Source organism: Corynebacterium sp. (assembly GCF_030532195.1).
Classification (GTDB): Bacteria; Actinomycetota; Actinomycetes; order Mycobacteriales; family Mycobacteriaceae; genus Corynebacterium.
Map to the genome: position 1 here is coordinate 1 of NZ_JAUNLP010000002.1, position 57671 is coordinate 57671.

Consider the following 57671-nt stretch of genomic DNA (forward strand, 5'->3'; position numbering starts at 1 on the left):
ACACACCCACAAACAACGAACCCACCAAACCAGCAGGCCCACCCTCGTGAGCAGCGGAAAGAAACCCTAGCAGAACTCTCAATCACTCGTCAAGTCCCTGCCGGAACTTTTTAAAGCGAATCGGCTCTTGTTAAAAAGATTCTTTCCCCCAACGCGTTCAGTCTGCGTATATCGCGAAGGAAAGCAGTTTGAACTCGCAGTTCAGAATCCGTCTTTCTCTTTCGCAACGCTCTGTCGCGCTGACCTGGACTAGATTACACACACCACCCCAGAAAAGACAAAACCGCAGGTAAATAGCAAAAGGCCACTGCGGATCAGCCGGATAATCCGACTTGGGCTTGGATTTTTCTCCAAACCCTGTCCGCAGTGGCTCAATATGCGCTAGCTACTGTGCACCAATTACTGCGCGCTAACTACACAAACTTCACACCAGCGAAGTTCTTCTTGCCTCGGCGCAGCACCAGCCACTTGCCGTGCAAGAGGTCGCCGTCGGCAGGTGTCCACTCTTCATCTTCGATGCGCTGGTTGTTTGCGTAGGCGCCACCTTCCTTGATGGTGCGGCGTGCCTCACCCTTGGACTTGGCCAGACCAGCGGCAACCAGCAGGTCAACAGCAGTGCGCGGTTCGCCTTCAGCAATCTCGGCAACCTCGGTCTCGGAGACGGCGCCGGCCAGGGTAGCCTCGTCCAGGTCAGCCAGCTCGGCACGGCCAAACAGCGCCTGAGCTGCAAGTTCGACAGCCTTGGTGGCCTCTTCACCGTGAACCAGGTTGGTCATCTCCTGTGCCAGGCGGCGCTGTGCCTCACGCTTGTACGGACGCTCAGCAACGGCGACCTCGTACTCAGCGATCTCTTCCTGAGTCAAGAAAGTGAACCAACGCAGGTAATCAATAACCACGGAGTCACCAGCGTTGAGGAAGTACTGGTACCAGGAGTACGGCGAGGTCTTCTCGGCATCCAGCCACAGCTTTCCGCCACCGGTGGACTTACCGAACTTCTGGCCCTGCGCGTCAGTCACCAGCGGCACAGTCAGGCCGTGCACCTTGGCTCCGTCGATACGCCTGTTCAGATCAACGCCAGAGACGATGTTGCCCCACTGATCGCCGCCGCCAATCTGCAGAACGCAGTCGTGATTGCGGCGCAACTGCACGTAGTCGTTGGCCTGCAAGAGCATGTAGGAAAACTCGGTGTAGGAAATGCCGTCGGACTCGAGACGACGCTTCACGGTATCGCGGTCGAGCATGGTGTTCAGCGAGAAGTTCTTACCGACATCACGCAGGAAGTCGATAACCGACATGTTCATAGTCCAGTCGGCGTTGTTGACCATTGTCGCCGGCGCATCGCCCTCGAAATCAATGAAACGACGCAGCTGCCCCTTGATGGACTCCAGGTTGTGCTCAATGGTCTCCTGGCTGAGCATGGAGCGCTCACCGACATCGCGCGGATCGCCAATGAAGCCAGTCGCACCACCTGCCAGCGCAATCGGGTGATGACCTGCCAGCTGGAAGCGGCGGAGCATAATCATCGGAACCAGATGGCCCGCATGCAGAGAGTCTCCCGTCGGGTCAAAACCGCAATACAAAGTGATTGGGTTTTCGCAGGCCTCACGGAGCGCCTCAACATCGGTGGACTGATTAATCAGCCCACGCCACTGCAGTTCGTCGATAATGTTCTGTTCAGTCACGCTGTCTATCGTATCGTCTCGTCAGATATCGTCCACCGCGAGGGTGACCTAGAACTCGTCAAGCGCCTTATTATGGCGCCGATATGCCGACACCGAATCGTCCTTCAGCCACAACCGCCAAGGCCGATTCGCCGCTCTTCGCACGCCCACACGCGGGCCGGCATGGATGTCTTTCGTCTCGGCGCCATCCGGCCGTGCAACGAAGATGCGTGACGACGGATCCAGCGCATCGCGGCCATAGTCGTTTAAGTCAAGGCCCATTGCCTGACCAACATTGCCCGGGCCACGGCCGAGACCAACGTATCTCGGTTTATCGCCGCGACGCTGACGCACGGCTTCCTCACCGCGCTCTATGCGAACCGAGCGCAGCAGCACTCCCCCGCCAATGCCATCAGTGGCGCTGGTGATGTTGGCACAAAAGTGAATGCCATAGGAGCGGTAGATGTACCAGTGGCCGGCACGGCCAAACATCGCCTGGTTTCGGGGCGTTGGCCCCGCATAGCAGTGCGCTGCCGGGTCGGGAAACTGCTGCTCGGCGGGGCCGCCGTAAGCTTCGACCTCGGTGATGGTGGCGATGACGTCCTCGCTCGGAATAATGAGCGCGCACCCAATCAGGTGGTGCGCAGCGTCAATGGGAGCTCCCGAAAGCAGGGCGCGGTCAAGGGCACTGTAGCCGTCGGGAAGCGAGCCGTTATGGGGCGTAAGTAACAATTACTTGTCCCAGGCGATGGCTTCTTCGGAGAGCATGACGGGAATGCCGTCATCGATGCGGTAGGCGATTTTCAGGCGTGGATTGACCAAAACCTGCTCGTCTTCGAGGTATTCAAGCGGCCCCTTGTCACGCGGGCAAGCGAGGATTTCAAGGAGTTTCGAATCTAAGCTCATAGTCCACCAGCTTACCGAACTGCAGAGCCACTGCAGAGCCAAGGTGTCGCGCTGCCTCTGAAACGAAAAATGCGGTGCGCGACGTTTCAACGCCACGCACCGCATTCTTGTCCCACTTCGCAAAATCAGACCAGCAGCTTATTCACCGCGTACCGGAGTCGATGCCCACTTCTTGTACTCAGTATTGGCGTCCTCCACACGCTGACGCTGCTCCGCAACGCGAACACCTGCAGTTCCGCCACGGGTGTCACGGGAAGCGACAGCACCATCAATGGTGAGCACTTCACGAACCTTCGGGGTCAGCGCTGGGTGGACACCTGCCAGGTCCTCATCGGTGAGCTCATCCAGGCCAATGCCGCCCTTGGACTCAGCGATGCGGACACACTGGCCAGAGGCCTCGTGTGCATCGCGGAATGGCACGCCTTCGCGGACCAGCCACTCGGCCAAGTCGGTTGCCAGCGTGTAACCGGCCGGAGCCAGCTCGCGGAGACGGTCCTCATGGAAAGTCAGAGTGGAAACCAGACCGGTCAGCGCCGGCAGCAGCAGCGTCAGCTGCTCCACCGAGTCCACCAGAGGCTCCTTGTCCTCCTGGAGGTCACGGTTGTACGCCAGCGGCTGCGCCTTCAGCGTGGCCATCAAGCCTGCGAGGTTACCAATCAGACGGCCGGTCTTACCGCGAGTCAGCTCTGCGACATCCGGGTTCTTCTTCTGCGGCATAATCGACGAACCCGTCGACCACGCATCAGCCAGAGTCACGTAGCCGTACTCCGGGGTTGCCCAGTAAATGATTTCCTCGGCCAGACGCGACATGTCAACGGCAATCTGTGCCAGCACAAATGCGGTCTCGGAGGCAAAGTCACGAGACGAGGTGCCGTCGATGGAGTTATCCGTTGCCGAATCAAAGCCGAGCTCCGCAGCAATGGCCTCTGGATCCAGGTGCAGCGAGGAACCCGCAAGTGCACCGGAGCCGTATGGCGAGACAGCCAGACGACGGTCCAGGTCACGGATGCGGTCGAGGTCACGCAGCAGCGGATGCGCGTGCGCCAGCAGCTGGTGTGCAAGCAGCACCGGCTGTGCCGCCTGAGAGTGGGTCTTACCCGGCATGATGGCATCCGGATGAGCCTTAGCCTGGGACATCAAGGCATCTACCAGGTCGGTGACATCCAGTGCGATGTTGCGAACAGCATCGCGCAGCCACATGCGGAACAGTGTGGCGACCTGGTCATTGCGGGAACGTCCTGCACGCAGACGGCCGCCGACCTCCGCACCGACACGGTCAATCAGACCGCGTTCCATGGCACCGTGGACATCCTCATCGGTCGGCTCCGGACCGAAGTCACCGGAGGCAACGTCGCGGCCGAGCTGGTCCAGGCCTGCGATCATGGTGTCAAAGTCGGCATCGCTCAGCAGCCCACGGGCATGCAGCACTCGAGCATGGGCCTTGGACGCAAGAACGTCGTAAGGCGCGAGCACCCAGTCAAAATGGGTGGACTTGCTCAGTGCGGCCATCGCCTCGGAGGGACCGCCGGCAAAGCGGCCGCCCCACAGCGAGCCTTCATTAGTACCGTGCTTTTCGACCATTGTTTAACTCAGCAGGCCTTTCGCTCTAGTCGCTTTTGGGATTGTTTACAGCTTGCGGTCGCGCTTTGCGGCCATCTTCGAGGACAGACCGTGCAGCTCGACGAAGCCGCGAGCCAGGGTCTGGTCGAAGGTGTCGCCCTCGTCGTAGGTTGCGAGGTTGAAGTCGTACAGCGAGGTGTTGGAGCGACGACCGTTGACGTTGCAGTGACCAGCGTGCATGACCATGCGGATGTCGCCGGTAACGCCCTTCTGAGACTCCTCGATGAAGGCGTCCAGAGCGCGCTTGAGCGGTGAGAACCACAGACCGTCGTAGACCAGGTTTGCCCACTCGCCCTCGACCTGGCGCTTGTAGCGAGCCAGCTCGCGCTCAACGGTGACATCCTCCAGAGCTGCGTGAGCAGTCATGATGGCGATTGCACCCGGAGCCTCGTAGATCTCGCGGGACTTGATGCCGACCAGGCGGTCTTCAACCATGTCCAGGCGACCGATGCCCTGCGCACCAGCGCGGCGGTTCATCTCTTCGATGGCCTCGAGCACGGAAACCTTCTTGCCGTCGATGGCAGTGGGCTTACCGTCCTCGAAGGAGATGATGACCTCATCCGGGGAGCTGAAATTCAGGGTCGGATCCTCGGTGTAGGCGTAGACGTCCTTGGTCGGAGCGTTCCACAGGTCCTCGAGGTAGCCGGTCTCGATTGCGCGACCGAAGAGGTTCTGGTCGATGGAGAACGGGGAGGACTTGGACTGCTCAATCGGCAGGCCCTTTTCCTCAGCGAAGGCAATGGCCTTGTCGCGGGTCCATGCGAAGTCACGAGCCGGAGCGATGATCTTCAGGTCAGGCGCGGTGTTGGCGAAGCCAACCTCGAAGCGGACCTGGTCATTGCCCTTACCGGTGCAGCCGTGAGCGACGTGGGTGCCGCCGAACTGCTCAGCTGCCTTTGCCATGTGCTTGACAATCAGCGGGCGGGAAAGTGCAGAAACCAGTGGGTACTGCTTCATGTAGAGGCCGTTTGCCTTGATCGTCGGCAAGCAGTATTCCTCGGCGAACTCGTCCTTCGCGTCGACAACGACTGCCTCGACAGCGCCGGCGTCCAGAGCGCGCTGACGCACGGACTCCATGTCCTCGCCGCCCTGTCCGACATCGATGGAGACAGCGACGACCTCGCCGTCGGTCATTTCCTTGAGGTACGGAATAGCAACGGTGGTGTCGAGGCCACCAGAGTAAGCAAGAATAACCCGGTTGGTCATTGGGTAAAGCGCTCCTTTATTCGGTGCTTAAAGCATTTCGAGGATTAGTTTACTGGTTCGTTCCGGCGGCTAGACGCTGGGCTAGGTCTGCGCCGGTAAGAGGTTCTCTAGCCAGACACATCACGGTGTCATCACCAGCGATTGTGCCGACAATTTCTTTCAGTCCAGCACGGTCAATCACGCTGGCCAGATACTGTGCGGCTCCCGGTGGGGTGCGGACAACGGCGATTGCACCAGAGTGGTCAATCGAGACCAACAGCTCATCCAGTACGCGTCGCATCTTAGCCACTGCCCCGCCGGAGACAGCAAGCGCGTCTTCGACAATGGAGTACCGAGAGCCCTGTGCACCATCGCGGATCTTGCGAGCTCCGAGTTCATCGAGATCGCGCGACAGCGTTGCCTGCGCAATATCGATTCCCTCATTGGCCAGCAGTTCCACAAGCTGCACTTGGCTGGACACGTGGTGCTGCGCCAGCAGGTCGGCGATACGAGCCTGACGTGCTGTGCGAGAACCAGGTTGTGCTGCGGTCATGGCCGTTACTGCCTTTCCACCAGCCAGGTCAACAGTGCCTTCTGCGCGTGCATACGGTTTTCCGCCTCGTCGAAGACGACCGACTGCGGCCCATCGATGACCTCAGCGGTAACTTCATTGCCGCGGTAAGCCGGCAGGCAGTGCAGGAAGATTGCATCATCGTTGGCCTTGGCCATCAGCTCTGCGTTGACCTGGTACGGCAGGAACGGAGTGCGACGATCGAGGCCGTCATTCTCCTGGCCCATGCTGACCCAGGTATCGGTGATGACAACATCTGCACCGGCGATAGCCGCGTCAACATCTGCAGTCACGGTCACCGTCGCGCCGGTCTGCTCGGCGACCTTTTCTGCACGCTCAACGTAGGCCTGCTCCGGCTGGAACTCCTCCGGTGCGCAGATAGTGACATCCAAACCTGCGGTAGCAAAACCGACCAGGTAGGAGTTGGCCATGTTGTTGGCGCCATCTCCGAAGTAGACAGCTTTCTTTCCGCGCAGACCAGCCTGGCCCTCTTCCGGGCACTTGTGCTCAATGATGGTCTGCAGATCCGCGAGAATCTGGCACGGGTGGAACTCATCGGACAACGCGTTGACCACCGGCACGGTTGCGGTCTCAACCATGGCCTCCAGGCCAGACTGTGCGTAGGTGCGCCAGACAATCGCCGAGACAAAGCGGCTGAGCACCGCTGCCGTGTCCTGGTACGACTCGCCCTTGCCCATCTGGGAATTTCCAGTTTCTACCACAATGGCGTTGCCGCCCAGTGCCGCGATACCGGCATCGAAGGAGAAACGGGTACGGGTCGACGTCTTGTCGAACAGCACGGCAACCGACTGTGGCCCTTCAAATGGACGATGCGAGTACGGCGCGGCCTTCAGCTCTGCAGCGAGCTGCAGAACTTCTGCCTGCTCCTTGGGAGTCAGGTCATCATCAGCAAGAAAATGACGAAGCATCTAAGTCTTAGTTCCTTTCCTTGTCAGCCACTGCCTTGGCAGCGTCATCCAAGCAAATATCGATGAGTTCAACTGCACGGTTGATTTCCTCATCAGTCAGGTTCAGTGGCGGGACAATACGCAGCACGTTTGCCTGCGGAGCATTCAAAATAACGCCACGCTCATAGCCGGCGCTGACAGCTTCCTTTGCCAGGTTCTCGTTCAACACGACGCCCAGCATGAAGCCGCGACCACGGACGTGGTCAACATGGCTTAACGACGCAAGCTTGCGCGCCAGCACCTTGCCCTTTTCAGTCACCCGAGCGAGCAGGTTCTCCTCTTCCAGAGTGTTGATGACAGCAAGACCTGCAGAAGCGCACACTGGGTTGCCACCGAAAGTGGTGCCGTGAGCACCCGGGGAAAACAGCTCAGCTGCGCGACCGTTAGCGACAACGGCGCCCAGCGGCAGTCCACCACCAAGGCCCTTGGCCAAGGTCATAACATCCGGAACAATGTCGTCGTGCTGGTGTGCAAACCACTTACCGGTACGCCCCATGCCAGTCTGTACCTCATCGACAATCATCAAAACGTCGAAGCGCTTAGTCAGCTCACGCACAGCCTTCAAGTAGCCCTCCGGAGGGGCGACCACACCGGTCTCACCCTGGATTGGCTCCATAATGACGGCGGCCACACCCAGCGGGTCGGACTCAATGGTCTTGGTCAAAAAGTCAATGTCGCCGTATGGAACGAACTCAACACCAGCTGGCATTGGATCGAATGGAGTGCGCTTATCCGGCTGGCCGGTCATGGCCAACGCACCCATGGTGCGGCCGTGGAAGCCGTGATGAGTGGCGATGATGCGTGGCCGACCAGTCAAGCGTGCCAGCTTGAACGCTGCCTCATTGGCCTCAGTACCGGAGTTGCAGAACATCACGCGGGTGTCTTCGGCATCCCAATCTGCCAGTTCCACCAGCTTGTCCGCCAAGTCCAGCGGCGGCTGAGAAGCGAAGATGTTGGAGACGTGGCCGAGAGTGCCAATCTGGTCGCACACGGCCTTCACAATCGCAGGATGTGCATGCCCCAGGGCATTGACTGCAATGCCGGCAAGCAGGTCCAGGTATTCCTTGCCCTCGGAATCAGTGACAATCGCGCCTTTGCCTCGCACAAGCTCAATGCGCGGCGTGCCGTAATTGTTCATCATCGTGTGTTGCCACTGCTGCTTGAAGTCGCTCATGTCGTAATAGACCTGCCTTAAATCTGTGTAGGTAAGTTTTCGTTCGTCGTTTTTGCCTTATCCGGGCTCTACCATTGTGCCGATACCACCGGATGTCATCAGCTCCAGCAGCACCGAGTGCGGCTGTCGACCGTCAATGACGTGGGCCGCAGGCACTCCCCGATCCACTGCATTCAAACAGGACTCCATCTTCGGAATCATGCCCGCATCCAGCGACGGAAGAATCTTGCGCAACTCAGAGGTGGAAATTCGAGACACCAGTGAATCACGGTTCGGCCAATCGGTGTAGAGACCTTCGACATTAGTGAGAATCACGAGACGATTCGCGTCAATCGCCGAAGCCAGTGCACCAGCTGCCGTATCGGCGTTGATGTTGTAGACCTCCGAGCCGTCCTCTGAAGGGGCAATTGTGGACACAACGGGGATACGACCGGCGTCGATAAGATCCATCAGTGTCTCCGGGTGCACCTCGGTAATGTTGCCGACCAGACCAATATCGGTTTCCTTGCCGCCGACAGTGACGGTGCGGCGAGCGCCGGTAAACAGGCCACCGTCCTCGCCTGAGGTACCGACTGCATAGGGGCCATAGGCATTGATGAGGTTCACCAACTCACGGCCGACCTGGCCGAAGAGCACCATGCGCACAGTTTCCATGACCTCTGGTGTGGTCACACGGAAACCACCGCGGAACTCCCCCTCTAGCCCAAGGCGCTTCAGCATCGCCGAAATCTGCGGGCCGCCACCGTGGACGACGACCGGCTTAACACCAACCGTGCGCAAAAACACCATGTCCTGCGCAAACGCCTTCTTCAGCTTCAGGTCGGTCATTGCGTTGCCGCCGTACTTGACCACCACAATCTTGTCGCGGTGATGCTGCAGCCACGGAAGGGCCTCCGCCAGCACGTGTGCCCGCTGTTCGAAGGTCAGACCTTCGGTCAACTGGTGAACCATGACAGTCTCCTAAAAACTGCTCTTATGACGAGTACGCCGAATTGATGTGGACGTAATCGTGCGACAAATCGGTGGTACGAATCGTGGCTTCCTCCGCGTTACCGGTACCCAGGTCAACCTCAACGGCAATGTCCTTGCCGGACAGGTCAACTTCACGGGCATCCGGGGTGCCACCGGTGTCACGGCAAACGACGTGACCGTTGAAGGACACCGTGATGTGTTCCGGATCCATCTCCACCGGAGCGGTTCCCACTGCCGCCAGGACACGGCCCCAGTTCGGATCCGAACCAAACATTGCACACTTAAACAGGTTGTCGCGTCCGATGATGCGAGCTGCTACCAGTGCCTCATCTGCACCGCCGGTACCGCGCACGGTCACAGACACGCGCTTGGTGACGCCTTCTGCGTCCGACTGCATCTGGCGCGCGATGGTGTCACAGACTGTCAGCACTGCGCGGTCGAGTTCCTCCTGTGACGGCTTCACCCCGGAGGCGCCGTTCGCAAGGATGATGACCGTGTCATTCGTAGAGGTAGAACCGTCAATATCAAGTCGGTTGAAAGTGACCTCGCTGGCCTTAGCGATGGCCGCATGCGCCATCTCTGCGGTCACAGACGCATCGGTGGTAATGACACCGAGCATGGTGGCCATGGCCGGGCTGATCATGCCAACGCCCTTGCCCATAGCGCCAACAGTGAAACCTTCACCGTAAGCAACGGCTTCCTTAGCCACCAAGTCAGTGGTCAAAATGGCCTCAGCAGCTGCGGTGCCAGCAGCAGCATCCGAGCTGAGCTTCTCCACCAGCTGCGGCACGCCGCCAAGCACAATATCCATCGGCAGCCGATCACCAATCAGCCCCGTGGAGCAGGCACCGATCTCGCTGACATCAACGCCCAGGTCATCTGCAACCTGCTGGCAGACCTCAAGTGCATCGGCAATACCCGGCTGACCATTGCAGGCGTTGGCATTACCGGAGTTGAGTACCACAGCCGACAGCTTGCCATCCGCGATGTGCTTCTTGGTAACAGTGACCGGCGCTGCCTGGACACGGTTGGTGGTAAAGACAGCAGCCGCCGTCTTCTCTGGCCCCTGGTTAACCACCAGTGCCATATCTGGGTTACCGCTGGCCTTAATACCTGCGGTAATGCCACTTGCGGCAAAGCCCTGCGGTGCGCAAACGCCGCCTTCTTCCCCACCGACGTTCACGAGACCTTCTTTTTCCTTCTTCATTACGGGGCCACTCCTACCTGCGGCAGACCGGCGGTTTCATTCTGGCCGGTTGCCAAATTCATGCACTGCACTGCGGCACCACCGGTGCCCTTGGTCAAATTATCGATCGCCGAGGTCAGCAACAGACGCTTCGAACGGGTATCCACCTCAACCTGGATCTGCACCAGGTTGGAGCCGATCACCGACTGCGTCTGCGGCTGCAGGCCTTCTGCCAGAACCTGAACAAATGGCTCACCCTGGTAGAACTCCTGGTACGTCTCCCGAGCGGCTGCCTCCGTCAACGTTTCATCCATCAGCGGGGCCGTAATAGTCGTCAAAATGCCGCGCGATGTCGGTGCGAGAACCGGCGTGAAGCTGACCGTTAGGTCTTCTGCATACGGCTTCAAGTTCTGCAGGAACTCCGCGGTGTGGCGATGCTTGCCCGCGGTGTTGTAAGCGCGCAGGTTACCCATGACCTCAGAACCGAGCATGGGCACCGCAGCCTTCTTGCCAGCGCCGGAGGTACCGGTGATGGAGACAACTGCCAACTCCGGCTTGACCAATTTCTTTGCCATTGCTGGCAGAGCAGTCAACGTACCGCCGGTGGGGAAACACCCCGGCACGGCGATGCGGGTGGAATTGGCAATTACTTCCCTGTTACCCGGCAGCTCTGGGATGCCATAGGTCCAGGTACCAGCATGCTCGGTGCCGTAGTAGTGCTCCCATTCAGCAGCATCCTGCAGACGGAAATCCGCACCGCAGTCAATAATGATGGTGTCATCCCCCAGCTGCTTGGCAATAGCAGCAGAATGGCCATGAGGCAGACCCAGGAACACGACATCGTGCCCTGCGAGCGTGTCACCATTAGTCGGCTCAATTCGGCGATCAGCCAAAGGTGCCACATGAGGCATAATGTCGCCCACACGAGCACCCGCGTTGGAAGCTCCTGTCAGCGCACCGATGGTCAATTCGCCCGAAAGATAGGCCGGGTGCGAAAGCAGCAGTCGGAGGATTTCCCCTCCGGCGTAACCGGTCGCACCGGCAATGGCAACTGAAATACTCATGCCACACATTCAACACTTTTATTCAGTTCATTGCAAGATATTCATGAAATTCGTTGTAAAAGTGCTGGAAAGATACTCCTGTGAGACAGGAGAACTATGAATATTGCGGAAGGCGTGGAAAATTTGGCGAATCAATCCCCAGGCCAACACCCTTCGCCATAACGTCATCCGCCCACTTCGCCACAGACGCCGTCGTTGTGTACAGGTAGTAGCCCGTCGATTCCGGCGCAACGTTTTTGTCAAAGGACACCGCGCCCGAGAAAATCGCCGCCAGCTTTCCATTCACAAACATCGGGCCGCCCGAGTCACCCTCCTGCAGAGCAGTTGGCAGCTCAATATGCGCGAGCACCGAATCCCCCAAAGCGCAGCGACTATACGACGCAGGGCACATCGCCGCACTCGCCGTCGCCGTCGACACCTCGCGGCCTGCCCCGTCCCCAAGCGGCGAACGCCCGTAGACGGCACTGCTAATCACAGCGTCAGAAAACGCTTGACGACGTTCAATTGCGGGAAATTCCGAAACTCCAGAGTCCACCGCCAAGTGCATCAGCGCGACATCGCCGGTGGGAGCAACTCGCCAGCCGGCAATAGGAATTCGACGAGCCTGATCCCCCGCCCCAACCTTCACATGACCAATGGGCAGTGCTGCATTTCGCACGCAGTGCGCCGCAGTCATCACCCACTGCGAGGAGACCAGTGTGCCCGTACACCTATTGAGGCCCAAAGCACTGTTTGGCACCGCAATGGAGACAACTGAATTCGCCTCCACCCCTGCCACGGCCGGGCTGCCGTGCACCAGCGCAGCGGCACTCGGAGCCCCGGCAACAGCCAGACCCAGCGCTGCCGCGACTGCTGCGGCCTGCATCCTTACTCGTCGGACGGCACGCCCAAGGTGCTCAGCTGTTCGACCGACTGTGGCCTGTTGCCGTGCCCGAGTCATTGGTATCTCCTAGCCACGCAGCTTGGCGCCGTGACGCTCGGCGGCCAGCTCGATGGCAGCTTCGCGCGCGGCCGACGCCTCTTCTTCCTTCAGCGTACGGTCCGGTGCGCGGAAGCGCAGCGAGTAAGCCAGGGAGCGAACCCCCTCGCCCATCTGCTCGGAACGGTAGACGTCGAAGATGCGGATGGACTCCAGCAGTTCACCGGCACCCTCAGCCAGGGTCTTTTCCACCTCAGCGGCAGAGACCTCATCGCTGACAATCAGGGCGACATCCTGGTGAACAGCCGGGAACGGGCTGAGCACAGGTGCCGGCAGGTGCTCGGTCAGCGGCAGTGCATCCAAGTTGATCTCCATTGCGCAGGTGCGCTCTGGCAGGCCAGCGTCCTTGCAGACCTTCGGGTGCAGCTCACCGGCGTGGCCGACAACCTGGCCGTCGACAAGCAGCTCAGCACAACGGCCCGGGTGCCATGGCAGCACCTCGGCGTTGCGGACCTCCAGCTCCACGTTCGCGGCGCGAGCCACAGTGCGAGCGGCTTCAATGGCATCGGCCACGCCGTATGCGCTCTCGTCACCCCACGGGGTGTCCAGCTGAATACGACCGCAAGCGACGGTTGCGACATGCAGTGGCTGCTCCGGCAGGGACTCCAGCAGCTGCTTTCGCTCGGCCTCGCTCGGCAGCTGAGCGGTCGACAGCATCGGCGACTTACCAGTGCCGCGCTCGATGGAGACCTGCTCAACGCCATAGAGCGCGAGATCCACCTGACCGCGGGCGACATTGCGCTTCAACGACTCCAGCATTGCCGGCAACAGCGTGGTACCCAGCTGTGCGTGCGAGGACTCCAGCGGGTTGATGACCTTCACCGTGTTGCGACGCGGGTCATCGGCATCCAGACCCCAAACGTCGAAGACATCGTTGGCGGTAAACGGAGTCGGCAGAATTTCCAGGTAGCCAGTGTGTGCCAGCGCGTGGCCGACAGCGCGACGGCGACGCTGACGCTGCGTCAGACCGCGACCGGCCGGAGCGATTGGCAGCACGACCGGAATGTCCTCCAGGCCCTCCAGTCGCAGAATTTCCTCGACCAAGTCGGCGGACATGTTCAAATCCGGGCGCCAGGTCGGCGGAGTGACAGCCAGGACATCACCGTTGTCAACGACCTCACAGCCAACCTCGCGCAGGCGGCTTACGACGGTCTCACGCGGGTAGTCCACACCAGCGACAACGCTGGCGCGGTCGGCTGGGAACTCGATGGTCGGCATTTCGGCGACATCGCCGATGAGAGTGCGACCGGAGTCAATGGTGCCACCGGCAAGGTCTGCCAGCAGCTGGCAGGCGAGATCCAGGGCCGGCTCTACCAAAGCGGTGTCGACGCCACGCTCGAATCGTCGTGAAGCCTCGGAGGAGAGCTTGTGACGGCGACCGCTGCGGAAGACGTTGAGTGGGGACCAGTTAGCAGCTTCGAAGACGACCTCGGTGGTCTCGTCGGAGATCTCGGAGGTCTCGCCGCCCATGATGCCGGCCAGCGACTGGATGCCGTTATCATCGCAAATGACGACATCGCTGTCAGAGAGCTTGCGCTCAACGTGGTCGAGAGTAGTGAAGGTCTCCCCTGCCTTGGCGTTGCGAATATGCAGGCCACCGGCAATCTTGGCACCGTCAAAGGCGTGCATCGGCTGACCGATCAGCAGCATGACGTAGTTGGTGATGTCGGTCGGCAGATTCACCGGGCGCTGACCGGACAGCAGCAGACGACGGCGCATCCACCACGGGGTCTGGGCGGTGGCGTCGATGCCGGTGACGCGGCGCAGACCGAAGCGACGGGTGTTGGTGTCCTCGTCGATGGTGACGTTCAAGACCTCACCTTCGGCCGGAATCTCCTTGACCGCGGCCGGGTCGGTGAATGGAAGGTCGAAAGCGGAGCAAATCTCGCGGCCGAGACCGCGGGCAGACAGTGCGTAACCGCGGTCCGGGGTGATGTTGACTTCGAACTTCTCATCGTCCAAGCCCACAAAGGACTTGGCGCACTCACCGATTTCAGCAGGCAGCTCCGGCAGCGTCAGAATGCCCGAGGAAGAATCGGTCAGACCGAGTTCGGCCTCAGAGCAGAGCATGCCGTTGGACATCTTGCCGTAGGTCTTACGGGAAGAAATGGCGAAGCCGCCCGGCAGCACGCAGCCCGGCAGCGCGACAATCACAATGGAGCCCTCTTCGAAGTTGCGGGCACCACAGATAATCTCCTGCAACTCGCCGGTGCCGTTGGCATCGCCAACATTGACGTGGCAGAAGCGAATCGGCTTCTTGAAGCCTTCCAACTCCTCAATCTGCTCCACGCGACCGAAGACCAGTGGGCCTTCAATCTGCTCCAGTGGCTCATGTCCCTCGGTTTCAAAACCGACGCGGATGAAGCCCGCATCGAGCTCATCCGGGGTGACAGACCAGTCCGGGTTGGTGGCATTTTCTGGGCCGCGAACAATATCAGTGACCCACGACTGTGGAATGAACATGTAAGTAAAACTCCTAATCTGTAGGTCAGTGAACTAGCTGCGAATACCGAACGGCTGCGTGAAGCGGACGTCGCCTTCGACCATGTCGCGCATATCGGTCAGACCATTGCGGAACTGCAGGGTACGCTCCAGGCCCATGCCGAAAGCAAAACCGGAGTACTCATCCGGGTCAATGCCGGAAGCGCGCAACACTGCCGGGTTGACCATGCCGCAGCCGCCCCACTCAATCCAGCCGGCGCCACCCTTCTTGTTCGGGAACCACACGTCAACCTCAGCGGATGGCTCGGTGAATGGGAAGTAATTGGTGCGCATGCGGGTCTTGGTCTCCGGGCCAAACAGGGCCTTGGCCATGTGGTCCAGGGTGCCGCGCAGGTGGCCCATAGTCAGGCCCTTGTCCACTGCGAGGCCCTCCACCTGGTGGAAGACAGGGGTGTGAGTGGCATCGAGCTCGTCGGTACGGAAGGTACGACCCGGGCAGATGACGTAAATCGGCAGATCACGCGACTGCATGGTGCGGACCTGAACCGGCGAGGTGTGGGTACGCAGCACCTGCAGGGAGCCCTCCGGAGCAATGTGGAAGGTGTCCTGCAGCGTACGAGCCGGGTGGTCCGGCAGGAAGTTCAGGGCATCGAAGTTGAAGTACTCCGCCTCAACCTCCGGGCCTTCGGCAACTTCCCAGCCCATGGCCACGAAAATGTCCTCAATCTGCTCAGACAGAATCGAAATCGGGTGCATACCACCGCGCTGACCACGGTTGGTGTCCACCGAGACATCGATACGCTCTGCGACCAGACGACGCTGGTTTTCCTCTTCCTCCAGCACCGCAAGGCGTGCGGCATAGTGCTTTTCGACGCCCCCGCGAGCCATATTCACGCGACGGCCAGCGTCCTTGCGTTCAGCCTTCGGAATCGACCCCAGTGCACGGCGTGCCTGCGGGATGTAACCTTCATCCCCCAAGTGCTCGCGACGGGCAATGGAAAGCTCTTCCAGACTGCTAGCTGCGTCAAAGGCTTCTGTGGCCTTCTTCGCAGCCGCCTGCAGAGCATCCTCGGAAAGATCGATGAGATTTGGCGAATCGCTCACGTGACAACCACTTCTGTTTAAGACTGAGTACTGATAAGGGGTTATTTTAGCGGAGGACTCTCACGCCCGCGCACGCACCTCGCCTTGAGCCAATTGGGCAAATTTTTCCGCTACTTTCCGCGGACGGTCTCCCACAGGCACATAGCCGCTGCTGTCGCGAGGTTCAACGACTCGGCCTTACCTTTAATCGGGATGGACACACTGGCATTTGCTACCGCCGTAACCTCCTGCGATAGGCCATGTGCTTCATTGCCGAAAAGCCAGGCGACGGGACCGTCGGGAAGCGAATCGACTCCGAGCGTCAGCGTGCCGTCCATAGCGGTGGCGAGTGTGGTAAATCCCGCTTCCACTACCTTCTCCAGCACGGTGTTGATGTCGCGCTCGCGTGCGACCGACGTATGAAAGACCGAGCCCGCCGACGAGCGCACGGCCTTCGAACCCAGCGGATCGACCGAGTCTCCCGCGAGGATTACCGCACCTGCTCCGAGCGCATCGGTCATGCGAACGATTGTGCCAACGTTGCCGGGGTCGTTGCACTCGACCGGAATGACTAAGCAACCGGCAGCTTTGCCCGCAGCGATGGCGTCTTCAAGAGTGCTGGACACCGCTTCGGTATCGCAGACGGCGAAGAGTCCGGTGGTGGTGACTGTTTCGCTTAAGGAGCGGGCAGCGGAGTCGTCGATAAGCGAAACGGAATTGCGCCGCGCGTTCGGCGATTCAAGGTAACCGAGGAGCAGATCGTGAAATTGCTCGGCGGCGGCTGCGGTGACGAAGATATCCACGATGGCCCCAGCGCGAATGGCGGCATCGACGGAGTTGAAGCCTTCGATGAGGAACCGGCCGGTCTTCCTGCGCTTTGCGGCGCGGTGAAGCTGGATTGCCGCAGACACTCGTGGCGTGCGAGGGGTGTACGGCTCGTCGTTGAGGTGCAGCGCAGTGTTAACCATGGTGACTAATCCTAATGGTGCCGGACGAGATTGATAAAGATTGATAAAGAAAAACCGCCGATGGGCGTTTACCCATACGGCGGTTTTTCTATCAGCAAGTTAAGTGCTGACGCTTAGCCGGGCGCTTGTCGACGGTCCGACGCGAGACTACCTCGCGGCTGCTTTACTTAGCAGCTGGAGCGTTGACATCCTCCGGCAGAGCGTCCTTGGCAACCTTGACCAGAGCAGCGAATGCCTGCGGGTCGTTGACTGCCATCTCAGCCAGGTTCTTGCGGTCAACCTCAACGCCAGCCAGGTTCAGGCCCTGGATGAAACGGTTGTAGGTGATGTCGTTTGCGCGGGCAGCAGCGTTGATACGCTGAATCCACAGGCGACGGAACTGACCCTTGCGGTGGCGGCGATCGCGGAACTCGTAGGTCTTGGAGTGGAGCATCTGCTCCTTGGCCTTGCGGTACAGGCGGGAGCGCTGACCACGGTAGCCCTTTGCGGAATCGAGAACTTCGCGACGCTTCTTCTTAGCGTTAACAGACCGCTTCACACGTGCCACGGTGATACTTCCTTTTCGTTGTCTTTAAGAACTAGTGAAATTAAGAGGGCGATAGCCCTGGGACGAGGCTTGAAAAATTAAGCCTTGCCCAGCAGACGCTTGACGCGCTTGACGTCCGACTTAGCAACGTCCGTGGTGCCCTTCAGGCGACGGGTACGAGTGGACGGCTTGCCCTCCAGGAGGTGGCGGCGGTTAGCCTGCTCGCGGCGCAGCTTGCCGGAACCGGTAACCTTGATGCGCTTTGCGGTGCCCTTGTGGGTCTTCTGCTTCATTTTTAAAACTCTCCCCTACCGATCTTTGACGCTCGTGGCGCAAAGATCTCGTTTACAACCATTTCTGGTCAGGTCGGTTACTTCTTACCCTTATTCCGAACCGGCCCCAGGACCATAGTCATGTTGCGACCGTCCTGCTTCGGTCGAGCCTCAACGACGCCGTACTCTTCGACGTCAGCGGCCAGACGCTCCAGCAAGCGGAATCCCAGTTCTGGACGAGACTGCTCGCGGCCACGGAACATAATCGTGACCTTGACCTTCGAACCCTTTTCCAAGAAACGAACAACGTTGTTCTTCTTGGTTTCGTAGTCGTGGTCATCAATCTTCGGACGGAACTTCTGTTCCTTGACCACAGTCTGCTGCTGGTTCTTTCGAGCCTCGCGCGCCTTCTGGGCTTGTTCGTACTTGAACTTGCCGTAGTCCATAATCTTGGCGACCGGCGGCTTTGCTCGCGGAGCGACCTCAACCAGGTCAAGGTCTGCTTCGTAAGCGAGCTTGAGTGCGTCACCGGTACGGACAACGCCCACCTGCTCACCGTTCGGTCCTACAAGGCGGACTTCCGGTACTCGAATATCCTCGTTAATACGAGCTTCAGCGCTGATGTGGCCTCCTAGGTTGAACCTGAACAATCTTCGTTTCAAACCGCGATAGCAAGCGGGAAAGGAAGAAAAGCCACGCGTCTGCAACAACTACATTCTCAGTGCTGCAAAAGGACGCCTTCCAATCACGTGATTGACCAAACAATCACCGATTAGGGTGGACCCCGGCGCTACCGTAATTCTTTGGCGCTCCAAGGGTGGGACTTAAATCCTCTTCGCTGCCGAATGCCCCTTAACACCCCACTACCTGATTTCAGGCAGCAGATATCGAAGCACTCTGGCGGTCGTAGTCGAGATAGTAGCACAGCCCTTTCATCGAGGCAAAACAGTGCTGCGGCAACGCGGTTCCTGACAGCCAGAAGCCCCAATACGTTGTCCGCAGTTCCACCCGCGGTCGCCGTTTTCTGATTATCTACTGAAGCAGAGGCTTCAGGTACTCACCGGTGTGGGAACCCGAAAACTGTGCGACCTCTTCCGGAGTTCCCTCCACTACCACGGTGCCGCCGCCGGAGCCGCCTTCGGGGCCCATATCAATAATCCAGTCCGCAGACTTGATGACATCCAGGTTGTGCTCAATAACAATGACGGTATTGCCCTTGTCCACCAGCCCCTGGAGCACCAGCATCAGCTTGCGGATGTCCTCAAAGTGCAGGCCCGTAGTCGGCTCATCCAGGATGTAGACCGTGCGCCCCTTAGAGCGCTTCTGTAGCTCACTGGCCAACTTCACACGCTGCGCTTCTCCACCGGAGAGCGTGGTTGCCGCTTGCCCCAGGCGGACATAGCCCAAGCCGACGTCGACAAGCGTATTGAGGTAGCGCGCAATCGACTGGATTGGTTCGAAGAACTCGGCAGCCTCAGAGATGGGCATGTCCAATACCTCTGCGATGGTCTTGCCCTTGTAGCGAACCTCAAGGGTCTCTCGGTTGTAGCGGGCACCATGGCAAACCTCACACGGAACGTAGACATCTGGCAGGAAGTTCATCTCAATCTTGATGGTGCCGTCGCCCTTACAAGCCTCACAGCGACCGCCCTTGACGTTGAAGCTGAACCGCCCCGGCTTGTAGCCACGGACCTTGGCCTCCTGCGTCTCGGCGAAGAGGTTGCGAATCTTATCGAACACACCGGTGTAAGCCGCTGGGTTCGAACGCGGGGTGCGACCAATCGGCGACTGATCAACCTGGACGAGCTTGTCCAACTGATCAAGGCCCTCAACGCGGCTGTGACGACCCGGCACCTGACGAGCACCGTTGAGCTCATTGCTCATTACCTTCGCCAGAATCTCATTGACCAGCGTGGACTTACCGGAACCGGACACACCTGTGACACAGGTCAGCACTCCGAGCGGGAACTTCACGTCAATCTTTTTCAGATTGTTCTCGCGGGCACCGCGCACTGTCACCATGCGGGACTTATCAATCGCACGACGTGACTCCGGCACGGCGAGCACGCGGCGACCAGACAGGTACGCACCGGTCAGGGAGTCCTCGCACTCGACGATGCCACCTGGTTCACCCTGGTAGACAATCTCACCGCCGTATTCACCGGCCTTCGGGCCAATGTCCACCAGCCAGTCGGCCTCACGAATAGTGTCCTCATCATGCTCGACCACAATGAGGGTATTGCCCAGGTCACGGAGGTTCTTCAGCGTCTTGATCAGGCGGTTATTGTCGCGCTGATGCAGACCAATCGAGGGCTCATCCAACACGTAGAGCACCCCGGCCAGACCAGAGCCGATTTGCGTGGCCAGGCGAATGCGCTGCGCCTCACCACCGGACAGAGTACCGGCAGAACGCGAAAGCGACAGGTAATCCAAGCCGACATCGAGCAGGAATTTCAGTCGCGCCTGCACCTCGCGCAGCACGCGGCCGGCAATCATCTCCTCGCGCTTGCCCAGCGTCAACGAGTTCAAAAACGCAGAGCTATCATGCACCGACAGCTCAGTGAGCTCGGCAATATTCTTCTGCCCGAACTCCGACGAATCCAGCGTGACAGACAGAATTTCTGGCCGCAGACGCGTGCCATTACACGCAGGACACGGCACTTCACGCATGTAGCCCTGGAAGCGATCCTTCTGGGACTCGCTTTCTGCCTGCGACAACTTGCGGTGCAGGTACGGCATGACGCCTTCAAATGGCGCGGTGTACTGACGTGTACGGCCATAACGGTTGCGGTAGCGCACCGTCACCTTATGGCTCGAACCATGCAGCAGTGCCTTGCGCTGCGGCGCCGTGAGGTCTTCAAAAGGCGTGGTCGGATCAAAGCTCATCTCGGTTGCCAGCCCCTCGACAAGCTTTTCAAAGTACTTCTTATTCAGCGTCTGACGCCACGGGGCAATCGCCTCCAGCGTTGGCAGCGACGGATCCGGAATGACCAGGTCCGTATCCACTTCAAGCTTGGTGCCAATGCCGTCACACTCTGGACATGCGCCGTACGGAGAGTTAAAGGAAAACGACCGAGGCTCCAGCTCATCGATGGCGATGCGGTGACCATTCGGGCAGGCCATCTTTTCCGAGAACCGCTGGGTTCGACGCGGGTCATCCGCCTCTAGCCCGACAGCGTCGATAACCACGACGCCGTCGGCAAGCAAAAGCGCCGTTTCGACGGAGTCCGTGAGCCTGCGCTGCTGCGAATCCTTGACCTGCAGACGGTCAATGACCACGTCAATATCGTGCTTGACCTGCTTTTTCAGCTTCGGCGGATCCGATAGACGATGCATCTCGCCGTCAACGATGACGCGAGCGTAGCCCTCTGACGCGAGCTTTTCGAACAAATCCACAAACTCGCCCTTGCGCGTGCGCACAACCGGCGCGAGCACCTGGAACTTAGTTCCCTCCGGCATCTCCATGACCTGGTCGACGATCTGCTGCGGAGTCTGCGAGGAAATCTTCTCCCCACACGTCGGGCAGTGCGGCGTACCGGTGCGCGCGTAGAGCAGACGCAGGTAGTCATAGACCTCAGTAATCGTGCCGACGGTGGAACGTGGGTTGCGGTTCGTTGACTTCTGATCAATCGACACCGCCGGCGACAGGCCCTCAATCATCTCGACATCGGGCTTTTCCATCTGGCCCAAAAACATACGCGCGTACGAGCTCAGCGACTCCACATAACGGCGCTGCCCCTCAGCGAAAATTGTGTCAAAAGCCAGCGACGACTTACCCGAGCCAGACAATCCGGTGAACACCACCATTTTGTCCCTGGGCAAGTCAATGTCGACGCCCTTTAGATTGTGCTCACGGGCGCCACGGACCACTAGACGTTCAGCCACAGTGGGAAACCTCAATTCGTCGACGATTTGCTGCTCACTAGTCTACAGGCGAGAAACAATTTTTCGCACATGTGTTCAGCGCGTATTTGTGTTCTCCCATATCAGGCGCATTCCTAGCATGCTTTGCACGTCATCATTACGCTGGGGCGCATGAACGACATCACTATCAGTACCTATAGCAATTCGCCAACGACCCGGGGCGTGGAACGCATCGACTACGGCAACGTCACCATTTATAAGACCTCGGTCGGCCCGATGGAGAACAATGTCTACCTGCTTGTGGATTCACGCAAGCCGGACAACTCCCTTCTCATCGACGCCGCCACGGATGCCGAGCACCTCCGCAACCTCGTTGACCATGTCGGCGCGCAGGTGCGCACTATCGTCACCACGCACTCCCACGGCGATCACGTCCAGGCTCTCGGCGAGCTGCTCGAAGTCTTCCCCGCCCGCCACATCACCTCCGCACTCGACGCGGCAGATATCCCCGAGCCCGCCGACCAACAGCTAGACGGCGGCGAGACCATCGCCTTCGGCGACGGTATCGAACTGCCCACATTCATCCTGCGCGGACACACCAAGGGCGGGCTCTGTCTCGCACTGTCCTCCAAGGCAGCAGGCGCGCTTGACGACGGCTCCGTCTCTCACCACCTCTTTGTAGGCGACAGCATCTTCCCCGGTGGTGTCGGAAAAACGTATTCCCCGGAAGATTTCACGCAGCTTGTCGACGACACAGAGGCGCGAGTCTTCCGCGTCTATCCGGCCGACTCGGTTATTCACCCTGGTCACGGCAAGGACACCACCGTTGGCACGGAAAGCCCACAGGTTCCGCAGTGGCGGGAGCGCGGTTGGTAGCAGACTGGTAGAAAGGGGAAAAACCTTTTCATTTCGCCCGACATAAATAGGTCGGGCTGCGTAGGATTGATAGTGAAATTAGCGACCAGGCGGCTGCGAAATGGTGGTCTTACCTGGACGATGAAGGAGATGGGAATTAAATGATTCGCAAGTTTGCCCGACCAATGCTGGCTTCGGTCTTCGTTGCCGATGGTGTCGATACGCTGCGGAACCAGAAGGATCATGAGCAAGGCGCACGCGAGCTGATTGCCCGTGTCCGCTCGGTAACTCCGAACCAGTACAACGCTTACGTTCCCAGCGACGAAAAGACTGTGATTAAGGTTGTCGCCGGCACCAAGATTGCCGCCGGTTCCCTTTACGCCTTCGGCAAGGCACCTCGCGTCGCCGCTACCGCGCTGGTCCTGGCACAGGTTCCCACCATGCTGGCTCGCCACGCTTTCTGGGAGACTCAGGACAAGCAGGAAAAGGCTTCCCGCCGCACTGGTTTCCTGACTGATATCGGCCTGCTCGGCGGCCTGTTCCTGGCTACTGCTGACACTGACGGAAAGCCGGGCCTGGCTTGGCGCGCTGAGGATGCCGGTAAGCGCTTGAACAAGCAGGTTCAGTCCGCACTGCCGACCAAGTCCGAGGCGGAAAAGCGTACCGAGGAAATGAATAAGGCCTTCGCTTCCGCTGGCGAGAACGTCCGTGAGAAGGCCGGCGAGTTCCGCGACAAGGCAGCTGAAGTCGCTGAGGACGCTCGCGAGTACGTCGAGGACAACAAGGACGACTGGCGCGAGCAGGTCACCGAGGCCTTCGACAACGCTAAGGCTTACGTCGAGGACAACAAGGACGACTGGATCTCCAAGGCCACCGAGCTCGCCGAAGAGGCTCGCGACCGCGCTGAGGATTTCGCCAAGGACTTCAAGAAGGACACCAAGAAGCAGCGCAAGGCAGCCAAGAAGGCTGCTAAGAAGGCGCAGAAGAACGCTCGCAAGCAGACGAAGAAGGCTGAGAAGGCCATCGATTCCGCACTGTAAACTGCGCTATTCACCGCTAGCTATCGCTAGCCATATTGCGCTTGCCGCACAAGCGCTATACTTAAACGCTCCCCACGCCCCGGTTGGCGTGTGGGGGCGTTTCATTATTTTTCGACCACGTTGGAGGAGACTAGGTTGGCATCGCGCGTACCCGAGTCGGCAGACGAGGCTCAGCATTCTGGCCAGGCAGAAAAGCACGAGGACACCATCCTCGCCGCGGAGCAGGCCTATGTCGACCGAGCCTTCGATTTCCTCGACCGAGCACGCGAGCGCGACCAAGAGTACTTGCGCCAGGTCATGCTTATCGACGACCCAGACCCGCAAGCCCGTGTCGAGCGCGAGGTGGAATACCACCGACTGCAAGCCAACCTGGACCGCTACCGTTCCGCCGAGATTGGCCTGGTCTTTGGTCGCATCGATATCGATGACCCAGACCCCGATAATCCCCTGGCAGCCTCCGGGGCTGGGGCGACCGTCGATAAGCGATACATTGGGCGCATCGGTCTGTCCGATGAAAACGATGACTATCGCACGGTGATTATGGACTGGCGTGCCGACGGTGCGCGGCCGTTCTACCTGGCCACAACAGCGCATCCGGAGGGCGTCAGCCTGCGTCGCCATCTGCGCACGCATGGCCGCAAGGTGCGCTCTATCGACGATGAGTGGCTCTCCGGCGAGGACGATGATGTCGCGCCTGAGACTGACGAAATCGCCGGTGTCGGCGGCGAATCAGTGCTGCGTGAGGTCATGAATCAGGCCCGCACGGGGCATATGCGCGGCATCGTTGAGACCATCCAGCGCGAGCAGGACCTCATCATCCGCGACTCCACCCGCGGCACGCTGGTCGTCCAGGGCGGACCCGGCACGGGCAAGACAGCTGTGGCGCTGCACCGCGTGGCGTGGCTGCTCTACACCTACCGCGATCAGCTGGCGAAAACGGGCGTGCTCATCATCGGCCCGAACACAACATTCCTCGACTACATCTCACGCGTGTTGCCGAGCCTGGGAGAAACCGGCGTGGTGCTGACAACCATCGCCGACCTCTTCCCCGGCGTGCGCGCGTCCGACGCGCTTGTCGACGGGCACAATCCCGAGCCTTTAGTAACACAAGAGGTCAAGGGCTCGATTGAAATGCTCACCATTCTTCGCGAGGCCGTGCGCGCCTACCAGCATCTTCCCGAACAGCCTCTGGAAGTTCGCAGCGACAACATCACCTTGACCATTACCCCGGCCATGGTGAAGGCAGCGCGGACACGGGCGCGTCGCACCCGTAAACCGCACAATCTGGCGCGGCCCATTTTCCGCGACCACGTGGTTGAGCTGCTGGCTTCCCAGATGGCTGACATCATCGGCAGCGATCCGCTGGGTGGCGAGAATCTGCTGTCGATTACTGATGTGGCAGATCTGCGCGATGAAATCGACGAATCCGGCGCAGTCTCCGACATCCTCAACGAGCTCTGGCCGCTGCTGACACCCGAGCAGGTGCTGTCAGAATTGCTGAGCTCCCGCGAAGTCATCGACAACGCAGCAGCCGACTACGACGAGCTGACGCGCGATGCTCTCTACCGTGAGGAGGGCACGGCGTGGATGCCGTCGGACGCTCCGCTTCTCGACGAACTGGCCGAGCTGCTAGGCCCCGTCGGCGACGAGGAAACCGACGATGCGGATTGGCAGGCCCGCGTCGATGAGGCACAGGGAGCGCTGGATACCCTGTCGAGTTCCGCGTCCCAAGACCTTGACGACGGTTTCGATGCCGAAATTCTGTCGGCCTACGACGTCATTGATGCCGAGCAACTCGCCGAACGACACCGCGAACAGGACCTGCGCTCCACCGCCGAACGAGCTGCCGCGGACCGACAGTGGGCCTACGGCCACGTCATTGTCGATGAAGCACAAGAACTCTCCGCCATGGCCTGGCGAATGCTGCGGCGACGCTGCCCGAATGGCTGGATGACACTGGTCGGCGATGTGGCGCAGACCGGCTCTCCCGCTGGCGCAGAGACCTGGGACGATGTCCTGGACCCGATCATCGGTTCTCGTTGGCGACTGCATGAACTCACGGTCAACTACCGCACACCAGCCGAGATTATGGAGGTGGCAGCCAGTGTGTTGGCACAGATTGATCCGGAGCTGGAAGCTCCTCATTCCATCCGTGCCACTGGCAGGAAGCCGGTGCAGGCGCGCACCGTTGCCGAAGCACTAAATCATGTCGCCGAGGTTGCAGAGCCGGATCGCCTAGTGGCGGTTATTGCGCCAACTGCGAAGCTTGGCGATACCCGAGCTGAGGTGCAGGAATATTTGGATGGCGCTGCGGGAGGCGCTGCGGGAGGCGCTGCGCCCTTTGAAAACTGCGCGGTCTACGACATCACCACCTCCAAGGGTCTGGAGTTTGATGAGGTCATCGTGGTTGCGCCTGATGAGATTGTGGCGCAGTCACCGCAGGGCTTGCAGGATCTCTACGTGGCGCTAACTCGTGCAACGCAGGGACTGGTCATTGTTGAGGCCCAACAGACGGCGTACCTGCCGGAACTGGACTGGGTGTAAGGGCTATAAGAACTGCCTGCCCAAAAAAGAAAGCCGGCACCTCATAAACGAGGTGCCGACTCAAAGTGAAGGCTAAATTAGCTGACGGTGTGAACAATCATGACATCGCAGTCAGACTGACGTGCAACATCAGCCGGGACGGAGCCCAGCAGACGACCGGTCAGCGAGTTAATACCGCGGTTACCAACCACCAGCAGGTCTGCGCGATGGTCATTAACCAGACCCATCAGTGCCTCAACCGGCGAGCCCGAGCGCACCTCGGTCTCCACCTTTGTGGCGCCAACTCCCTCAGCAGCTTCCTTCGCAGCAGCCAAGTTTTCCAGAGCTGGGTCATTGCCGAGAACCTGGACGGAATCCTGGCGCAGAGTCTTCGATGCATGCTCCGCGTTTTCGTAGTAAGCGCAGCCAATCACCAAAGTGGCATCGAAAGCCGCAGCAATCGATGCAGCACGCTCGACTGCGAGCAGCGACGACTTGGAACCGTCGGTACCGACAACAATGGTGTTGTAATCACTCATAAAAACTATCCCTCACTGCGGAAGTTGCTATTGAAGAGTTTTTGTTTGTGCAATCGACCCGAATAAAGCCCCTACCAGCAGCTAGCAACCGCAGGCCAGAAGCCCTTTTAGGCTTACACAGTTTTTCTGTTCACAACAGTAGCAAAAAACTACTCCACTCCAGCCTCAATCATGCCTTTTAGTTCCTTCTTGAGGTCGAAAATTTCATCGCGCAAACGGCCCGCAAGCTCGAACTTCAGCTCACGCGCCGCAGCGGCCATCTGCTCGGAAAGATCGGCGATAAGAGCCTCCAGCTCAGCGCGCGGCATCTGCTTGCCGCCTTCACCTTCGGCCACGCCGGCGCCGTCGGCACGCGAAAGAAGCGCATCGGCGGCCGCGCCTGTCTTACCGTCGTACTCGGTGTCAGCGTTGTCATAGACCTGATCGAGAATGTCGGCAATCTTCTTGCGCAGGGGCTGCGGGTCGATGCCGTGCTCCTTGTTGTACGCGATCTGCTTCTCGCGGCGACGCTCGGTCTCATCGATGGCGAACTGCATGGAATCGGTGATCTTATCGGCGTACATGTGCACCTCGCCGGAGACATTTCGCGCGGCGCGACCAATCGTCTGAATCAGCGAGCGTTCCGAGCGCAGGAAGCCCTCCTTGTCGGCGTCGAGAATCGACACCAGCGAGACCTCCGGCAGGTCCAAGCCCTCACGCAGCAAGTTGATGCCGACCAGCACGTCATACTCACCCAGACGCAACTGTCGCAGCAGCTCAACGCGTTTCAGCGTATCCACATCCGAGTGCATGTACCGCACCCGCACGCCGTTTTCCAGCAGGTAGTCGGTCAGGTCCTCCGCCATCTTCTTCGTCAGCGTGGTCACGAGGACGCGCTCATCACGCTCGGTGCGCTTTCGGATCTCGCCGATCAAATCATCAATCTGTCCCTCAGTGGGCTTGACGACAATCTTGGGGTCCACCAACCCGGTCGGACGAATAACCTGCTCCACGACCTCACCACCGGTCTTTTCGAGCTCATAATCACCCGGTGTTGCGGACATAAACACAACTTGGCCGACACGGGCATCGAACTCATCAAAAGTCAGCGGGCGGTTATCCAACGCCGACGGGAGGCGGAAACCAAAATCGACGAGGTTGCGCTTGCGGGAGGCATCGCCTTCGAACATGCCGCCAATCTGCGGCACTGTCACGTGCGACTCATCGATGATGGTGAGAAAGTCCTCCGGGAAGTAGTCAATGAGCGTTGCCGGAGCCGAGCCCGGCGCACGGCCATCGATGTGGCGCGAGTAGTTCTCAATACCGGAGCAGAAGCCGACCTGCTCAATCATTTCCAGATCGTACTCAGTGCGCATGCGCAGGCGCTGGGCCTCGAGTAGCTTACCGCGGTTTTCCAGGTCGGCCAGGCGCTCGGCGAGTTCGGCCTTGATATCCGCGACGGCGCGTTCCATGCGCTCTGGGCCCGCCACGTAGTGCGTAGCGGGGAAAATGCGCAGCTCAGGGACTTGGTCGATGACATCGCCGGTGAGTGGATTGAGATAGTAGAGGGAATCAATCTCGTCGCCGAAGAATTCCACACGCACGGCCTTTTCCTCGTAGGCCGGGATGATGTCGACCACGTCACCTTTGACGCGGAACGTGCCGCGAGTAAAGGCGATGTCATTGCGAGCGTATTGAATATCCACCAACAGGCGCAGGAATTGGTCGCGGTCAACTTCCTCGCCCTCCTTCAGCCACACCGAGCGGTCCAGGTAGGACTGCGGGGTACCCAGGCCATAGATGCACGAAACCGAGCTGACCACGACTACGTCGCGACGCGACAACAGCGCTGAGGTGGCCGAGTGGCGCAGGCGCTCCACGTCCTCGTTGATGGAGGAGTCCTTTTCAATATAGGTATCGGTCTGCGCGATGTAGGCCTCTGGTTGGTAGTAGTCGTAGTAAGAGACGAAGTACTCGACCGCGTTGTTTGGCAGCAGGCTGCGCAGCTCATTGGCTAATTGGGCCGCGAGCGTCTTGTTCGGGGCCATGACCAACGTCGGCCGCTGAACCTTCTCAATCAGCCACGCTGCTGTGGCTGATTTACCAGTGCCGGTCGCACCCATAAGTACGACCTCACGCTCTCCCCGCTCCAACCACTCTGACAGCTCTGCGATTGCCTGCGGCTGGTCACCCGAGGGCTCGAACTCGCTGATGACCTCGAATTTTCCCTCAGTGCGCTCGACTTCACCGACGGGACGGAACTCCGAGTGCGCAAGGACGGGTTGCTCTGCTGCGAATGCCATAGTCTCCAGCGTAGCGAAGGCTGTCTGGCGGGGGCTCTTCTAGAGCCAAGGGGCACTGGGAATTTTCCTGGGCGGTTCCTCTAGGCGGGCTTGCAGTCGGCCTAGGCGGGCTTCCGCTTCACCAGCTGGCGCTTACTGCGCAGCAACTAGCTCCTGGTGAAGCGCAAGCCGTCTTGTCGACGCTTTTACGAAAGCTTGAGAGCACAGCAGAGGTTTTCCACACCCTAAAAGTTGTCCACAGATTGGCCGTGAAGCCTCTCTCACAGAGAAAAACCTAGCCTGGAAAAAATAAAGTCCCCGACCATGGGAAGTTTCACCACCGCGGAGTTGCGGGCTCTAGGCATCGGCGAGAAGAAGGCCAGAACTCTCGTACAACAGGGAAAGCTGTTCAAGCTAATACGCGGCCTATACGTAGACAATTGCACTCCGGCCTCGGTCGCCCAAGCAATCACGAGGCACTACAAAAGCATTGCGTTGTGCGGAAAAAGCGCGGCTCAGATGCACTTAAGTCTTCCTCTATCATTTCCTATCCAGGCAGAAGGCGCGGGATCTGTTCAGACCGAGAGCTTCTCTATCAAGCACAGCCGCCTGCCCGCCTTCACCAAGATTGACGGGATTCCGGTAGTTGAAGCACTGTGGGCCGCGCGAGGTGCCCCAGACTTCGCACGCATGATCCTGGAGCTGCACTACGCTGGTCGGGACGGTGAAAAGCGGCTGAACCAGGACCTCAGCCGGATGCAGAGAGTTCCACAGTGGCTCCGCGAGACCATCACAACAACGCCCATCGGCGCATGCAGCGAACTCGAGCGCAGACTGGCCAGACCACTGATTAAGCGGGGCTACCGCGTCAAAATGAACCAGTACATCGGCCCCTACTGCTTCGACATCCTGCTTGAACAGTGGAAAATCGCCATCGAGGTGGACTCCGCCAAGTATCACAACAATGAGGACTCATTTATCTCGGACCGTTGGAAGGCCAACTCCGGCACGCTGCACGGCTGGATTATCCTGCGATTCACGGATTCATGCATCAACTGGAACCTCGACAGCGTCCTCGACGAAATCGAGCAGGCAATCCAGTGGGTGCAAATGCGCCGACCCCGCGAGGACTACCAGCCCGGCTTCCCCGCGTCTGGGAGTGGAACCCCACCGTCGGCTACGCCAACAAGCAATGACACAAGCAATGACACCTGTCATGGGCAATTCGTGACATTACCTATACGTCCATGCCATCAGTCCACGCTGAACTAAGAACCATGAATACGAACAGCATCCTCGAGTTCTCGAATATCACCAAACAATTCAGCAAAGGCCACGTCACCGCACTCGATGATGTCAGCGCCACCGTCCGCCGCGGTGAGGTCGTCGCCATCCTCGGTGAAAACGGCGCAGGTAAAACCACGCTTATCGATCTCATCCTCGGCCTGACCACACCCACCGCCGGCCAAATCGAAGTCAACGGCCACTCACCCTGGAACGCGGTCAACGCTCAGCAGGTAGGCGCCATCTTGCAGACGGGCGGTTTGCTTCCCGACGTAACGGTCGAGGACACACTCAAAATGATTGCCAGTGGCTATTCGGAGCATGTGGCGCTGGTGGACGTCGTAAAGCAAGCGCGCCTGGAACCCTTGCTGAAGCGGAAAGTCGGCAAGTGCTCCGGCGGTGAGCAGCAGCGTCTGAAGTTTGCGTTGGCCCTGCTCGGTGATCCGGAGCTGATCGTGTTGGATGAGCCGACGGCGGGGATGGACCCGAGTGCGCGGCGGAATTCTTGGGCGGATATTCATGCGCGGGCGGAGCGTGGCACGACGGTGTTGTTCACCACGCACTACTTGGATGAGGCGGAGGATTTTTCGGAGCGAATCATCATGCTGCACAAGGGGCGCATCATGGCGGACTTGGATACGCCGAGCTTGCTTGCACTGAGTAAATCTGTGCTGGTTGAGGCTAATTTTTCAGGAGTGGCGCCGGAGCTTTCAGAGCGCACTGAGGTCGATGAGGTCACCTGGTTGCGTGGCTCCGCCGATGAGCCAGCCGGGACGAGTCGGCGAGTACAACGCGCGCGGCTGCGGACGCGGGATTCGGACTCGCTGCTTCGCCACTTGCTAATGGAGACGGATGCGACCGACTTCACGGTCCAGCGCGCGAAGCTCGATGACATTTTCATTTCCATGCAGCAAGACGCTGACGCCGCGGCTGAAGCCGCGGTAGCTGCTGGGAACTAACGAAAACAACCAGAAAGGATCGCCATGACGTACACCGCGACTGAAACTTCGCCCGACAAGCCCGGCGCGACTGCTGCTGGCACCGGCGCAGCGAAGCTGACCGAATCCCACGGCCTGTCGACATATATCGCAATTCAGATCAAACGCTATCTGTCTGACTGGTCGAACCTGTTTTTCTCCATCGGCCTGCCCATATTGTTCTTTCTGGTGTTCGGTGCCTCGCTCGACCGCGGCGGCAATGCCTTCCCGCACGGCAATGTCACCGCTTACGTGATGATTGGCATGGCTATTTACGGCGGTGTCACAGCCGCGGTGGCCAGCGCCGGACAAACGATTATGGAGCAAACCACGGGATGGGGTCGCCAGCTTGCGCTGACACCAATGTCAACGTCGCGCATTGTATTTAGCCAAGCAATTCTGGTGCTCTTCGCCGCAGTGCTGCCGATCGCGGCAATGTACCTTCTCGGCCTCGTCATCGGCGCGGAGATGGAGCCGGGGACCTGGATTGTCAGCTTCATTCTCTGTGCTGTGACCTGTCTGCCATTTGGCTTCTACGGCTATGCCTGGGCGCTGCTGCTGCCAAAGCCGTCGGCGCTGAGTATCGCGTCGGGATCGATTGTCGTGCTGTCCTTCCTGGGCAACCTCTTTATCCCGATGCAGGGAACGTTGCTGACTATCAGCCGCTTTACGCCGCTGTTCGGTTCCGTGACTCTGTCGCGGTATCCGCTGACTGCAGGTTTTACTCCCAGCACGGATACTGGTGCCGGGCTTTACACCGAGCCGCTGTGGGTGCCCATTGTCAATGTTGCGGTGTGGAGCATCCTGCTGGTCAGCTTCTGTATTTATTTGAACAAGCGCGAAAAGTCGCGGCTGTAAATAACGCGGCGAAGCACGACTAGATAGGAAACCCAAGCGCTAACCGACGCCTCCATCTAACCTGTGACTAAACTAGACCAACTCCCCACCGCCACCGACCGAGACCGCCTAGGCATCTATGACAACTACTTTGCGACACAGCTTCAGCCGTCCCTTCCGGGGATTCCACCTTTACTCCGCACTGTCGGCCGGCATCTGGATTGTGGTTTTACCCTTTGTGTTCTTCGGTTTCGGCGCCAAAAACGTCTTCAAGCTCACTGCACTGATTGCCAGCTTTGCCATCGTGTATTTCTTCCTCTGGGGCTCCCTTCACTACTATCCCCGTGGCTGGTAGCAACGAGCTCGCAACATACTTGCCCTGTGCATTGTCGCAGCGTTCGGCCTGGGCTCCATCCCACTTGTGGGAAATGGCGCCAGCGCTTTCCTGCCATTTGTCGCGGCATTGCTCAGTTGGATGCTGCCCATCATCCCCGCCATCCTCAGCATCGGTGTACTTGGCGCGGCAATCGTTGCCATCAGTCATTTCTTGGCTCCAGAAAGTGGTCTCATCTTCCCCATCGATGCCCTGTTTTGGGCTGTCGTGGTCTGCTGCGTTGTTCAACTCAGCAAGTTCGCCCAGGAACGAGCCCAGCTCAACCAGGAAATTGAGCTCAGCCAGCAGCGCGACTCCATCGCCCGCGATGTCCATGACGTGCTCGGCCATTCGCTGACGGTCATCTCACTCAAATCTGAAGTCGCGCGACGCTTGGTTCGCACCAATCCCGATGCCGCCACTGCCGAGCTCGAGGCCATCACCACACTGGCACGCACATCGCTAGCCGAGGTCCGCTCAACAGTCACACGCATGCGCCAACCGGATCTCGCAGGCGAGCTCGCCGCCGCCGCGCGGGCATTCCACACCGCACAGATTACGGCCTCGCTTCCCGACGATTCCAGCGGTGTGACCACCAATGCGAAGCTCTTCTCCTGGGTGATTCGCGAGGCCACCACCAATATCATTCGGCATTCGGAGGCGGAGAATGTCTCAATCGAGCTCACCCCATCCAGCGTGGAAATCGTCGACGATGGCATTGGCTTCGACACTTCTGACCTAAGCTGCGATTCCTCCGCGGCCGCCGCGGAGGAAGGCCAATCCGTCGGCTCTGGCGGATTGACCGGACTGAAGCAGCGCGTCCAGGATGCTGGCGGTGACCTCATCATCGAGTCCGCACCAGGTCGCGGCACTCGCCTCGTGGCCACGATGACGCAGTCGCATCGCTCGCGCCGCGCGGGCCGCCCGCGGAGTTCATCCGCCACTAGCTCTAAAAACCACTTCACTGACACAACCGTCACCGAATACGCGCGGGAGAATAGATGATTCGCGTTCTCATAGCTGATGATCAGCACCTAGTTCGAGGGGCTTTGAAGGCTCTACTGGAAACTGAACCGGACTTGGATATCGTGGCTGAAGCCGCCGACGGCATTGAAACAACTCAGAAAGTCGCCGAACAGGACGTCGATGTCGCGCTTATTGACATCGAAATGCCGCACCTTAACGGCATCGACACCATCGCGAAAATTTCTGACCACTGCCGCTGCCTCGTCGTCACTACGTTTGCCCGTCCCGGTTACCTCAAACGCGCACTTCAGGCTGGTGCCAGCGGATTCCTGGCAAAGGACACCCCTCCAGAGCAGCTCGCAGAAGCCATTCGACGCGTCCACTCCGGCCTCCGTGTTATCGATCCGGCCTTGGCCGAGGCCTCACTTTTCACGGCCGACTCTCCCCTGACAGACCGCGAAGCCGAGATTGCGCGCCTAATTCTCCAGGGCGCCGATACCGGCACAATCGCCAGCCAGCTCTTCATTGCCAAGGGCACGGTGCGCAATCAGGTGTCCTCAATTATCACGAAGACAAATACCTCAAACCGTGTCGAGGCCGCGAAAATAGCTCGCGACAACGGCTGGCTGTAGAAAAACAGATAGCAATACCACCCTGATTTTCATCGAATCGTTATTACTTTCATAGTGCAAAACTACCTAATGGCCGCTAGCCTGACGTCTATGAACAACCACCGCATCTTTGCTTCACGACGTGCACTCATCGCCGGTATCCTCGCCACAACCGCATTGGCCTTCTCCGCCTGCTCTCAAGACGATGGCGTAGTAACGAGCCAATCGGCAGCTGACATCGCCACCGTGGAACAGACTGACGGCAACGCATCGAACGCAAACTCAGGCAATATGCCGAACCCAACTGGCTCAAACCCTGATGCTGGCACTGTCGGAAATTCCGACGATAACGCCGACGGTACAAATGCCTCCGAAACAGTCCCATCGCAGGATGGTGGAGAAACCAATGGAGATACCGAAACCATGTCTTCGTCGGCAAGCGAAAATGCAGATATCGGACAAGCGCTGAGGGACCTTGTCTACAGCAATCCGTCGCCGGGGACCACGTTTACCGCCGGCGGTGAGGAATTGACCGTCTGTGTGTTTGGTGATGGCTACGGCACGAATCTAGTGGTTGCTGGGCCGAATACCAGCTGCGAATTTGCGACGGAAGTTTTCAACCAGCAGACCGAAGGCCTCAACGCCTCCGCCGATAACATCCGCGATAATTTGAAGCCGAATATTCAGGCGACGAGCCCTACGACGGGCAAGACCTACGATGTCAGCTGCGGCTCGCAGGCCGACGGTGTCGTGGAGTGCAGCGGCGGCAATGACGCGAGGATTTATATCAATTAGTGTTGGATAGCCATTTCGGAAGTAGGCATTTCGTTTTTGCTCGCTGATAGCGCAATTGCGGAATACCGCTTTGGACGGTTAATCAGCTTCGACAGACTTGCCGTAATCGCCGGCAGCGATTTCACATCGGTATAGGCCAAATACCGCGCTTTCCACGTGGGCTTGAACTTTTCCTTGTATTTGCGCAGGCCGCGGAAGTTATAGATCCGACCGCCGTAGTTGTACACCAAGCGAATGGTCTTTTCGCTAAGCCTGGAATGCGGGCGCGCACCGGTATTCGACATTGGTGCCATGCCGAAATTGAACTCGGTATAACCGTGATTCTTCGCCCATTCCATCAAATTCACGAAAATACCATCCATCACGCCATCTGGGGCATCGGGGCGAATGCGCATCAAATCCACGGATGCGACATTTCTCCCCTGCGGCATGAGCGAGGCGAACCCCTCAATACGATTCGAATCCGCTGAGCGCACCACCGCAATAGGCGCCCGAGAGAGATAATTCTCATCAAAGAAACCAAGCGAAAAACTCATTTCGGTGCGCTCTTTAAGCCATGCCCTCGACGTATCACGCAGGTCCATCATGAATTCTGGGCTATACGGTGCCTCGACAATCTCAAAAGTGCAGCCGGATTTCTCCAGTTTGTTATACATGCGCCGAAATGTCTTGCCTTTGTTTCCGACCCTGGTGAAATCGGAGACATCCACTGTCGCATCCTCGCCAAGCTTGACCAGGCTCATTCCCTCATTAACGCACCGCGCCAAATGCTCCTCGCCAACTTCATAAAATGCGACCGAGCACTGAAACGCATCCGCGTAATCAATGAAATCCGCAAAGAGCTGATCAAACGCCGCCGGGTCGCCAAAAGGATCACCGAGCGCAATCAGCATAGTGCCGTGGGGACGGTACAACAGCGCTGCTCGGTCCGTTCCTTTTCGCTTATCGACGGAAAAGAACACCTGCTTGTCACCTAAGTAATACAAATGCGAAAAGGCATTTCCACCCCATTTTTCAATTAATGCCTCAAAGCGGCGTGTTTGCTCCGTAGTCGGTTCTTCGAATTCCGGAGCACGACAGCGAGAAAACAACACCGCCATAGCCACCGCACAGGCGAGCATGACGTAGAAGAGAATCATCGGCCAATGCGTGTTGGCATGCGGAGATGGTGCCGGCACAGTAACCCAGTTATTAACCCGCAACGTGTGCCAGCTGGAAAGCAGGATGGGGATGGCAATGGCAAGCGCTGCGGTGGGGACGAAACTGCTCCATTTAAGTGGCAGCGGCTCTCGGTCAAAGGCACTGCGAGAGGCAAATAGTGCCAAGGCGAACACCCCGAGATAGATGGCCTCTTCATAGTCAATTCCCCGTGCCAAGCACGCGATTGCGGCCACGCCAAGCAGCACTAAAACCAGCTGGTAGCAGCGCTTGACCCGCTGACTTATCCCCCGAGCCAGAATCAACAGCATGACAGCGGTAAACAGCACAGTCAGATGCGATGCCTGTCGGACCGTGCTCGGCACCACTTCTCTGATGACTTCAAGACGGGAGGCAATCTCAGGTGTCAGTGCCGAAATGAAAAGCAAGATACTGGACACAACAGTGACAATTGCTAAAACTCGAGCCATGACTCTGTGCGGGAAATCGGTCTCGAGTTCTTTCACACTGTCGGAAACCCACAAGACCGCCGCCAGCAGCCACGGGATGATGTAGTAAAAAACGCGGTAGAGCACAATGCCCAGCAGTACCTGGTTGGTGTCATAGCCAATCTTGGCGCACAGCGCGATCACCGCGAGATCGAAACTGCCCGCACCAGCCGGCAGAAAAGATATCAGCCCTGCCAATGTTGCCGTTGCGAAAATAAAGAAAGCAATCGGCAGCGAGAAGTTCGGTGTAAATACGCGGATACATACCCAGAAAAAGACTGCAGCTGCTGCCCAGTCAATAACTGAGGCGCCCAGAAGTAGCCACTTTTCGCGCTGGCCAATCCGTGCAAAAGTAGTCTTCCGCAAATCAACAGGGCCAAACTTGAACCTATCGGCCAAGAAAAACAGCGGTAGGTACAGACAGGAAATAATGGCCGCAACAATTAGCCAGCCGTCGAAATGCACGGCATAGGGCAAGGTGAGCCCTAGCAGCACAAAGAGGCCGAGCAAGTTGGCGGCCCACACGCTGGCGGAAACACCAATAGCCTTATTTCTGTCTGCGCCCGCCCAAGTGTAATACCGCGCGCGAATGGTGCCGCCGGTGAGCCCACCGAATCCAGCGAAATTATTAAACGCCTGTGCAATCCATCCAATTTTCAATGCATCGCGTGCAGAGACACCGACTCCCGCGTATTTGGAAGCCACAAGGTCATATAGACCGGTGGCACTAAAAGCGACTAGCCCAAGCCCCAAGAGGATTGCATTTACGTCCATCGAGGTATCGGTAAAAATTTCTCGAAGCTGACTGCCTGATATAGACGCAAATTGGTCGCGTGCCACAAGCACAATAATGGCGATTATCGCTCCATAGAAGATAATCTTGAGGGTTTTTCCGTGTAACTTAACCCACTGAAATACCGGTTGAAGAGGCATGGCTATGACATCCGATCTTTTGTTTTGGTGCAATTACAAATAGAGCTGCAGTACGTGACTATGCCTAGTGGCACTGTGTTTATATGAGCTGCATTTTCTCGGTGAGCCAGGAAAGCTCGTCGTCAAGCGCGTGCTCCCACACTTTCCATTCGTGTGTGCCGGGATATGTGCGTTCTTCTACGTCCATTCCCTGGTCGCGTGCTGCTTGGCAGACTTTCCAAAGCCCTTCGATGACGTCGTCGGGTTCTTTATCTCCAATTGAGCAGAATGCTGAATATCCTGTGAAATCCGCTCCGGAGGCAAATATGGATAGCGGATTATTGGCCTCGAATGCTCCCTTGTCGCCGCCAAATCCCTTTTCAATGGTCATTTCGAGCGAGTTCAGATTCGGATGCTCCTCGCCCGACATGTCCAGCACTGTGCGATAAGGACCGTCCCTGCGGCTAATGACTTGCATTGCGCAGGTACCGCCGTTGGACAAGCCACCTACTGCCCACGACTGCGGCCGAGTATCGACCTGAAAGTGCTGCTCTAGCCATGTGGGCACGTCATGCTCTAGGTATGTAGCAACCGCACCTTGATTGGTGTCGGAACACAGTGGGTTCTTGAAGTTCGACGAGAGCTGATCCACAACTGCCACAATCGGTGCCAGGCCATCATGCTGCGCGGCAAAGTGGTCCATGGTGTGCTTCAAATTGCCGTTGACCAGCCAGCCCTCGGGCGCACCGGGCTGGCCAGCCATTAGCACAAGGACCGGCAGCAGTGGCCGTGGCCGAGCAAAATACGCGGGTGGGATATAGATGATGGATGGTCGCGGAGAGAAATTGGTCGCGGGAATCTCAGCCTGCGCTATGGAACTGGCAGCAGAGCGGTCATCCGAGCCGAGAATGCTTGAGTGGCGTGGCTGCCACTGTTGCTCGAGTGGCACTCGCTGCGCAGTCGGCGCTGGATTCGGATGAAATATATCTGCGACTGGGGCGATGCCCTCGACCTCACTCAAGTCCTGCACATCGCCTGTCCCCTGCAGTACTTTGGCCAAGTTTGCATAGGTGCCGTAATAGATATTCGGCACCGCGTACGCTGTCAGCACTGCAATCACGCAGGTCAAAGAAGCCACCGCAATGCGCCTAGGTTTCTTGGAAATAGCAATCACCAGCAGCGCAAAGATGCTGGCCAGGCCCGATGCAAGTGGCCCGAACACCTCAATGCCAACATAGTCCGGCATTGGCCGCCACACCTTGTTTGTCACGTACCAACTGAGGACACTTGCAGCCACCGCAACAGCAACAATTGCACAAATACTGGTCAGTGCAGATTTTTTGGAGCGACTCACCCACGCCACAAGCCATAGGAGAATTGCCAAAGTCAGCAGCATCACTACAACTGCAATAACTTCCGGCACCCTGCCGCGCAAATGCACCAATGCGGCGGCCTCGAGTACGTACCTTGACCAGTCTTGCATGATGCAAACAGTAATTTTCAGGGTCAAGAGTTTGCGCAGAAAAGTTGCAAATTTTCTTTAGAGTTTTCTACCGGTCTCAAGCCTCTTGATTCCCAGCTACACCATTCCGCCTACGATTGGCACCATGACTGTTTCGCGTCTCCGTCCCTTTGGTGAAACCATTTTCGCCACTATGTCTCAACTCGCGGCCGACCATGATGCCATCAATCTCGGACAGGGCTACCCCGACTGGGATGGCCCCGAGGCCGTGCTGAAAGAAGCCCAGAACCAAATCGCGGCTGGCAATAATCAGTACGGCCCCGGCCGCGGTATGAAGGTGCTGCGCGATGCAGTCGTCGCAGATCGCGCCCGCCGCACCGGCCAGACCTACGATGCCGACACTGAATGCCTCATCACAGTCGGTGCTACCGAAGCAATCGCGGCCACGGCTCTCGGACACCTCGAACCGGGCAGTCATGTCATCATTATCGAGCCGTACTACGACGCCTACAAAGCGGCAATTGCGCTGGCCAACGCCACTTATACGGCTGTTCCGCTAGTGCCGCAGGACACCGGTGATACAAAGCGCTGGGCACTCGACCGAGATGCGCTGAACAAGGCCATCACAGACAACACCGCGATGATTATCATCAACTCGCCGCACAACCCCACCGGCGCTGTACTTACTCGAGAGGATTTACAGGCAATCGCGGACGTCGTCAAGCGCGAAAATCTCCTCGTGCTTTCCGATGAAGTCTACGAGCACCTCTACTTCGACGGCCACTCTCATCAGTCCATCAGCCAGCTGCCGGGCATGCGGGAACGCACCATTGTGGTGTCGAGCGCCGCGAAAACGCTCAACGTCACCGGCTGGAAAACCGGTTGGGCGCTGGCACCGGCAGAATTGCTCGATGGCGTGGTCAAGGCCAAGCAGTTCCTGACCTACGTCGGTGCCACGCCGTTCCAGTCGGCCGTCGCGCGAGGGTTAACCGAATGTTCCGACTGGATTGCAGGGCTCGCAGGTCAGTTGGGGCGCAGCATGCGCACTCTGCGCGAGGGGCTGGAAAGCCTCGGCGCCGATGTCTACCCCGCGCAGGCTGGGTATTTCGTGGTCGCCGATGTCTCGAGCTGGGGGCTTGGCGACGCCCTTAAGACCTGCACCCGCCTAGCGACAGAAGCCAAAGTGGCAGCCATCCCCGTCACCGCATTTGTCGATAATCCGGAGTCTGACACCTACCGATACCTCGTGCGATTTGCCTTCTGCAAGCGCCCCGAAATTCTCGCGGAGGCTATCGAGCGCCTTCGGAGCTACCTCGCTGAGCAGCCTGCAGCTGGCGAATCTGGTTTAACGGCTGAATAATCCGCTCCCAGATTCGATCCACCTGCTGCACCAAATCCTCCTCCGTGCCGGAATTTTCCAGCACGACATCGGCGAACTGCAGCCGCTTTTGATCACTAATCTGCTTCGCAATCCGCTGCTTGGCATCATCACGATCCACGCCGCGGCTCTCCACAAGACGATCGAGGCGGACATCGACAGGCGTGTGCACCACCACAACCAGGTCCTGCGCCTCCGACTGCCCCATCTCAATGAGAAGCGGCGAATCAAACACAATCACCGCGTCGCCCGCTTCGCGGAATTGCTGCTCCGTGCGCTGCTCAATGCGCGGGTGCGTGATCGAATTCAGCAGCTCCGTCTTTTCCGCAGAGACGAAGGCCCGTCGTGCAAGCTCGCCGCGGTTGAGGGAGCCGTCGTCAAGCAAAACGTCCTTACCGAACGCCTCGGCGAGCTCCGCCAGCGCCGGCTCCCCCGGCTCCACGACATCGCGAGCAATCTGATCAGCATCGATGATGACGGCGCCGAGCTGGGCAAACCGACGCGCGACCGTCGATTTACCGCTGCCCATACCGCCAGTGAGTCCTACCTTGAGCATGCCTTTAAGGGTACGTGGACGCGCGGAAACGCGTTAGTGCTTTACGACGAGGTCCTCAATACGGTGACCCTCTTCAACCGGATCCGGGTTGATTGGAGCCGGAGCGGTGCCATTGCCGAACGGGCTGCCACCGAGTGCTTCGCGACCATGCGGCTCCAGCAGACCGGAGAAGTCCGGCCCCTTCGGGACGATACCCAGCGGATTCAGGTCGCGGTGAACCTCGTAGTAGTGACGCTTGATATCGACCAGATCGGTAGTGTCACCGAATCCTGGAGTCTGGAAGAGATCGCGCAGGTAGTTGTACAGAACGGGCATCTCGGAAATCTTGTTTCGGTTGCACTTGAAGTGGCCGTGGTAGACCGCATCAAAGCGAATTAAGGTCGTGTACAGGCGAACATCGGCCTCAGTGATGTGGTCGCCCATGAGGTAGCGGCGGGTCTCCAGACGCTCGGACACCTTGTCGAGTGCGCTAAAGAGCCGGTCATAGGCCTTATCGTACGACTCCTGCGAACCTGCGAAACCACAGCGGTAGACGCCGTTATTGATCTCGGTGTAGATGAACTGCATGAGGTCATCCATTTCCTCGCGCAGCTCCTCCGGGTAGAGATCCGGGGCACCCTCGCGGTGGAACTCGGTCCACTCGGTGGAAAAGTCCAGGGTAATCCAGGGGAAGTCATTGGTCACGACCTCGCCGGATTCAATATCGACGATGGCCGGAACAGTAATGCCGCGCTGGTAATCCGGGAAACGTTTAAAGTAGGCCTCCTGCAGACGCTCGTAGCCGAGCACCTCATCGCGGCCACCCGGGCCCTTGTCGAAGGTCCACGAACGCGCGTCGTGGACCGGGCCAGGGATACCTACCGAAATGGCATCTTCCAGGCCAAGCAAGCGGCGAACAATAAGGGTGCGATGCGCCCATGGGCACGCACGCGCCGCAATGAGGCGGTAACGACCAGCTTCAACCGGCCACGTCTTAATCCCCTCGCCTACTTCGCGGGCATCCTTGGTAATTCGGTCGTTGATATAGCGAGTATCGCGATTAAAGTCCTTGCCCTCCTGGGAGTACACACCACCGGTGGTGTGGGAGGAGTCCTCTACCTGATTAGCTGCATTATTTGTTGTCATATCACCAATCATATGGGTAGAGAGCCGAGCTGTCAACGGCTGCCAGGGCTGCCAGGGCTGTCATAACTGCCAGGACGGCTTGCGCTTCACCAGCGGCCGATTACTGCGCAGCAAGTCACTTCTGGTGAAGCGCAAGCCCGCCCTTAGGCAACAGCGGCGCCACCTTCATCACCCGGAGCCCCTACACCAGGACCAGAAATGCAGCAAAGCCCATGCCACCCCAAGAAAAACAAGCCGGAGCAGGTGCCCGTCGTAAAGCGAGAAGTGCACGAAAAAGCCCCAGCGAGGAGAACCTCGCCGGGGCAATTTCTCAAAGGGAATCTAAATCCTTAACAGTCTAGCTTAGTTGCCAGCCAGCTTCTCGCGCAGAGCAGCGAGCTGCTCGTCGGAAGCCAGGGTACCGCCAGCGTTGTCTGCAGCCGGTGCGGACGGAGCGGACGGTGCAGCTGCGCCGGACTCGGAGGAGTAGTTCGAAGCGGTCTCTGCAGCCTCGGCAGCTGCAGCGCGGTGACGCTCGATCTGTGCAGTGTGCAGCTGGTGGTGACGCTCGGCCTCTGCGTAGCGAGCCTCCCACTCTGCACGCTGAGTCTCGAAGCCCTCCATCCACTCGTTGGTCTCCGGGTCGAAGCCCTCCGGGAAGATGTAGTTGCCCTGCTCGTCGTAGGAGTCGCCCATGCCGTACTTGGTCGGGTCGAACTCTTCGGTGTAGTCCTCGTCAGCCTGCTTGAGGGACAGGGAGATACGACGACGCTCGAGGTCGATGTCGATGACCTTGACCATAACCTGCTCGTCGACAGAGACAATCTGGTCCGGAACGTCGATGTGGCGGGAAGCCAGCTCGGAGATGTGAACCAGGCCCTCGATGCCCTCCTCGACGCGGACGAATGCGCCGAACGGAACCAGCTTGGTGACCTTGCCCGGAACAATCTGGCCGATTGCGTGAGTGCGGGCGAAGACGCGCCACGGGTCTTCCTGGGTAGCCTTCAGGGACAGGGAAACGCGCTCGCGGTTCAGGTCGACCTCGAGAACCTCGACGGTGACCTCGTCGCCGACCTGGACAACCTCGGACGGGTGGTCGATGTGCTTCCAAGACAGCTCGGAGACGTGAACCAGGCCGTCGACACCGCCGAGATCGACGAATGCGCCGAAGTTGACGATGGAGGAAACAACGCCCTTGCGGACCTGGCCCTTCTGCAGCTGGTGCAGGAACTCAGAGCGAACCTCGGACTGAGTCTGCTCGAGCCATGCACGGCGGGACAGAACAACGTTGTTGCGGTTCTTGTCGAGCTCGATGATCTTGGCCTCGATCTCCTGGCCGATGTACGGCTGGAGGTCGCGGACACGACGCATCTCGACGAGGGATGCCGGCAGGAAGCCGCGCAGGCCGATGTCGAGAATCAGGCCGCCCTTGACGACCTCGATGACGGTACCGGTAACCGGCTCGTCGTTTTCCTTGAGCTGCTCAATGGTGCCCCAAGCACGCTCGTACTGAGCACGCTTCTTGGACAGGATGAGGCGGCCTTCCTTGTCTTCCTTGGTCAGGACCAGCGCGTCGATCTCATCGCCAACTTCGACCACTTCATCAGGGTCGACATCGTGCTTGATGGACAGTTCGCGGGAAGGGATGACACCTTCAGTCTTGTAGCCGATGTCGAGAAGAACCTCGTCGCGGTCAACCTTCACGACAGTACCTTCAACGATGTCACCATCGTTGAAGTACTTCATCGTCGAGTCGACAGCGGCCAGGAAATCCTCAGCGGTGCCAATGTCGTTGATGGCAACCTGAGGGACGTTAGAGGTGGACATATAAGATGTGCTCCGAAGCGGATAGAAATCGAAAAACGGACAATTTCGGCCTTGCTCCCCAGGAAAACCCAGAAGTCAATCAGGCTAAATCCGCTTTTTGGCGTTGGACGCCGTTGGCTATCAGTTAACCCGATGACCTCTAAGCTCGAGGCTGCAAAGTCGGCATGCTAGTGCATACCCAGCGAACAATACCGGTTTGAACAGCGACATTCAAGTTCGCAGTCCACCCAAATGCACTCGCCCGAGCTAACTTCCGAGCTAGCACGGCATCTATTAACTAATGAGCCGCGGCATCCCAATTCACACCCGCCCCAATGGAAACATCCAGCGGCACCAAAAGCTCCGCTGCAGAGTCCATTTCACGGTGGAGCAATTCCTTAATAGCGTCCTCTTCCCCGCTGGCAACTTCGACAACCAATTCATCGTGAACCTGCAAGAGGACACGGGAGCGAAGCTTTTTCCGTCGTAAAGCATCGTCGACCCGAAGCATCGCAATCTTGATGATGTCCGCCGCAGAACCCTGAATCGGTGAGTTCAGTGCGGCGCGCTCGGCATTGTCGCGGGCGATGCGGTTGTCGGCGTTGAGCTCGGGCAGATAGCGACGGCGATCGAACATCGTGGCGGTGAAGCCGTCCTTGCGCGCCTGCTCGACGACCTTGTGAAGGTAATCGCGCACGCCGCCAAAGCGCTCGAAATAGTCATCCATGAGCTTCTTGGCCTCGCGCTGCGGAATATCCAGCTGCTGCGCCAGCCCAAAAGCACTCAGACCGTATGCCAAGCCGTAGCTCATCGCCTTCACGCGACGACGCAGCTCCGGCGTGACCTCATCAATACCCACGCCAAAGACCTTGGAGCCGACGTAATTGTGCAGGTCCTCGCCCTGGCGGTAGGCCTCAATGAGACCTGGATCCTGCGACAGATGCGCCATGACACGCATCTCAATCTGCGAGTAGTCGGCGGTAATCAGCTGCGAATACCCCTCGCCCACCACGAACGACTCGCGAATCCTGCGCCCAAACTCCGTGCGCACCGGAATGTTCTGCAGGTTCGGATCGGTCGACGACAGACGCCCCGTGGCTGCCACGGTCTGGTTGAACGTCGTGTGAATACGACCATCATCAGCGACGGCCTTAATCAGGCCCTCGACGGTCGACTTCATCTTCTGAGACTCACGGAACTTCAGCAGATAATCCAAAAACGGGTGCGGATTGACCTTCGCCAACCCCTCAATTTCCTTCGCCGCCGTGGAATAGCCGGTCTTCGTCTTCTTGGTCTTCGGCATCCCCAGCTGGTCAAACAGAACCTCTTGCAACTGCTTTGGCGATCCGAGATTCAGCTCAGGCTTATCGACGAGGTTGCGAGCCTCCCTCTCCGCGTCATCGGTAGCCGCCTGCGCCTGCGCCCGCAGCTCCTCGAGAGAGTCAAGATCAACGGCGATGCCAGCTCGCTCCATCCGTGCCAGAACTGGGGCCAGGGGAACTTCCAAATCAGCGTAGACGGTGTAGAGACCGGCCTCATCGAGTTCAATGGCCAGCTGAGCTGCCAGGTCGATGATGGCGGCGACGTGAGTGGCATCCTCAACGGGGCCGTCGAGCAGCGTGAGCTGACCATCGACCTGCGTGAGCGTGCGACCAAGATGGCGCTGGACAATATTGTCCAGGCTGTAGCTGCGCTGGCTGGGGCGCAGCAGGTAGGCGGCCAGGAAAGTGTCGTGGATGATTCCCGCCAGCTCGAGCTCGTAGTTCCACAGCGCATGCATGGCCGACTTGGAATCATGCAGCAGCTTCGGATGATCGCTAGCCAGCCAATCGCGCAGCGCGTTGTCATCGTCACTACCGAGCTCACCCAAGTCCAGGCTGATGGCCTGACCGGCGGTCTTACCTTCCTCATCGGAGGAGCCAATAATTAAGGTGTGCTCCCCGACCTGCAATGCGGTCGGCTGCTGAAGAGCTTCGAGCCAGGGACGCAAGGCGCCGTCGTCAAGCGAGACGATTTCCAGCTCGGTTGCGGATTCCGCCTGCGAGGCAGTGACGCCGGCGCCTTCTATAGAGAGTGTGCGGAAGACACGCTCGCGGAGGTTGTCGCCGAATTCGAGGCGATCGAAGAAGTCGATGATGCCCTGCGCGTCGGCGGGACGCAGCTCCAGCTCATCGGGACCATATGGCAAGGGCAGATCCTTGACCATCTCGGTGATATCGCGATTGAGCTGGACATTGGCAATGCGCTCGCGGAAGTTATCGCCGACCTTGCCGCGGATTTCATCGGCATTGTTGATGAGATTTTCCAGGGTGCCGTACTGGACAATCCACTTGGTGGCAGTCTTCTCACCGACGCCTGGGATGCCCGGCAGGTTGTCGGAAGGGTCACCACGCAGAGCGGCGAAGTCTGGGTACTGCGCAGGGGTGAGGCCATACTTCTTTTCAATGGCCGCTGGCGTGAAGCGATGGAGAGTTGTGACACCGCGCATTGGATAGAGAACAGTCGTGGTGTCATTAACCAACTGGAAGGAGTCACGATCACCGGTGACAATCAGGGTTTCAAACCCCTCGGGCTTCGCCTGCGTTGCCAGCGTGGCGATGATGTCATCGGCCTCATAGTTATCCTTCTCCAGGGTGACGATGCCCATCTCTTTGAGGACCTGCTGAATCAGCGGAACCTGACCGCGGAACTCCTCGGGAGTCTTTTCTCGCTGTGCCTTATATTCCGGGAACATCTCATTGCGGAACGTCTCACGGGAGACATCGAAGGCGACGGCCACATGCGTCGGTTTTTCCTCGCTGAGGATGTTGGACAGCATGGACAGGAAGCCATATACCGCGTTTGTGGTCTGCCCAGCCGTAGTGGAGAAATTATCCACCGGCAAGGCGAAAAATGCGCGGAAGGCCATGGAATGACCGTCGATGAGCATCAGGGTCTTCTTCATGACACCCCAGTCTAGGAAATATTCGCGACGCCAGAGCGGCCGGGGCACATAGAGCAAGATACTGATATTATTATCGGCTCTTTAGCGTAACCAGTTATCAATCCGCAACTGCCGTTTACCAAAGTCAATTTCTGGATGCGTGACAGATTTGCAAATCTGAAAAACGATACAGCAACTACTTATTATTTTCCTGACACTTCTTACAAAATCTCATACTTTGTTGAACAACCTAACACCGTTCGCTTTACACTTGCTAAGGGTGTGAACCACCCCCCTCTTGTGGGTAACTAAGAGTAAAAACGTCCACGTCCAAGGCTTGAACGCCGATTTAGTTTCAATAGTTTTGCATCAATAGATTTAGAATCTTCTGCATGAGCGAGTTCGAATCCACTGATTTCCCCCGCAGCGCCCAAACCACACGGGAGCGCATCATCTCGGCTGCGGCGGCACATTTTGCGCGCAAACCACTGCGCAACGTGCCACTGAAGGAAATCGCCAACGACGCCGGCGTTAGCGCTCCACTGATCATCAAGTACTTCGGCTCCAAGGAAGGCTTGATGTCCGAACTGATTGATTTTAGTCAGTTCGTAGGTGCCATCAATAAGACGGAATTCAGCAAGCTCGGCTACCAGATGGCCGACTCGGTTCTGACCGGCTACGGGCTCAATGGTCAGTCGATGATTCCGCTGATTATCTCCTCGCTTGATTCGCAGGAGACCGCCGAGATCATTGCCAAGCGCTTTGACGAGGCCATCGCTAACGACCTAATCCGTCGTATCCACGAAGAAAGCCCGGATGAAATTTCGCGCGAAACCGCCGTCTACCGCAGTCAGATGGCTGTGGCTCTCTGCGCGGGCTACCTAGTTCTCTCTCACTCCCGAATGATTGACGAGAGCAACGCCCCACAGATTTCCGTGGAAACCCTCGGCAAGACCCTCCAGCAGATTATCGAGCACGGATAACCAATAAAACTTTCAGCTCGCAGTCTGTCCACTGGTATGAGACTGCAATTAAGCACGTAGATTTTACGGACTTAGGCTCGCACTGAGCAGCACCCCGGACCGGGGTGCTGCTCTTTTATTTTGGGCTTTTTCATCGCATTCGGGGCGAGGCGCTGGGGCCGTCGTAAAGCGAGAACGAACTCACACGCGAAATTATGCTTCTTCTCATGTGCTCGGCCTACAATTGCGTGCGATGTCTAATGAAAATTTGAGCGCTCCCGGCACTGAGTCAACCGCGAGCCCTTACTCTGAAATTCCGAAGCCGACACCCCTTGGCACTGTTGCCAACGTAGTGCGCGGTGGACTCATTGGCCTTGCCGAGACCATCCCCGGCGTCTCCGGCGGTACGCTTGCGCTAATCACGGGCATCTACGGGCGCCTGATTGAATCAGCAAAGCGCATTACCGATTTGCCACGGGCGATTTCCAAGGGCAATTTCAACCAGGCGTTGCGCAAGATTGACTGGTGGCTGCTGATTCCGGTGGCGATTGGCATGCTGGCCGCCGTCTTTTCAATGGCCGGCGTGATGGAGAACTTCGTCACCAACCAGCCGGTCGCCTCGCGTGCTCTCTTCATGGGCATGATCGCCGCGTCGATTACCATTCCGCTGCAGGAGCTACCTAAGGGCGCTCTGCGTCAGCCGGGCATGCGCGGCAAGGCCATCGCGGTGTTCGCCATCTTCGCCATCGCACTGTTTGCCCTTACTTCCCTGCCGCAGGCCGCGCCGACACAACCGCCCCTGTGGCTGGTACTCATCGCCGCCTCGATTGCCGTGTGCGCGCTGGTTCTGCCGGGCGTTTCCGGCTCCTTCTTCCTGCTGGTGATTGGCCTTTACGCACCGACCATGGCTGCCGTACACGACCGCAACCTGGCTTATATTGGTACCTTCGCTGTCGGCGCACTGATTGGTATCGTGCTGTTCATTCGCTTCCTGGAGTGGCTGCTAAGCAACCATCAGACGCTGACCCTGTTCGCCATGTCCGGTCTCATGCTCGGTTCTCTGCGCGCACTGTGGCCATGGCAGTCCGACAACAACGAGCTCCAGGGCATCGGCTCCGATTGGGGGCTGGCGCTGGGACTCTTCATCCTCGGCGCGGCAATTGTCAGCATTGTTGCCTGGGCACAGCGCCGTTTTTCTAATTCGGGGTCGATGGACTAGACTAGTCAAAGTCGCTTCGATAGAGCGTTTACGCTTATCGACGGCTTTTGCGCCCCTGTAGCCCAATTGGCAGAGGCAACGGATTCAAAACCCGTCCAGTGTGAGTTCGAGTCTCACCGGGGGCACGATTTTAAAACCCGCTTTCATCAGGTGTTTTTCCTGGTGGGGGCGGGTTTTTGATTTAACTGAGAATGCGGCACTGCTGCGTCGGCTTACCACGCAGTGGCGCGGTTACCTCGGACTTTCCTTCCCAGTCGCTGATACCCGACCGGTTGATAAACGGCACAATTTGGCGCGCCGAGGTTGTACTGCTGGCATTCGGTCTATTGCCAGGCCACACTTCGACGCATCCAAGACGGCTTCCACTTCACCAGTAGCCGTTTAGCGTGCAGCAAATACATTCTGGTGAAGCGCAAGCCGTCCTTTTGCAGTATGCCTCCGATTGAGCCACGGCCAATTGGCGTGATCGGGAAGCGAAGCCCGCTGCCTACAGGTTATCCACCGCGTACTGAGCCTCTTCCGGAGTAAACTGCTCACCATACTCCGAGGTCAGCTGTTCGTAGATGGCATCCGGCGACATGGCCATACTGTCCTGGTAACTGCGCGCCTTCTCCAACGCGTTGTTGTTCCAGTCTGCTTCCAGATTGTCCATCGCATATTGTGCAGCCTCAGCCGAGAACTTCTCGCCATACTCGGAGGTCAGCTGGTCATAAATACCCTGCTTCGACATATGCATCATCTCCGAGTATGTCTTGGCCTTGCGCAGGGCGCTCTTGTACTCAGCGGGCACCTCCTCATTCTGCTCTGCGTCCGACCCGCCAGTGAAGTCCGCGTTTTCCAGCGACTCTGAGCCGAGTGCAGATCCAGCCTCTGCGGAAATGCTGTTCGCCGAGGTCATCGCTGAGTTAGAGCCGGAGTCGGAGTCAGTGCCACCGAGGCTAGAAGCTACAGCAACGACGACAATCACAGCGGCAGCAATACCGCCCCACTTGAAGCAACCGCCCTTTTTCTTTTCCTGCGGCGCTGGCGGAAATTGCGCTGCTGGATCAGCTGACGGGTGCTGGTAGAACTGCGCGTCCTGCGGTGTCTGCATACCCTGCGGGTTCTGCGGACCGTATGGGTTCTGGGAGAAATTGGTGTCGGACATAGGAAAGGCCTCCTGAGTAGAAGTAGCAATGGACAGTCAGATTTTCTGCCGTCATTTGGGACTATCTCAGGAGGCCCGGATTGGTAATCCTTAAGTACGAACGGAGATTCGAAAAAGGACGCTTACTTCCCTACTTCTCCACCTGCGCCAGTGCCTGCTCAATGTCAGCAATAAGGTCATCAACGTTTTCCAGGCCGATGGACAGGCGCACCAGGCCAGGAGTAATACCGACAGCTGGGAGCTGCTCATCTGGAACCTGGCGGTGAGTAGTCGATGCTGGGTGCAGCACACAGGAGCGCGCATCGGCCACGTGAACCTGACGGGTGACAATCTTCAGCGCATCCATAAAGGTCGTACCAGCTTCGCGGCCACCCTTAAGATCAATCGTGACCACACCAGAACCACCCTTGAGGTACTTCTGAGCAATCTCGTAGTACGGGGAAGACTTCAGGCCGGGGTAACGGACGTCGTTAAGCACATCGGTGCGCGACTCCAGATATTCGGCGACCTTCTGTGCATTCTCACAGTGGCGCTGCATGCGGACGTCCAGACTTTCGAGGGACTGATTTAGCATGAATGCCGAGTGCGCGGCTGGGTATGCGCCAAAGTCGCGCTGAAGCTGCATGCGCGCCTTGATGACGAATGGCGCGGCGGCGTAGTCCTTGGTGTAGATGACACCGTGGTAGGACTCGTCAGGCTCGGTAAAGTCTGGAAACTTGCCATTAGTGAAGTCGAATTTGCCGGAGTCAACGATAACGCCACCGACCTGGATAGCATGACCGTCCATGTACTTCGACGTGGAGTGGACGACAATGTCGGCGCCGTGCTCGATCGGCTTGCACAGAATCGGAGTGGCGAAAGTGCTGTCGACAATGAAGGGCACGCCCTGACCGTGCGCGATACGCGCGAACTTTTCAATGTCGAGAACGCTCATCGACGGGTTTGCGATGATTTCGCCAAACAGCGCCTTAGTATTCGGCTTGAATGCTGCTGCGATTTCCTCTTCCGAAGCATCCTGATTGACAAAGATGGCCTCAATGCCGAAGCGCTTGAGCGTGGTGGCGAAAAGGTTGGAGGTACCTCCGTAAATCTCGGAGGAGGTCACAATGGAGTCGCCGGCCGAACAGATATTCATGATGGCCAGTGCAGTTGCGGCCATACCCGACGTTGTCGCCATCGCTGCCGCGCCACCTTCGAGATCAGCAATCTTTTCCTCGACCGCCATCACTGTCGGGTTGGCGAAGCGGGAGTAAATCAGCGCGTGAGTTGGCTCATCAAAGACGGCTGCGATGTCATCCGAGGAGTCGAAGGTGTAGGTCGTCGACTGGATGATTGGGACCTGGCGTGGGTCTTTATTGCCCGGGACATAGCCGGAGTGGATGAGCTTGGTCTGGTCTTGCATGGGGAAAGAATGCACCTTTCAATCGATTGAATATCGATTATAGGACTCAGGTCACATACGAAGGCTGGGTGCCTGCCCCATGGTTTGCCGTTTTGCCCAGCCCCTCCCAAGCCCCTCCCAAATCCCTCCCAAATTCCACCAAAATTTCCTTTTCACCCGCCTTAGTCCATATAATGAGACTCTAATCCCATATAGCAAGACTTGTTGTGATTGACGCACACCTCAACGTGTCACAACACGCGGTCTTTGCTCCCGGCTTAGCGCACTGCCCCACCCCGCAGCATTTGGCGCAGTCGAGTTTTCATAGCAACTCAACACGTTTTGGACTCTCATCATGCCTGCCGCAAATTCCTCCGCCCCCACCACAGCCACAACACAGAAGGCAAATCTCCACGCCGTGCCAGAAAACAGCTCTGCTTCTAGCTCCAACAACTCCCAGCCCATCACCGACGCTGAGATTTTCGAGGCACACAAGGGCGGCAAGCTCCGCTCCAGCTCCACGATGAAGCTGGAGACCATCCGCGACCTTTCCATCGGCTACACCCCAGGTGTGGCTCGCGTCTGCGAGGCAATCCACGACGATCCCGCCCTGGCGCGCACCTACACCTGGACCGGCCAGAACGTCGCCGTCATCTCCGACGGCACCGCAGTCCTCGGCCTCGGCGACATCGGCCCCAAGGCCGCACTTCCGGTCATGGAGGGAAAGGCCCAGCTCTTCGAGCAGTTCGCTGGCATCTCCGCCGTGCCAATCGTTCTGGATACCCTCGATACGGAGGAAATCATCCAGACGGTCAAGGCGCTGGCACCGTCGTTTGGCGGCGTGAACCTCGAAGACATCTCCGCGCCACGCTGCTTCGAGATTGAGCAGCGTCTGGACCAGGAGCTGGACATCCCGATTTTCCACGACGATCAGCACGGCACCGCAATCGTCATTGCCGCCGGCCTGATCAACGCCTGCAAGCTCACTGGACGCAGCATGCAGGACCTGCGCGTGGTCATCTCCGGCGCGGGTGCGGCAGGCGTGGCAGCCACGAAGATGCTGCTCGCCGCCGGTGTGCAGGACATCATTGTGGTCGATTCGCGAGGCATCATTCACCCCGACCGCGAGCCGCTCAGCGACATCAAGCAGTGGGTCGCCCGCATGACAAATCCGCGCGGCATAAAGGGCGAGGTCGCCGATGCGCTTGACGACGCTAACGTCTTCATCGGCGTTTCTGCAGGCGTTGTCGGCGAGGAGAAAATCGCCCGCATGGCGGCCAATCCCATCCTGTTCTCCCTGGCCAACCCAACGCCGGAGATTCCAATGGATGTTGCGCGCAAGTACGGCTCTGTCGTGGCCACCGGTCGCTCGGATCATCCGAACCAGATTAATAACGTGCTGGCTTTCCCAGGCCTATTCCGTGGCGCGTTGGAGGCCGGCGCTAAGCGCATCACTGAGACCATGAAGCTGGCTGCAACGCAGGCGATTGCGAATGTGGGTGTCGATGAGCTCTCCGCCGACCGCATCATTCCTTCTCCGCTGGATCCACGGGTCATGCCGGCCGTTGCAAAGGCCGTTCGTGACGCAGCCTTGAGCGATCCGGCCTCCGGTGCCGCCGAAGCGATGGTTATCGGCGAGACGGAGCGATAAAATACATCCCTTCTCCAAAGGGGTGGCGATAACTAAGGTTACGCTCAGGATGGGTAATATCTTCAGATATGAAAAGACCCATCGCATTGGCGGCTGCCACGCTAGCTGCGACCTTGACTTTGGGGCTTACCGGCTGCGTCACCAATGACGAAAGCGGTAACCCCGAGGGCTGGTCGGAGATTAAGCCAGCAGTTGTCCCAGAACTCGCGGAGCAGGTCCCGGACAGTATCCGTGCCAGCAAAACGCTGCGCATCGGCACCAATCCCACGTTTGCCCCAGCGGAGTTTAAGGACTCCCACGGCAACATCATTGGTTTTGATATCGATCTCGCCCGTGCCATGGCCAGCGTCCTTGGCCTCGAGCTACAAATTCAGGAGCAGGACTTCTCGCTGATTCTGCCCGCTCTGTCCGCTGGCGCAGTCGACCTCGGTGTCTCCGGTTTCACTTCCAACGAGGAACGCCGCAAGACCTACGACTTCGTCGATTATCTCGACACCGGCCTTCAGTGGGCTCGTCGCCCCGGCAATGACGCTAGCTCCGATAATTACTGTGGTAAAACGATTGCTGTTCAGCGCAATACCGTTGCGGACATGGAAGATCTGCCCGTGAAGAACCAGGACTGTCTGGATCGCGGGCTGCCGGGTATTAACAAGTTGGCCTACCAGGATGCCGGTACGGCTGCCACCACGGTCGTCTTGGGCCGAGCTGACGCTCTGGCCGCTGACTCCCCTGTGAGTGCCTACGCGGTCAACCGCTCGGAGGGCAAGCTCGAGTTGGCCGGTGATATTTACGACGGCGCTCCGTTCGGCTTTGCCGTGCCGAAGGACTCCGAGTTTGGCCCCGTCCTGGTCGAGACCCTGCAGTATCTCATTGACAACGGCCAGTACCAGGAAATCCTGACAACCTGGGGTCTGGAAGACGGTGCATTGGAACGCGCCACTCTAAATGGAGAGGAACTTTAAGTGAGCGACTCATCAGCGTCTGGTGCCCGTCACGAGGCAACCCAGGCCGAACTCAACGAGACCATTAAGGCCAAACCGCTGCCCCATCCGGGCCGCTGGATAACAGCTGCCATTTTGCTGGCGCTTTTCGTCTGGTTCATCATCGGTGCCGCCCGCAACGAGGCTTACCACTGGGATGTCTACTTCCAGTACCTATTCGACACTCGCATTGCCCAAGCCGCCGGTTGGACCATTGCACTGACTGTTCTGGCCATGCTCATCGGTATTGTCGGCGGTGCCATCATTGCCGTGCTCCGCATGTCCGACAACCCTGTGCTGTCCACTGTTTCTTGGTTCTATCTGTGGGTCTTCCGAGGCACACCGGTCTACGTGCAGTTGGTTTTCTGGGGTCTACTTGGAACCATCTACACCTCCATTGACCTGGGCTTCGCTGAGATCGATCTCAGCAGTGTCCTGTCCAACACCTTCGTGCTGGCATTCGTCGGCCTTGGCTTGAATGAGTCCGCATATATGGCCGAAATTGTCCGTGCTGGTATTCAGGCTGTCCCAGAGGGCCAGACTGAGGCATCGAAGGCACTGGGCATGAGCTGGTGGCAGACTGTGCGCCGCACCGTCCTGCCGCAGGCTATGCGCATCATCATCCCGCCGACGGGCAACGAATTTATCTCCCTGCTGAAGACCACTTCCCTGGTTATCGCAGTGCCGTTCTCGCTGGAGCTCTACGGTCGCTCCACCGACATCGCCAATGCCCTATTCCTGCCGGTGCCGATGCTGTTGGTCGCCGCCACGTGGTACCTGGTCATCACCTCGATCCTGATGGTCGGCCAGTTCTACCTCGAGCGCTACTTCGCCCGCGGCGCTACCCGCCAGCTCACCGCCCGTCAGCTCGCCGCGCTTGCCGACGCCGAAGGTGTGCCGCTTGCAAATGCTCGCGTTGTCGACAAAGACGAAGAGCACTTCTACCGAGAGGATCCGCAGTAAATGACTACCAAAGATTTGATGGTTGAGGCTCAAAAGGTTCGTAAGAACTTTGGCCGACTCGAGGTCCTCAAAGGCATTGATCTGGAGGTTCCGCGCGGAACTGTTACCTGTCTGATTGGCCCTTCCGGCTCGGGCAAGTCAACGCTGCTGCGCTGCATCAACCACCTGGAGAAGGTCAATGCCGGTCGTCTCTACGTCGATGGTTCTCTGATTGGTTACCGCGAGAAGAACGGCACGCTCTACGAAATCTCTGCGGCGGAGGCTGCGCGCCAGCGCCGTGACATCGGCATGGTATTCCAGAACTTCAACCTCTTTCCGCACCGCACAGTGCTGGGAAATATTACTGAGGCACCAGTCCAGGTCAAGGGCGAGTCTCAGGAGAAGGCGGAAAAGCGCGCCATGGAGTTGCTGGAAATCGTCGGCCTGGCACACAAGGCGGATGCCTACCCAGTGCAGCTCTCCGGTGGCCAGCAGCAGCGAGTCGCGATTGCTCGCGCGCTTGCCATGGAACCGAAGCTCATGCTTTTCGACGAGCCAACCTCCGCGCTCGACCCAGAGCTGGTTGGTGAGGTTCTCAACGTCATGCGCGGTCTGGCAGATAAGGGTATGACCATGGTCGTCGTCACGCATGAGATGGGCTTTGCCCGAGAGGTCGCCGACCAGGTTGTATTCATGGCCGACGGTGTCGTTGTAGAAAAGGGCACCCCGGATGAGGTGCTGGGCAACCCGCAGCAGGAGCGCACTCGCAACTTCCTGTCGTCACTGCTGAAGTAACGGGGCAGAATCTGCGGATCTTACGCGCCCACGGTCGCGGAGATGCCGCGGATTAAGGTGACTGCTGCACCGGTGGTCGCCAGCAAAACTGCGAGCTTACGGGCTTGCAGGATGGGCACTCGCTTAGAAATGCGGGTGCCCAAAAATATACCCACCACCAGGGCAATCAAACACAGTGGCCACAACATGACAGGTGTGGTGGCAAAGACTGACTCATCGGCACTGAGCTCTTTAAACAGCAGGGACATTGAGCCAGAGACAAAGAACAGCGGCTGGAGTGTGGCCGCAAATGTCTGAGCCGGCCAGCGAGAGGCCTGTGCATAGACGGTAATGGCTGGTCCTGCAATACCGGCCAGCGTATTCATAAAGCCACCTGCGACACCGGCGGCTACGGCGTACTGTGATCCGTCGACACGCATGCGCTCTGGCATGTACGACGTCACCAACAGCGCGAGCAATACCAGCCCGCCAACCAGGACTTGGAGTGGGCCGCTGGGAGTGTTATGCACCACCCAGGCGCCTGGGAGTGCACCAAAGGCCATCACCGGACCGATTAGCCAGAACTTCTTCCAATCGACATTCTCCCGCACGGAGATGGTCTGCATGACGGCGTTGACGGTGGCGAGCACGTTGATAATCAGAATGCCAGCGACAGGCCCTGCAATCAGTGAGAGAACTGGTCCGCCTAGAAGCCCCAACCCCATGCCCGCTACTCGCTGCATCAGCGCCCCGATAAAGATTGTTGCCACAATTAAGACAAAGGCCCACACTGATAACTCCATGGGAGGGAGTTTACAGTGTGGGCCTGTGCCTTACCCGAAGGATTGGGCGCGGGGATTCGTCGTCAAGCGAATTAGATGACGCCCTGTGCCAGCATTGCGTTAGCGACCTTCTTGAAGCCTGCGATGTTAGCGCCGAGCACGTAGTCACCTGCGTGATCGTACTCAGCTGCGGTGGCCTCGCAGTTCTTGAAGATGTTGGTCATGATGCCCTTCAGGCGCTCGTCGGTGTACTCGAAGGACCAGGAATCGCGGGTGGCGTTCTGCTGCATTTCTAATGCGGAGGTAGCAACGCCACCAGCGTTTGCAGCCTTACCCGGTGCGAAGTGGACACCGGCTTCCTTGAACACGTCGATAGCCTCTGGGGTGGACGGCATGTTCGCACCCTCGGCGACGAAGCGGCAGCCATTTTCAACCAGCATCTTGGCGTCGTCACCGTTGAGCTCATTCTGAGTTGCACACGGCAGTGCGACATCGGCCTTGAGCTCCCAGATGTTGCCACCCTTGTGGAACTCTGCGCCGTCGGCCTCAGCTGCGTACTCGGAGACGCGCGCACGGCGGACTTCCTTGACGTCCTTGAGCAGTTCCAGGTCAACGCCGTTCGGGGTGGAGACGTAACCGGAGGAGTCGGAGAAACCGACCACGGTTGCGCCCAGTTCCTGAGCCTTGGCAATTGCGTAGATGGCGACGTTGCCGGATCCAGAAACGATGACCTTCGCGCCGTCGAAGCTGGCACCGTTGGCCTTCATCATCTCTTCGGTGAAGTAGACGCAGCCGTAACCGGTGGCCTCGGTGCGGACCAGGGAACCGCCCCAGGTCAGGCCCTTACCGGTGAGGACACCGGACTCGTGCTGGTTAGCCATACGGCGGTACTGGCCGAACAGGTAGCCAATCTCGCGGCCGCCGACACCGATGTCACCGGCCGGGACGTCGCGGTACTCACCGATGTGACGGTGCAGCTCAGTCATGAACGACTGGCAGAAACGCATGATTTCCAGCTCGGACTTGCCCTTCGGGTCGAAGTCGGAGCCACCCTTGCCGCCACCGATTGGCAGGCCCGTCAGGGAGTTCTTGAAAATCTGCTCGAAGCCCAAGAACTTAATGATGCCCAGGTTCACGCTCGGGTGGAAGCGCAAGCCGCCCTTGTACGGGCCGAGTACGGAGTTGAACTGAACGCGGAAACCGCGGTTGACCTGGACCTGACCCTGGTCATCGACCCACGGCACGCGGAAGATAATCTGACGCTCTGGTTCACACAGACGCTGAACCAAGCCGTAGTCACCGTAGTGTGGGTCCTTTTCCAGGACGACCTTCAGCGACTCCAGGACCTCTGCCACGGCCTGGTGGAACTCCGGTTCACCGGCGTTTCGGGTAAGAATCTGGTCATAAAGTCCCGAAACCTTCTGCTCGATATTCAAAATAAACCTCTCTGCGTAACCATTTGCGACGCCCACGGAAGACACAACAACCGCGGTTGTAAACCGCTGCCGGTCGCCATATCTCAGTGGCACAGGTTCTGTGCACAA

48 protein-coding genes, 1 tRNA gene and 1 pseudogene are annotated in these 57671 nt (G+C 58.5%); 19 read left to right on the top strand and 31 right to left on the bottom strand.

What is annotated here, in order from left to right; translation table 11 throughout:
- Positions 1-413: 413 nt before the first annotated feature.
- From tyrS to uvrA, 19 genes are all read right to left on the bottom strand, one after another.
- Entirely contained in the window at positions 414-1682 is a 1269-nt protein-coding gene (gene tyrS, locus Q4E11_RS02855; protein ID WP_303163502.1) for a tyrosine--tRNA ligase, read from the bottom strand.
- A 48-nt stretch (positions 1683-1730) separates the two neighbouring features.
- Positions 1731-2393 (bottom strand): DNA-3-methyladenine glycosylase, encoded by a 663-nt coding sequence (locus tag Q4E11_RS02860; protein WP_303163503.1) that lies wholly within the window; start codon positions 2391-2393, stop codon positions 1731-1733.
- Entirely contained in the window at positions 2394-2567 is a 174-nt protein-coding gene (locus tag Q4E11_RS02865) for a Trm112 family protein (RefSeq protein ID WP_303163505.1), read from the bottom strand.
- Positions 2568-2705: 138 nt separating this feature from the next.
- Positions 2706-4148 carry an argininosuccinate lyase gene (gene argH / locus Q4E11_RS02870; protein WP_303163506.1) on the bottom strand — a complete coding sequence of 481 codons (1443 nt, stop codon included), beginning with the start codon at positions 4146-4148 and terminating at the stop codon, positions 2706-2708.
- 45 nt (positions 4149-4193) lie between these two features.
- A complete protein-coding gene (locus Q4E11_RS02875) occupies positions 4194-5393 on the bottom strand; it encodes an argininosuccinate synthase (RefSeq protein WP_303163507.1) in 1200 nt (399 codons plus the stop codon).
- Between the two features lie 49 nt (positions 5394-5442).
- Complete coding sequence (locus Q4E11_RS02880) at positions 5443-5925, bottom strand: arginine repressor (RefSeq protein WP_303163509.1); 483 nt, start codon at positions 5923-5925, stop codon at positions 5443-5445.
- Positions 5926-5930: 5 nt separating this feature from the next.
- Positions 5931-6872: an ornithine carbamoyltransferase gene (gene argF / locus Q4E11_RS02885; RefSeq protein ID WP_303163510.1), complete on the bottom strand. Its 942-nt coding sequence runs from the start codon at positions 6870-6872 to the stop codon at positions 5931-5933.
- Between the two features lie 7 nt (positions 6873-6879).
- Positions 6880-8085 (bottom strand): acetylornithine transaminase, encoded by a 1206-nt coding sequence (locus tag Q4E11_RS02890; protein ID WP_303163511.1) that lies wholly within the window; start codon positions 8083-8085, stop codon positions 6880-6882.
- A gap of 57 nt (positions 8086-8142) precedes the next feature.
- On the bottom strand, positions 8143-9036 hold the full coding sequence (gene argB / locus Q4E11_RS02895) for an acetylglutamate kinase (protein WP_303163512.1): 894 nt from the start codon (positions 9034-9036) through the stop codon (positions 8143-8145).
- A gap of 22 nt (positions 9037-9058) precedes the next feature.
- A complete protein-coding gene (argJ, locus tag Q4E11_RS02900) occupies positions 9059-10264 on the bottom strand; it encodes a bifunctional glutamate N-acetyltransferase/amino-acid acetyltransferase ArgJ (protein WP_303163517.1) in 1206 nt (401 codons plus the stop codon).
- Positions 10264-11307 (bottom strand): N-acetyl-gamma-glutamyl-phosphate reductase, encoded by a 1044-nt coding sequence (argC, locus tag Q4E11_RS02905; RefSeq protein WP_303163522.1) that lies wholly within the window; start codon positions 11305-11307, stop codon positions 10264-10266. The genes argJ and argC overlap by 1 nt, the downstream gene beginning before the upstream one ends.
- A gap of 94 nt (positions 11308-11401) precedes the next feature.
- Positions 11402-12247 carry a trypsin-like serine protease gene (locus tag Q4E11_RS02910; protein ID WP_303163525.1) on the bottom strand — a complete coding sequence of 282 codons (846 nt, stop codon included), beginning with the start codon at positions 12245-12247 and terminating at the stop codon, positions 11402-11404.
- Between the two features lie 9 nt (positions 12248-12256).
- Positions 12257-14749 (bottom strand): phenylalanine--tRNA ligase subunit beta, encoded by a 2493-nt coding sequence (pheT, locus tag Q4E11_RS02915; RefSeq protein WP_303163527.1) that lies wholly within the window; start codon positions 14747-14749, stop codon positions 12257-12259.
- 33 nt (positions 14750-14782) lie between these two features.
- A complete protein-coding gene (gene pheS / locus Q4E11_RS02920) occupies positions 14783-15832 on the bottom strand; it encodes a phenylalanine--tRNA ligase subunit alpha (protein WP_303163530.1) in 1050 nt (349 codons plus the stop codon).
- A gap of 110 nt (positions 15833-15942) precedes the next feature.
- Positions 15943-16779, bottom strand: a complete 837-nt coding sequence (locus tag Q4E11_RS02925) for an RNA methyltransferase (RefSeq protein ID WP_303163532.1) — start codon at positions 16777-16779, stop codon at positions 15943-15945.
- A gap of 163 nt (positions 16780-16942) precedes the next feature.
- Entirely contained in the window at positions 16943-17326 is a 384-nt protein-coding gene (rplT, locus tag Q4E11_RS02930; protein ID WP_048758325.1) for a 50S ribosomal protein L20, read from the bottom strand.
- Between the two features lie 77 nt (positions 17327-17403).
- Positions 17404-17598: a 50S ribosomal protein L35 gene (rpmI, locus tag Q4E11_RS02935; RefSeq protein ID WP_005511726.1), complete on the bottom strand. Its 195-nt coding sequence runs from the start codon at positions 17596-17598 to the stop codon at positions 17404-17406.
- A gap of 77 nt (positions 17599-17675) precedes the next feature.
- Positions 17676-18227, bottom strand: coding sequence for a translation initiation factor IF-3 (infC, locus tag Q4E11_RS02940; protein ID WP_303163536.1), 552 nt, complete (start codon positions 18225-18227; stop codon positions 17676-17678).
- Between the two features lie 382 nt (positions 18228-18609).
- Positions 18610-21462, bottom strand: coding sequence for an excinuclease ABC subunit UvrA (uvrA, locus tag Q4E11_RS02945; RefSeq protein WP_303163537.1), 2853 nt, complete (start codon positions 21460-21462; stop codon positions 18610-18612).
- A gap of 150 nt (positions 21463-21612) precedes the next feature.
- On the opposite strand from uvrA, the gene Q4E11_RS02950 reads away from it, so the two are divergent.
- From Q4E11_RS02950 to Q4E11_RS02960, 3 genes are all read left to right on the top strand, one after another.
- On the top strand, positions 21613-22317 hold the full coding sequence (locus Q4E11_RS02950; protein ID WP_303163539.1) for an MBL fold metallo-hydrolase: 705 nt from the start codon (positions 21613-21615) through the stop codon (positions 22315-22317).
- Positions 22318-22457: 140 nt separating this feature from the next.
- Positions 22458-23336 carry a DoxX family membrane protein gene (locus Q4E11_RS02955; protein WP_303163540.1) on the top strand — a complete coding sequence of 293 codons (879 nt, stop codon included), beginning with the start codon at positions 22458-22460 and terminating at the stop codon, positions 23334-23336.
- 135 nt (positions 23337-23471) lie between these two features.
- On the top strand, positions 23472-25880 hold the full coding sequence (locus Q4E11_RS02960; RefSeq protein ID WP_303163542.1) for an AAA family ATPase: 2409 nt from the start codon (positions 23472-23474) through the stop codon (positions 25878-25880).
- 77 nt (positions 25881-25957) lie between these two features.
- Here the strand turns inward: Q4E11_RS02960 and Q4E11_RS02965 are convergent, their stop codons facing one another.
- Positions 25958-26398, bottom strand: a complete 441-nt coding sequence (locus tag Q4E11_RS02965) for a universal stress protein (protein WP_303163543.1) — start codon at positions 26396-26398, stop codon at positions 25958-25960.
- 149 nt (positions 26399-26547) lie between these two features.
- Positions 26548-28680, bottom strand: a complete 2133-nt coding sequence (gene uvrB, locus Q4E11_RS02970; RefSeq protein ID WP_303163545.1) for an excinuclease ABC subunit UvrB — start codon at positions 28678-28680, stop codon at positions 26548-26550.
- A 303-nt stretch (positions 28681-28983) separates the two neighbouring features.
- Between uvrB and Q4E11_RS02975 the strand changes: the two are divergent.
- The 8 genes and pseudogenes from Q4E11_RS02975 to Q4E11_RS03010 form a co-directional block, all read left to right on the top strand.
- A pseudogene (locus Q4E11_RS02975) lies at positions 28984-29046 on the top strand (hypothetical protein); the annotation flags it as partial.
- Positions 29047-29178: 132 nt separating this feature from the next.
- Positions 29179-29931, top strand: coding sequence for an endonuclease domain-containing protein (locus Q4E11_RS02980; RefSeq protein WP_303163961.1), 753 nt, complete (start codon positions 29179-29181; stop codon positions 29929-29931).
- 5 nt (positions 29932-29936) lie between these two features.
- Positions 29937-30902, top strand: coding sequence for an ABC transporter ATP-binding protein (locus Q4E11_RS02985; protein WP_303163546.1), 966 nt, complete (start codon positions 29937-29939; stop codon positions 30900-30902).
- Positions 30903-30926: 24 nt separating this feature from the next.
- The gene (locus tag Q4E11_RS02990; RefSeq protein ID WP_303163548.1) at positions 30927-31778 is read left to right on the top strand and encodes an ABC transporter permease; all 852 of its coding nucleotides are present in this window, start codon (positions 30927-30929) and stop codon (positions 31776-31778) included.
- Between the two features lie 118 nt (positions 31779-31896).
- Entirely contained in the window at positions 31897-32112 is a 216-nt protein-coding gene (locus Q4E11_RS02995) for a hypothetical protein (protein WP_303163549.1), read from the top strand.
- 66 nt (positions 32113-32178) lie between these two features.
- Positions 32179-33135: a sensor histidine kinase gene (locus tag Q4E11_RS03000; protein ID WP_303163550.1), complete on the top strand. Its 957-nt coding sequence runs from the start codon at positions 32179-32181 to the stop codon at positions 33133-33135.
- Entirely contained in the window at positions 33132-33728 is a 597-nt protein-coding gene (locus tag Q4E11_RS03005) for a response regulator transcription factor (protein ID WP_303163552.1), read from the top strand. The genes Q4E11_RS03000 and Q4E11_RS03005 overlap by 4 nt, the downstream gene beginning before the upstream one ends.
- A gap of 90 nt (positions 33729-33818) precedes the next feature.
- Positions 33819-34502 (top strand): hypothetical protein, encoded by a 684-nt coding sequence (locus Q4E11_RS03010; protein ID WP_303163554.1) that lies wholly within the window; start codon positions 33819-33821, stop codon positions 34500-34502.
- Here the strand turns inward: Q4E11_RS03010 and mprF are convergent.
- Positions 34499-37114, bottom strand: a complete 2616-nt coding sequence (mprF, locus tag Q4E11_RS03015; RefSeq protein WP_303163556.1) for a bifunctional lysylphosphatidylglycerol flippase/synthetase MprF — start codon at positions 37112-37114, stop codon at positions 34499-34501. The two genes, Q4E11_RS03010 and mprF, sit on opposite strands and share 4 nt — an antisense overlap.
- A 46-nt stretch (positions 37115-37160) precedes the next feature.
- Complete coding sequence (locus Q4E11_RS03020) at positions 37161-38543, bottom strand: esterase family protein (RefSeq protein WP_303163557.1); 1383 nt, start codon at positions 38541-38543, stop codon at positions 37161-37163.
- A gap of 124 nt (positions 38544-38667) precedes the next feature.
- On the opposite strand from Q4E11_RS03020, the gene Q4E11_RS03025 reads away from it, so the two are divergent.
- Complete coding sequence (locus Q4E11_RS03025; protein ID WP_303163559.1) at positions 38668-39882, top strand: aminotransferase class I/II-fold pyridoxal phosphate-dependent enzyme; 1215 nt, start codon at positions 38668-38670, stop codon at positions 39880-39882.
- On the opposite strand, the gene coaE is transcribed toward Q4E11_RS03025, so the two are convergent.
- The 4 genes from coaE to polA form a co-directional block, all read right to left on the bottom strand.
- A complete protein-coding gene (coaE, locus tag Q4E11_RS03030; RefSeq protein WP_303163560.1) occupies positions 39812-40456 on the bottom strand; it encodes a dephospho-CoA kinase in 645 nt (214 codons plus the stop codon). The two genes, Q4E11_RS03025 and coaE, sit on opposite strands and share 71 nt — an antisense overlap.
- Positions 40457-40489: 33 nt before the next feature.
- The gene (locus Q4E11_RS03035; protein WP_303163562.1) at positions 40490-41581 is read right to left on the bottom strand and encodes a glutathione S-transferase family protein; all 1092 of its coding nucleotides are present in this window, start codon (positions 41579-41581) and stop codon (positions 40490-40492) included.
- Positions 41582-41923: 342 nt separating this feature from the next.
- The gene (gene rpsA / locus Q4E11_RS03040; protein ID WP_303163564.1) at positions 41924-43387 is read right to left on the bottom strand and encodes a 30S ribosomal protein S1; all 1464 of its coding nucleotides are present in this window, start codon (positions 43385-43387) and stop codon (positions 41924-41926) included.
- A 277-nt stretch (positions 43388-43664) separates the two neighbouring features.
- Complete coding sequence (gene polA, locus Q4E11_RS03045; RefSeq protein WP_303163566.1) at positions 43665-46310, bottom strand: DNA polymerase I; 2646 nt, start codon at positions 46308-46310, stop codon at positions 43665-43667.
- 371 nt (positions 46311-46681) lie between these two features.
- Between polA and Q4E11_RS03050 the strand changes: the two genes are divergently transcribed.
- From Q4E11_RS03050 to Q4E11_RS03060, 3 genes are all read left to right on the top strand, one after another.
- On the top strand, positions 46682-47272 hold the full coding sequence (locus Q4E11_RS03050; RefSeq protein ID WP_303163567.1) for a TetR/AcrR family transcriptional regulator: 591 nt from the start codon (positions 46682-46684) through the stop codon (positions 47270-47272).
- Positions 47273-47504: 232 nt separating this feature from the next.
- A complete protein-coding gene (locus Q4E11_RS03055) occupies positions 47505-48470 on the top strand; it encodes a DUF368 domain-containing protein (RefSeq protein WP_303163569.1) in 966 nt (321 codons plus the stop codon).
- Positions 48471-48521: 51 nt separating this feature from the next.
- A tRNA-Leu gene (locus tag Q4E11_RS03060) sits at positions 48522-48595 on the top strand.
- A 362-nt stretch (positions 48596-48957) separates the two neighbouring features.
- Here Q4E11_RS03060 and Q4E11_RS03065 read toward each other — a convergent pair.
- Positions 48958-49617 (bottom strand): Ltp family lipoprotein, encoded by a 660-nt coding sequence (locus tag Q4E11_RS03065; RefSeq protein WP_303163572.1) that lies wholly within the window; start codon positions 49615-49617, stop codon positions 48958-48960.
- A gap of 130 nt (positions 49618-49747) precedes the next feature.
- Positions 49748-51019 carry an O-acetylhomoserine aminocarboxypropyltransferase/cysteine synthase family protein gene (locus tag Q4E11_RS03070; RefSeq protein ID WP_303163574.1) on the bottom strand — a complete coding sequence of 424 codons (1272 nt, stop codon included), beginning with the start codon at positions 51017-51019 and terminating at the stop codon, positions 49748-49750.
- Positions 51020-51353: 334 nt separating this feature from the next.
- On the opposite strand from Q4E11_RS03070, the gene Q4E11_RS03075 reads away from it, so the two are divergent.
- The 4 genes from Q4E11_RS03075 to ehuA all read left to right on the top strand — a co-directional run bounded on the left by Q4E11_RS03075 (position 51354) and on the right by ehuA (position 55366).
- A complete protein-coding gene (locus tag Q4E11_RS03075; RefSeq protein WP_303163575.1) occupies positions 51354-52649 on the top strand; it encodes an NADP-dependent malic enzyme in 1296 nt (431 codons plus the stop codon).
- 68 nt (positions 52650-52717) lie between these two features.
- A complete protein-coding gene (locus Q4E11_RS03080) occupies positions 52718-53611 on the top strand; it encodes an ABC transporter substrate-binding protein (RefSeq protein ID WP_303163576.1) in 894 nt (297 codons plus the stop codon).
- Entirely contained in the window at positions 53612-54592 is a 981-nt protein-coding gene (locus Q4E11_RS03085) for an amino acid ABC transporter permease (protein WP_303163578.1), read from the top strand.
- Positions 54593-55366, top strand: coding sequence for an ectoine/hydroxyectoine ABC transporter ATP-binding protein EhuA (ehuA, locus tag Q4E11_RS03090; protein ID WP_303163580.1), 774 nt, complete (start codon positions 54593-54595; stop codon positions 55364-55366). It abuts the gene before it with no gap.
- Between the two features lie 20 nt (positions 55367-55386).
- Here the strand turns inward: ehuA and Q4E11_RS03095 are convergent, their stop codons facing one another.
- Entirely contained in the window at positions 55387-56148 is a 762-nt protein-coding gene (locus Q4E11_RS03095; RefSeq protein ID WP_303163581.1) for a sulfite exporter TauE/SafE family protein, read from the bottom strand.
- A 71-nt stretch (positions 56149-56219) separates the two neighbouring features.
- Positions 56220-57563 (bottom strand): NADP-specific glutamate dehydrogenase, encoded by a 1344-nt coding sequence (gene gdhA / locus Q4E11_RS03100; protein ID WP_303163963.1) that lies wholly within the window; start codon positions 57561-57563, stop codon positions 56220-56222.
- Positions 57564-57671 lie beyond the last annotated feature (108 nt).

Bases quoted from the DNA above. Each gene is read 5' to 3' on its own strand.
- Q4E11_RS02865 (WP_303163505.1), bottom strand. From the start codon at position 2,567: ATGAGCTTAGATTCGAAACTCCTTGAAATCCTCGCTTGCCCGCGTGAC.
- argH (WP_303163506.1), bottom strand. From the start codon at position 4,148: ATGGTCGAAAAGCACGGTACTAATGAAGGCTCGCTGTGGGGCGGCCGC.
- Q4E11_RS02875 (WP_303163507.1), bottom strand. From the start codon at position 5,393: ATGACCAACCGGGTTATTCTTGCTTACTCTGGTGGCCTCGACACCACC.
- Q4E11_RS02880 (WP_303163509.1), bottom strand. From the start codon at position 5,925: ATGACCGCAGCACAACCTGGTTCTCGCACAGCACGTCAGGCTCGTATC.
- argF (WP_303163510.1), bottom strand. From the start codon at position 6,872: ATGCTTCGTCATTTTCTTGCTGATGATGACCTGACTCCCAAGGAGCAG.
- Q4E11_RS02890 (WP_303163511.1), bottom strand. From the start codon at position 8,085: ATGAGCGACTTCAAGCAGCAGTGGCAACACACGATGATGAACAATTAC.
- argB (WP_303163512.1), bottom strand. From the start codon at position 9,036: ATGGTTCACCAGTTGACCGAAGGTCTGACCTTCGAACAGCGGGCACAC.
- argJ (WP_303163517.1), bottom strand. From the start codon at position 10,264: ATGAAGAAGGAAAAAGAAGGTCTCGTGAACGTCGGTGGGGAAGAAGGC.
- argC (WP_303163522.1), bottom strand. From the start codon at position 11,307: ATGAGTATTTCAGTTGCCATTGCCGGTGCGACCGGTTACGCCGGAGGG.
- Q4E11_RS02910 (WP_303163525.1), bottom strand. From the start codon at position 12,247: ATGACTCGGGCACGGCAACAGGCCACAGTCGGTCGAACAGCTGAGCAC.
- pheT (WP_303163527.1), bottom strand. From the start codon at position 14,749: ATGTTCATTCCACAGTCGTGGGTCACTGATATTGTTCGCGGCCCAGAA.
- Q4E11_RS02925 (WP_303163532.1), bottom strand. From the start codon at position 16,779: ATGGTTAACACTGCGCTGCACCTCAACGACGAGCCGTACACCCCTCGC.
- rpmI (WP_005511726.1), bottom strand. From the start codon at position 17,598: ATGAAGCAGAAGACCCACAAGGGCACCGCAAAGCGCATCAAGGTTACC.
- Q4E11_RS02950 (WP_303163539.1), top strand. From the start codon at position 21,613: ATGAACGACATCACTATCAGTACCTATAGCAATTCGCCAACGACCCGG.
- Q4E11_RS02955 (WP_303163540.1), top strand. From the start codon at position 22,458: ATGATTCGCAAGTTTGCCCGACCAATGCTGGCTTCGGTCTTCGTTGCC.
- Q4E11_RS02965 (WP_303163543.1), bottom strand. From the start codon at position 26,398: ATGAGTGATTACAACACCATTGTTGTCGGTACCGACGGTTCCAAGTCG.
- uvrB (WP_303163545.1), bottom strand. From the start codon at position 28,680: ATGGCATTCGCAGCAGAGCAACCCGTCCTTGCGCACTCGGAGTTCCGT.
- Q4E11_RS02980 (WP_303163961.1), top strand. From the start codon at position 29,179: ATGCACTTAAGTCTTCCTCTATCATTTCCTATCCAGGCAGAAGGCGCG.
- Q4E11_RS02985 (WP_303163546.1), top strand. From the start codon at position 29,937: ATGAATACGAACAGCATCCTCGAGTTCTCGAATATCACCAAACAATTC.
- Q4E11_RS02990 (WP_303163548.1), top strand. From the start codon at position 30,927: ATGACGTACACCGCGACTGAAACTTCGCCCGACAAGCCCGGCGCGACT.
- Q4E11_RS02995 (WP_303163549.1), top strand. From the start codon at position 31,897: ATGACAACTACTTTGCGACACAGCTTCAGCCGTCCCTTCCGGGGATTC.
- Q4E11_RS03005 (WP_303163552.1), top strand. From the start codon at position 33,132: ATGATTCGCGTTCTCATAGCTGATGATCAGCACCTAGTTCGAGGGGCT.
- Q4E11_RS03010 (WP_303163554.1), top strand. From the start codon at position 33,819: ATGAACAACCACCGCATCTTTGCTTCACGACGTGCACTCATCGCCGGT.
- Q4E11_RS03020 (WP_303163557.1), bottom strand. From the start codon at position 38,543: ATGCAAGACTGGTCAAGGTACGTACTCGAGGCCGCCGCATTGGTGCAT.
- Q4E11_RS03025 (WP_303163559.1), top strand. From the start codon at position 38,668: ATGACTGTTTCGCGTCTCCGTCCCTTTGGTGAAACCATTTTCGCCACT.
- coaE (WP_303163560.1), bottom strand. From the start codon at position 40,456: ATGCTCAAGGTAGGACTCACTGGCGGTATGGGCAGCGGTAAATCGACG.
- Q4E11_RS03035 (WP_303163562.1), bottom strand. From the start codon at position 41,581: ATGACAACAAATAATGCAGCTAATCAGGTAGAGGACTCCTCCCACACC.
- rpsA (WP_303163564.1), bottom strand. From the start codon at position 43,387: ATGTCCACCTCTAACGTCCCTCAGGTTGCCATCAACGACATTGGCACC.
- polA (WP_303163566.1), bottom strand. From the start codon at position 46,310: ATGAAGAAGACCCTGATGCTCATCGACGGTCATTCCATGGCCTTCCGC.
- Q4E11_RS03050 (WP_303163567.1), top strand. From the start codon at position 46,682: ATGAGCGAGTTCGAATCCACTGATTTCCCCCGCAGCGCCCAAACCACA.
- Q4E11_RS03055 (WP_303163569.1), top strand. From the start codon at position 47,505: ATGTCTAATGAAAATTTGAGCGCTCCCGGCACTGAGTCAACCGCGAGC.
- Q4E11_RS03065 (WP_303163572.1), bottom strand. From the start codon at position 49,617: ATGTCCGACACCAATTTCTCCCAGAACCCATACGGTCCGCAGAACCCG.
- Q4E11_RS03070 (WP_303163574.1), bottom strand. From the start codon at position 51,019: ATGCAAGACCAGACCAAGCTCATCCACTCCGGCTATGTCCCGGGCAAT.
- Q4E11_RS03075 (WP_303163575.1), top strand. From the start codon at position 51,354: ATGCCTGCCGCAAATTCCTCCGCCCCCACCACAGCCACAACACAGAAG.
- Q4E11_RS03080 (WP_303163576.1), top strand. From the start codon at position 52,718: ATGAAAAGACCCATCGCATTGGCGGCTGCCACGCTAGCTGCGACCTTG.
- ehuA (WP_303163580.1), top strand. From the start codon at position 54,593: ATGACTACCAAAGATTTGATGGTTGAGGCTCAAAAGGTTCGTAAGAAC.
- Q4E11_RS03095 (WP_303163581.1), bottom strand. From the start codon at position 56,148: ATGGAGTTATCAGTGTGGGCCTTTGTCTTAATTGTGGCAACAATCTTT.